At 69.3% G+C, this 54197-nt stretch carries 45 protein-coding genes; 20 read left to right on the forward strand and 25 right to left on the reverse strand.

The features are described from left to right. Nucleotides 1-151 precede the first annotated feature (151 nt). Nucleotides 152-775: a uracil phosphoribosyltransferase gene (upp, locus tag MCHUDSM44219_RS01940; protein WP_048416545.1), complete on the forward strand. Its 624-nt coding sequence runs from the start codon at nt 152-154 to the stop codon at nt 773-775. A gap of 7 nt (nt 776-782) precedes the next feature. Here upp and MCHUDSM44219_RS01945 read toward each other — a convergent pair whose 3' ends face one another. Together MCHUDSM44219_RS01945 and MCHUDSM44219_RS01950 are read right to left on the reverse strand one after the other, a co-directional pair. Next, entirely contained in the window at nt 783-2384 is a 1602-nt protein-coding gene (locus tag MCHUDSM44219_RS01945) for a phospho-sugar mutase (protein ID WP_048416546.1), read from the reverse strand. Beyond that, nucleotides 2385-2828 carry a MarR family winged helix-turn-helix transcriptional regulator gene (locus MCHUDSM44219_RS01950; protein ID WP_048416547.1) on the reverse strand — a complete coding sequence of 148 codons (444 nt, stop codon included), beginning with the start codon at nt 2826-2828 and terminating at the stop codon, nt 2385-2387. Nucleotides 2829-2916: 88 nt separating this feature from the next. Here MCHUDSM44219_RS01950 and MCHUDSM44219_RS01955 point away from each other — a divergent pair, with 88 nt between their 5' ends. Beyond that, the gene (locus MCHUDSM44219_RS01955; RefSeq protein ID WP_048416548.1) at nt 2917-4038 is read left to right on the forward strand and encodes an AbrB family protein; all 1122 of its coding nucleotides are present in this window, start codon (nt 2917-2919) and stop codon (nt 4036-4038) included. Here MCHUDSM44219_RS01955 and MCHUDSM44219_RS01960 read toward each other — a convergent pair. After that, nucleotides 3984-4778 carry a purine-nucleoside phosphorylase gene (locus MCHUDSM44219_RS01960; protein WP_048416549.1) on the reverse strand — a complete coding sequence of 265 codons (795 nt, stop codon included), beginning with the start codon at nt 4776-4778 and terminating at the stop codon, nt 3984-3986. The genes MCHUDSM44219_RS01955 and MCHUDSM44219_RS01960 overlap by 55 nt on opposite strands. A 47-nt stretch (nt 4779-4825) precedes the next feature. Here MCHUDSM44219_RS01960 and MCHUDSM44219_RS01965 point away from each other — a divergent pair, with 47 nt between their 5' ends. Both MCHUDSM44219_RS01965 and MCHUDSM44219_RS01970 read left to right on the forward strand, forming a co-directional pair. Further along, entirely contained in the window at nt 4826-6022 is a 1197-nt protein-coding gene (locus tag MCHUDSM44219_RS01965; RefSeq protein WP_048416550.1) for a M20 family metallopeptidase, read from the forward strand. Next, nucleotides 6019-7185 carry an amidohydrolase gene (locus tag MCHUDSM44219_RS01970; protein WP_048416551.1) on the forward strand — a complete coding sequence of 389 codons (1167 nt, stop codon included), beginning with the start codon at nt 6019-6021 and terminating at the stop codon, nt 7183-7185. Before MCHUDSM44219_RS01965 ends, MCHUDSM44219_RS01970 begins: the two co-directional genes overlap by 4 nt. A 3-nt stretch (nt 7186-7188) precedes the next feature. On the opposite strand, the gene MCHUDSM44219_RS01975 is transcribed toward MCHUDSM44219_RS01970, so the two are convergent. Next, complete coding sequence (locus MCHUDSM44219_RS01975) at nt 7189-7668, reverse strand: gamma-glutamylcyclotransferase family protein (RefSeq protein ID WP_048416552.1); 480 nt, start codon at nt 7666-7668, stop codon at nt 7189-7191. A gap of 41 nt (nt 7669-7709) precedes the next feature. Between MCHUDSM44219_RS01975 and MCHUDSM44219_RS01980 the strand changes: the two genes are divergently transcribed. The 5 genes from MCHUDSM44219_RS01980 to MCHUDSM44219_RS01995 all read left to right on the forward strand — a co-directional run bounded on the left by MCHUDSM44219_RS01980 (nt 7710) and on the right by MCHUDSM44219_RS01995 (nt 13298). Further along, nucleotides 7710-9125, forward strand: coding sequence for an NAD(P)H-quinone dehydrogenase (locus MCHUDSM44219_RS01980; RefSeq protein ID WP_048416553.1), 1416 nt, complete (start codon nt 7710-7712; stop codon nt 9123-9125). Between the two features lie 46 nt (nt 9126-9171). Then, nucleotides 9172-10902 (forward strand): glycerol-3-phosphate dehydrogenase, encoded by a 1731-nt coding sequence (gene glpD / locus MCHUDSM44219_RS01985; RefSeq protein WP_048416554.1) that lies wholly within the window; start codon nt 9172-9174, stop codon nt 10900-10902. After that, entirely contained in the window at nt 10899-11762 is an 864-nt protein-coding gene (locus MCHUDSM44219_RS01990; protein WP_082161992.1) for a pseudouridine synthase, read from the forward strand. Before glpD ends, MCHUDSM44219_RS01990 begins: the two co-directional genes overlap by 4 nt. 427 nt (nt 11763-12189) lie before the next feature. Continuing rightward, complete coding sequence (locus MCHUDSM44219_RS30125) at nt 12190-12528, forward strand: RNA-binding protein (protein ID WP_082161996.1); 339 nt, start codon at nt 12190-12192, stop codon at nt 12526-12528. Then, nucleotides 12528-13298, forward strand: coding sequence for an SDR family NAD(P)-dependent oxidoreductase (locus MCHUDSM44219_RS01995; protein ID WP_048416556.1), 771 nt, complete (start codon nt 12528-12530; stop codon nt 13296-13298). The genes MCHUDSM44219_RS30125 and MCHUDSM44219_RS01995 overlap by 1 nt, the downstream gene beginning before the upstream one ends. 82 nt (nt 13299-13380) lie before the next feature. Here MCHUDSM44219_RS01995 and MCHUDSM44219_RS02000 read toward each other — a convergent pair whose 3' ends face one another. Beyond that, a complete protein-coding gene (locus MCHUDSM44219_RS02000; protein ID WP_048416557.1) occupies nt 13381-14160 on the reverse strand; it encodes an enoyl-CoA hydratase/isomerase family protein in 780 nt (259 codons plus the stop codon). A 42-nt stretch (nt 14161-14202) separates the two neighbouring features. Further along, on the reverse strand, nt 14203-14907 hold the full coding sequence (locus MCHUDSM44219_RS02005) for a TetR family transcriptional regulator (protein ID WP_048416558.1): 705 nt from the start codon (nt 14905-14907) through the stop codon (nt 14203-14205). A 71-nt stretch (nt 14908-14978) separates the two neighbouring features. On the opposite strand from MCHUDSM44219_RS02005, the gene MCHUDSM44219_RS02010 reads away from it, so the two are divergent. Then, a complete protein-coding gene (locus MCHUDSM44219_RS02010) occupies nt 14979-16034 on the forward strand; it encodes a ferredoxin reductase (RefSeq protein ID WP_048416559.1) in 1056 nt (351 codons plus the stop codon). Between the two features lie 44 nt (nt 16035-16078). Beyond that, entirely contained in the window at nt 16079-17194 is a 1116-nt protein-coding gene (locus MCHUDSM44219_RS02015; RefSeq protein WP_048416560.1) for a fatty acid desaturase family protein, read from the forward strand. Between the two features lie 35 nt (nt 17195-17229). Here MCHUDSM44219_RS02015 and MCHUDSM44219_RS02020 read toward each other — a convergent pair whose 3' ends face one another. From MCHUDSM44219_RS02020 to MCHUDSM44219_RS02035, 4 genes are all read right to left on the reverse strand, one after another. After that, a complete protein-coding gene (locus tag MCHUDSM44219_RS02020) occupies nt 17230-18168 on the reverse strand; it encodes a putative endonuclease domain-containing protein (protein ID WP_236695318.1) in 939 nt (312 codons plus the stop codon). A gap of 126 nt (nt 18169-18294) precedes the next feature. Continuing rightward, nucleotides 18295-19056, reverse strand: coding sequence for an endonuclease VIII Nei2 (nei2, locus tag MCHUDSM44219_RS02025; RefSeq protein WP_048416561.1), 762 nt, complete (start codon nt 19054-19056; stop codon nt 18295-18297). Beyond that, nucleotides 19056-23585: an ATP-dependent helicase gene (locus MCHUDSM44219_RS02030; RefSeq protein ID WP_048416562.1), complete on the reverse strand. Its 4530-nt coding sequence runs from the start codon at nt 23583-23585 to the stop codon at nt 19056-19058. Before MCHUDSM44219_RS02030 ends, nei2 begins: the two co-directional genes overlap by 1 nt. 46 nt (nt 23586-23631) lie before the next feature. Continuing rightward, nucleotides 23632-24414, reverse strand: a complete 783-nt coding sequence (locus tag MCHUDSM44219_RS02035; protein WP_048416563.1) for a 3-oxoacyl-ACP reductase family protein — start codon at nt 24412-24414, stop codon at nt 23632-23634. A 211-nt stretch (nt 24415-24625) separates the two neighbouring features. Here MCHUDSM44219_RS02035 and MCHUDSM44219_RS02040 point away from each other — a divergent pair, with 211 nt between their 5' ends. Beyond that, complete coding sequence (locus tag MCHUDSM44219_RS02040; RefSeq protein WP_048416564.1) at nt 24626-26827, forward strand: winged helix-turn-helix domain-containing protein; 2202 nt, start codon at nt 24626-24628, stop codon at nt 26825-26827. A 10-nt stretch (nt 26828-26837) separates the two neighbouring features. Here the strand turns inward: MCHUDSM44219_RS02040 and MCHUDSM44219_RS02045 are convergent, their stop codons facing one another. The 3 genes from MCHUDSM44219_RS02045 to MCHUDSM44219_RS02055 are packed head-to-tail and all read right to left on the reverse strand — an operon-like array spanning nt 26838 to nt 29736. Then, nucleotides 26838-27848, reverse strand: a complete 1011-nt coding sequence (locus MCHUDSM44219_RS02045) for a hypothetical protein (RefSeq protein ID WP_048416565.1) — start codon at nt 27846-27848, stop codon at nt 26838-26840. Continuing rightward, nucleotides 27845-29179, reverse strand: coding sequence for a Dyp-type peroxidase (locus tag MCHUDSM44219_RS02050; protein WP_048416566.1), 1335 nt, complete (start codon nt 29177-29179; stop codon nt 27845-27847). Before MCHUDSM44219_RS02050 ends, MCHUDSM44219_RS02045 begins: the two co-directional genes overlap by 4 nt. After that, nucleotides 29176-29736, reverse strand: a complete 561-nt coding sequence (locus MCHUDSM44219_RS02055; RefSeq protein ID WP_048416567.1) for a hypothetical protein — start codon at nt 29734-29736, stop codon at nt 29176-29178. The genes MCHUDSM44219_RS02050 and MCHUDSM44219_RS02055 overlap by 4 nt, the downstream gene beginning before the upstream one ends. A gap of 406 nt (nt 29737-30142) precedes the next feature. Between MCHUDSM44219_RS02055 and MCHUDSM44219_RS28660 the strand changes: the two genes are divergently transcribed. The 3 genes from MCHUDSM44219_RS28660 to MCHUDSM44219_RS02065 all read left to right on the forward strand — a co-directional run bounded on the left by MCHUDSM44219_RS28660 (nt 30143) and on the right by MCHUDSM44219_RS02065 (nt 32651). After that, nucleotides 30143-30397, forward strand: coding sequence for a hypothetical protein (locus MCHUDSM44219_RS28660; RefSeq protein WP_413783573.1), 255 nt, complete (start codon nt 30143-30145; stop codon nt 30395-30397). A gap of 492 nt (nt 30398-30889) precedes the next feature. Then, on the forward strand, nt 30890-31213 hold the full coding sequence (locus MCHUDSM44219_RS02060; RefSeq protein WP_048416579.1) for a heme-binding protein: 324 nt from the start codon (nt 30890-30892) through the stop codon (nt 31211-31213). Between the two features lie 211 nt (nt 31214-31424). Further along, nucleotides 31425-32651 carry a hypothetical protein gene (locus MCHUDSM44219_RS02065; protein ID WP_053081162.1) on the forward strand — a complete coding sequence of 409 codons (1227 nt, stop codon included), beginning with the start codon at nt 31425-31427 and terminating at the stop codon, nt 32649-32651. A 25-nt stretch (nt 32652-32676) separates the two neighbouring features. Here MCHUDSM44219_RS02065 and MCHUDSM44219_RS02070 read toward each other — a convergent pair whose 3' ends face one another. After that, nucleotides 32677-33468 carry a bestrophin-like domain gene (locus MCHUDSM44219_RS02070; RefSeq protein ID WP_048416568.1) on the reverse strand — a complete coding sequence of 264 codons (792 nt, stop codon included), beginning with the start codon at nt 33466-33468 and terminating at the stop codon, nt 32677-32679. A gap of 155 nt (nt 33469-33623) precedes the next feature. Between MCHUDSM44219_RS02070 and MCHUDSM44219_RS02075 the strand changes: the two genes are divergently transcribed. Both MCHUDSM44219_RS02075 and MCHUDSM44219_RS28330 read left to right on the forward strand, forming a co-directional pair. After that, complete coding sequence (locus tag MCHUDSM44219_RS02075; protein ID WP_048416569.1) at nt 33624-34094, forward strand: hypothetical protein; 471 nt, start codon at nt 33624-33626, stop codon at nt 34092-34094. 103 nt (nt 34095-34197) lie between these two features. Beyond that, nucleotides 34198-35373, forward strand: a complete 1176-nt coding sequence (locus tag MCHUDSM44219_RS28330) for a hypothetical protein (RefSeq protein ID WP_131722271.1) — start codon at nt 34198-34200, stop codon at nt 35371-35373. A 5-nt stretch (nt 35374-35378) separates the two neighbouring features. Here MCHUDSM44219_RS28330 and MCHUDSM44219_RS02085 read toward each other — a convergent pair whose 3' ends face one another. The 7 genes from MCHUDSM44219_RS02085 to MCHUDSM44219_RS02115 form a co-directional block, all read right to left on the reverse strand. Further along, nucleotides 35379-36029, reverse strand: a complete 651-nt coding sequence (locus MCHUDSM44219_RS02085; RefSeq protein ID WP_048416570.1) for a TetR/AcrR family transcriptional regulator — start codon at nt 36027-36029, stop codon at nt 35379-35381. Between the two features lie 50 nt (nt 36030-36079). Continuing rightward, nucleotides 36080-37423, reverse strand: a complete 1344-nt coding sequence (locus MCHUDSM44219_RS02090) for a cation:proton antiporter (RefSeq protein WP_048416571.1) — start codon at nt 37421-37423, stop codon at nt 36080-36082. A 1-nt stretch (nt 37424) separates the two neighbouring features. Beyond that, on the reverse strand, nt 37425-38282 hold the full coding sequence (locus MCHUDSM44219_RS02095; RefSeq protein ID WP_048416572.1) for an ABC transporter permease: 858 nt from the start codon (nt 38280-38282) through the stop codon (nt 37425-37427). Beyond that, nucleotides 38282-39133, reverse strand: a complete 852-nt coding sequence (locus tag MCHUDSM44219_RS02100; RefSeq protein ID WP_048416573.1) for an ABC transporter ATP-binding protein — start codon at nt 39131-39133, stop codon at nt 38282-38284. The genes MCHUDSM44219_RS02095 and MCHUDSM44219_RS02100 overlap by 1 nt, the downstream gene beginning before the upstream one ends. Nucleotides 39134-39135: 2 nt before the next feature. Continuing rightward, on the reverse strand, nt 39136-44625 hold the full coding sequence (locus MCHUDSM44219_RS02105) for a type I polyketide synthase (protein WP_048416582.1): 5490 nt from the start codon (nt 44623-44625) through the stop codon (nt 39136-39138). A 5-nt stretch (nt 44626-44630) separates the two neighbouring features. Next, a complete protein-coding gene (locus tag MCHUDSM44219_RS02110; protein ID WP_048416583.1) occupies nt 44631-46385 on the reverse strand; it encodes an NAD(P)/FAD-dependent oxidoreductase in 1755 nt (584 codons plus the stop codon). A 327-nt stretch (nt 46386-46712) separates the two neighbouring features. After that, nucleotides 46713-47396, reverse strand: coding sequence for a Crp/Fnr family transcriptional regulator (locus MCHUDSM44219_RS02115; RefSeq protein WP_053081164.1), 684 nt, complete (start codon nt 47394-47396; stop codon nt 46713-46715). Nucleotides 47397-47482: 86 nt separating this feature from the next. Between MCHUDSM44219_RS02115 and MCHUDSM44219_RS02120 the strand changes: the two genes are divergently transcribed. Then, complete coding sequence (locus tag MCHUDSM44219_RS02120; protein ID WP_048416574.1) at nt 47483-47842, forward strand: carboxymuconolactone decarboxylase family protein; 360 nt, start codon at nt 47483-47485, stop codon at nt 47840-47842. A gap of 12 nt (nt 47843-47854) precedes the next feature. On the opposite strand, the gene MCHUDSM44219_RS02125 is transcribed toward MCHUDSM44219_RS02120, so the two are convergent. The 3 genes from MCHUDSM44219_RS02125 to hglS all read right to left on the reverse strand — a co-directional run bounded on the left by MCHUDSM44219_RS02125 (nt 47855) and on the right by hglS (nt 51525). Continuing rightward, nucleotides 47855-48664, reverse strand: coding sequence for an SDR family oxidoreductase (locus MCHUDSM44219_RS02125; RefSeq protein WP_048416575.1), 810 nt, complete (start codon nt 48662-48664; stop codon nt 47855-47857). 90 nt (nt 48665-48754) lie between these two features. Beyond that, a complete protein-coding gene (amaB, locus tag MCHUDSM44219_RS02130) occupies nt 48755-50299 on the reverse strand; it encodes an L-piperidine-6-carboxylate dehydrogenase (protein WP_048416576.1) in 1545 nt (514 codons plus the stop codon). Continuing rightward, nucleotides 50296-51525 carry a 2-oxoadipate dioxygenase/decarboxylase gene (gene hglS, locus MCHUDSM44219_RS02135; RefSeq protein WP_082161995.1) on the reverse strand — a complete coding sequence of 410 codons (1230 nt, stop codon included), beginning with the start codon at nt 51523-51525 and terminating at the stop codon, nt 50296-50298. The genes amaB and hglS overlap by 4 nt, the downstream gene beginning before the upstream one ends. Before the next feature lie 32 nt (nt 51526-51557). Between hglS and MCHUDSM44219_RS02140 the strand changes: the two genes are divergently transcribed. Together MCHUDSM44219_RS02140 and lat are read left to right on the forward strand one after the other, a co-directional pair. Then, nucleotides 51558-52028, forward strand: coding sequence for an Lrp/AsnC family transcriptional regulator (locus MCHUDSM44219_RS02140; RefSeq protein ID WP_048416577.1), 471 nt, complete (start codon nt 51558-51560; stop codon nt 52026-52028). A 49-nt stretch (nt 52029-52077) separates the two neighbouring features. Then, a complete protein-coding gene (gene lat, locus MCHUDSM44219_RS02145; RefSeq protein WP_048416578.1) occupies nt 52078-53427 on the forward strand; it encodes an L-lysine 6-transaminase in 1350 nt (449 codons plus the stop codon). On the opposite strand, the gene MCHUDSM44219_RS02150 is transcribed toward lat, so the two are convergent. After that, on the reverse strand, nt 53396-53956 hold the full coding sequence (locus tag MCHUDSM44219_RS02150) for a restriction endonuclease (RefSeq protein WP_048416586.1): 561 nt from the start codon (nt 53954-53956) through the stop codon (nt 53396-53398). The genes lat and MCHUDSM44219_RS02150 overlap by 32 nt on opposite strands. Between the last annotated feature and the right edge of the window lie 241 nt (nt 53957-54197).

Raw genomic sequence — 54197 nt, forward strand, 5'->3', positions numbered from 1 at the left:
CAATCGGGACGCGGCGTCGTGCAGGGTGGCGGCGTGGCCGCTCGCAGCGCAGCCGTAGCCGCGCACCGTGTCGGTGTCGACGGACAGTCGGGCGAACATAGAGGGTTAGACGCCGGGAAACGCCGCCCGGTTCCCGTTAAGGTCTGACCCCATGGATGTGCGCGTTGTCGACCACCCGCTGGCCGCGGCGCGGCTGAGCACTCTGCGCGACGAGCGGACCGACAACGCCGGCTTCCGTGCGGCGCTGCGCGACCTGACGTTGATGCTGGTGTACGAGGCCACCCGCGATCTGAGCGTCGAGACCATCCCGGTGCGCACCCCGATGGCGGAGACGGCCGGCGCACGGCTGGCGAACCCGCCGCTGCTGGTTCCGGTGCTGCGCGCGGGGCTGGGCATGGTGGATCAGGCGCACGCGCTGATCCCCGAGGCCCAGGTGGGGTTCGTCGGGGTGGCCCGCAACGAGGAGACGCATCAGCCCACCCCGTATCTGGAGTCGCTGCCCGACGACCTGAGCGCACGTCCGGTGATCGTGCTGGACCCGATGCTCGCCACCGGCGGGTCGATGGTGCACACGCTGGAGCTGCTGTTCGCCCGCGACGCCGTCGATGTCACCGCCATCTGTGTCGTCTGCGCTCCCGAAGGCGTTGCGGCACTGGAGAAGGCGGCGCCCGAACTACGGTTGTTCACTGCGAGCATCGACTCCGGTCTCAACGAGATCGCCTACATCGTCCCAGGTCTCGGCGACGCCGGCGACCGCCAATTCGGTCCGCGCTGACCCGGCGCTACACCAGCGAGCGAACGTCGTCGGCGAGCGCGGACTGCACCCGCGCGGCCCGCTCCCGTGCCGCCGCGAGCTCGCCCGTGCACCGAACTTCCAGGTAGCACTTCAGTTTCGGCTCCGTACCCGACGGCCGCACCACCATCCGCACCGACGTCGTGTCATCGCCGCCGGTGAACACCAGCGCATCGGTGCGCTCCGCCAGATCGCTGACGTCGACGGAGAAGCCGGCCAGTCGGGTCGGTGGCTCGCTGCGCAGGCTCACCATGACTTCTGCTGCGGCCGAGGGTGATTGGACGCGCCGGGTGACGGCGGTGGTGGTGTGCACACCGTGGCGGCGGGCCAGCTCGTCCAGCGCGTCGGGCACCGACCGTCCCTCGGCGCGCAGTGCAGCCACCAGGTCGCATGCCAGGACGGCGGCGCTGATGCCGTCCTTGTCGCGCACCGCGGCCGGATCCACGCAGTGCCCGATCGCCTCCTCGTAGGCGTACACCAGCGTCCCGGGCACGTCGGAGTCGGCACGTGCGAGCCACTTGAACCCGGTGAGCGTCTCGACATGCCGCGCGCCGTAGCTCGCGGCGATGCTCGCCAGCATCCGCGACGACACCACCGTGCTCGCCACGACCGCCGTCGATGCATCGCCCTGCGAGAGAAGGTAATCGCCCAGCAGCCAACCGGTTTCGTCGCCGGAGAGCATCCGCCAGCCGGCCTCAGTCGGCACGCCGATGGCGCATCGGTCGGCATCGGGATCGAGCGCGACGGCGATGTCGGCGCCGACGTCGGCCGCCAGCGCCAGGAGTGCGTCCGTGGCGCCGGGCTCTTCGGGATTGGGAAACGCGACGGTGGGGAAGTCGGGGTCGGGCGCGAATTGCGCCGCCACCACGTGCACGTCGGCGAAACCGGCGAGCGCGAGCGCGTCGAGGGCGTACTCGCCGCCGACTCCGTGCATCGGTGTCAGCGCGATACGCACCGATCCGGTGGCGCGGCGTACGCCGGCGGCTCGTTCGACGTAGGCGCGGATCTGCTCGGCGCCGGACACCGCGACGGGGGAGCGGGGGATCTCGTCGGCGGGCGGGGCGGTGGCGATGGCCGCTTCGATCTCCGCGTCGACGGGCGGGATGATCTGCAACCCGCCCGGGAAGTACACCTTGTAGCCGTTGTCCGACGCGGGATTGTGCGACGCGGTGATCTGCACGCCGGCCGCCGCGCCGGTGTGCCGAACCGTGAACGCCACCACGGGAGTGGGCACCGGCGCGAACATCAGGAGAACCGGAAAGCCCTGTGCAGCAAATACTTCCGCACAAGCACGGCCGAACTCCGCGGACCGGTGCCGGGCGTCGTAGCCGACGACGACGTGATCGTCGCCGAGTCCGCGCCGGCTCAGCACCGTCGCCACCGCCCACGTCGCGCGCAGCACCACCGCGAGGTTCATACCGTTGGGGCCGGCGCGCAACGGGCCGCGCAGGCCTGCGGTGCCGAACGTCAGCGGCGCGGCGAAGCGATCGGCGAGGTCGGTGTCGGTGCAGGCGGCCAGCTCGGCGGCCGCGTTGGGATCCGGGTCGTGAGCCAGCCACTCCCGGACCGCCGCGTGGAGGTCGGACGTCACCTAGGTCAGTGTGCCCGTATCGGGGTCGGCGAGCTTGCGCAGGATGGGCGCCACGAGCATCAGCAGATCGAACTCGAGGGTGGACAACCGTTCCCGCATGGTCGTGTGCAGCCACGCGTCGCGCTCGGCGCGGTCGGCCTCCATCAAGGTGGTGCCGTCGGTGGTGATCTCGACGAGTTGGCGGCGGCGGTCGGAGGCGTCTGGCCGCCGGGCCACCAGCCCCCGCGACTCGAGCTCGTTGAGCGAATCGGTCAGCGACTGCGCCTTGACGCCCAGCCGCACGCCCAGTTCCGCGGGTGTCGTGATGCCCGCCCGGCTGATCTCACCGAGAAGCTGCATCTGACTCAGCGTCAGCCCGTTGTCCGGACGGTGCCGCCGCAGCTGCCGGGCGACCGCCATCATCGACTCCCGCAGTTCGGTCGCCGCCGACGCCTCGATACCCATTACCAAGTTATACCTTGGCATCACCGCGCAAGTCACGCACGAAACCGCCGTTTGAGATCTTGATTTGCCAAGAGCATACTTGCCATTGATGACGACGCGATTGCTGAGGTGGACGGCACTGCTAGCCGCGACGGTGGCGGTCACCGCCCCGTTCACGCTCCTCGGGGTGCCGTCGGCGGCGCTGTTCGCCGCGCTGGTGGTCGGCATCGCGTTCGCACTGCTGTCGGCGGGCCCCGCCGGCGTACCCCGCACCCTCGGCGTCGCGGCGCAGGGCGTGCTCGGCGTCTACATCGGCACGATGGTGCAGCACGACGCGCTGGGCGCCCTGGGCGGGGACTGGCCCGTCGTCGTCGGCGTGGCGGCCGGCACCCTGCTGCTCAGCGTCGTCGCCGGCGCGCTGCTCGGCCTGCACCGCAACGTCACCCCGCTCACCGGATCGCTGGCGCTCGTGGCCGGCGGCGCGTCCGGGCTCGTGGCGATCGCCCGGGAACTCGGCGGTGACGACCGTGTCGTCGCCGTGGTGCAATACCTGCGGGTCGGGCTGGTCACCATGTCGATGCCCGTCGTGGTCACGCTGATCTACCACGCCGACACGTCCCGCGGCAGCGCCGACGCCGTGACGCCGCCCGGGCGGGCTCCGTGGTACCTGAGCCTGGCGATACTCGTCGTGCTCGTGCTGGTCGGCGCCACCGTCGGACGGCTGATCCGGCTGCCGGGCGCCGGCCTGCTCGGCCCGCTCGCGCTCACCGTCGCCCTGGAGGTCAGCGGGTTCTCGTTCGGTCTGTGGGTGCCGACGCTGCTGGTGCAGGCCGGTTACGTGCTGATCGGCTGGCAGGCGGGTCTGGCGTTCACCCGGGCGTCGCTGCGCGCGGTCAGCCGGCTGCTGCCCGCCGCGATCACGCTCATCGTCCTGATCGGCGTCGCCACCGCGGGTCTGGGCGTGCTGCTGGCCCGGGTCGCCGGGCTGACGCCGTTGGAGGGGTACCTCGCGACCAGTCCCGGTGGCGTCTACGCGGTGCTGGCGACCGCGGTGGAGACGGGGTCCAACGTGACGTTCGTGATCGCCGCGCAGGTGGTCCGGATCCTGATGATGCTCTTCGCGGCGCCGCTGCTGGCCCGCGCCGTGGTGTGGGCGAGCCGGCGGATCGGCGGCGATCAGAGCCGGGAGATCACGGCCGAGAGCAGGGAACCCATCCGCGTGGCCGACTGACGGCCGGCCTCGAGCACCTCGTCGTGGCTCAGCGGCTGCCCGGTCATCCCGGCGGCCAGGTTGGTCACCAGCGACACCCCCAGCACCGCCGCGCCGGCCGCGCGCGCCGCGATGGTCTCGTGCACGGTCGACATCCCGACGAGATCGGCGCCGAGGGTGCGCAGCATCCGGATCTCGGCGGGCGTCTCGTAGTGCGGTCCGGGCAGGCCGGCGTAGACGCCCTCGGCGAGGGTCGGGTCGATCTCGCGGGCGAGGGCCCGCAGCCGCGGCGCGTACGCGTCCACCAGGTCGACGAACTGTGCGCCGACCAGCGGCGAGCGGGCGGTGAGGTTGAGGTGGTCGCTGATCAGCACCGGTTGACCCACACTGAACTCCGGGCGCAGGCCGCCGGCGGCGTTGGTCAGCACCACGGTGTGCACGCCGGCGGCGCAAGCGGTGCGCACCGGATGCACGACGTGGCGCAGGTCGTGGCCCTCGTAGGCGTGAATCCGGCCCAGCAGCACCAGAACCCGGTGCTCGCCGACCCGCAGGGAGAGCGCCTGGCCGCCGTGGCCCTGCGCGCTGGGCGGGGTGAAACCGGGCAGCTCGGCCATCGGGACGACGGCGGTCGGCTCCCCGAGCCGCTCGGCGGCCGGTGCCCAGCCCGATCCGAGGACGACGGCGACGTCGTGGCGGTCGACGCCGGTGCGTTCGGCCAGGGCCCGGGCCGCCTGCTGCGCGGCTGTCCCGGGATCCTCCACGACCGGCAGCTTAGTGGGGGTGTCGGGGCAGTGAGATACTTGCCTGCATGCCTACCGCCGCCGCGTCGTCGTCTCATGCGTCGACGACCGTCGAGGACGTGGTGCGCCGGCGCAGCGGCGAGTTGCTCGAGTTGTCGCATTCCCTGCACGCCGAGCCCGAGTTGGCCTTCGACGAACACCGCAGCTGCGCCAAGACGCAGGCCCTGGTCGCCGAGCGCGGCTTCGACGTGACGGCGAACGCGGGCGGATTGGACACCGCGTTCCGGGCCGAGTTCGGCAGCGGGCCGCTGGTCGTCGGGATCTGCGCCGAGTACGACGCGCTGCCGGGGATCGGGCACGCCTGCGGGCACAACATCATCGCCGCGTCGGCCGTCGGCACCGCGCTCGCGCTGGCCGAGGTGGCCGACGACCTCGGGCTGACGGTGGTGCTGCTCGGCACCCCGGCCGAGGAGGCCGGGGGAGGCAAGGTCCTGATGCTCGACGCCGGGGTGTTCGACGACATCGCCGCGACGGTGATGCTGCACCCCGGTCCGATCGACATCGCCGCGGCGCGCTCGCTGGCCCTGTCGGAGGCGACGATCCGCTACACCGGCCGCGAAGCGCACGCCGCCGTCGCGCCGTATCTCGGCGTCAACGCCGCGGACGCGGTGACCGTCGCGCAGGTCGCGATCGGCCTGCTGCGCCAGCAGCTCGCCCCGGGGCAGATGTGCCACGGCATCGTCACCGACGGCGGTCAGGCCGCCAACGTCATCCCGGCGTCGGCGGAGCTGCGTTACACGATGCGGGCGACGAATTCGGAGTCGTTGCGCGCGTTGGAAACCCGGATCGCGGGCTGTTTCGCTGCGGGGGCGGTGGCCACCGGTTGCGAGCACACCGTGGAAGAGACCGCGCCCGCCTACGCCGAGTTGATCCCGGATCCGTGGCTGTCGGCGACGGTCCGGGCGGAGATGCTGCGGTTCGATCGCAGCCCGGTTCCCGAGGAGGTCGAGGCGTCAGTGCCGTTGGGCAGCACAGACATGGGCAACGTCACGCAGGTGATGCCGGGTATCCACCCGATCGTCGGCATCGACGCGGGGGGCGCGTCGATCCACCAGCCGGAGTTCGCCGCCGCCGCGGCCGGGGAGAGTGCCGACGCCGCGGTGATCGAGGGGGCGATCATGCTGTCCCGCACCGTGGTGGCGCTGGCCGGTGACGCCGCCCAGCGGGACAGGGTGCTGGAACTGCAGCAGAGGCGGGCGTCATGAGTGTGTTGGCGCACGCCGCGGCGCGTTTCCTGTCGGCCCGCTACGACGACCTCGTGGCGTGGCGGCGGCATCTGCACATGCATCCCGAGCTCGGTCGTCAGGAGTTCGCGACCACGCAGTTCGTCGCCTCGGTGCTGGCCGACGCAGGGCTCAACCCGAAGGTGCTGCCCGGTGGGACGGGTCTGACGTGCGATTTCGGTCCTGACGACGGGCCGCGGGTGGCGCTGCGCGCCGACATGGACGCGTTGCCGATGGCCGAGCGGACCGAGGCGCCCTACGCGTCGGTGGTGCCGGGCATCGCGCACGCCTGCGGTCACGACGCGCACACGGTGGTGCTATTGGGCGCCGCGCTGGCGCTGGCGTCGGTGCCGGAACTGCCGGTGGGGGTGCGGCTGATCTTCCAGGCCGCCGAAGAACTGATGCCCGGCGGCGCGATCGACGCGATCGCGGCGGGCGCGTTGACGGGGGTGTCGCGGATCTATGCGCTGCACTGCGACCCGCATCTGGAGGTGGGCCGTGTCGCGGTCAAGCCGGGCCCCATCACGTCGGCGGCCGATCAGCTCGAGGTGGTCCTGCATTCGCCGGGCGGGCACACGTCGCGGCCGCATCTGACCGGCGATCTGGTCTACGGGATCGGCACGCTGATCACCGGCCTGCCGGGCGTGCTGTCGCGGCGCATCGACCCGCGCAACAGCACGGTGATGGTGTGGGGTGCGGTGAACGCGGGGGTGGCCGCCAACGCGATCCCGCAGTCCGGCACGCTGGCAGGCACCATCCGCACGGCCAGCCGCGAGACCTGGGTGACGATGGAAGACCTTGTCACCGAGACGATTTCGTCACTGCTGGCGCCGCTGGGCATCGAGCATGTGGTGAACTACCGACGCGGCGTCCCGCCGGTGGTCAACGAAGAGGTGTCCACGCGCATCCTCACCCACGCCATCGAGTCGATCGGCCCGGATGTGCTCGCCGACACCCGGCAGTCCGGCGGCGGCGAGGACTTCTCCTGGTATCTGGAGGAGGTGCCCGGCGCGATGGCGCGGCTGGGCGTGTGGAGCGGGCAGGGCCCGCAGCTGGATCTGCACCAGCCGACGTTCGACCTCGACGAAAGGGCGCTCGGCGTCGGGGTGCGCCTGCTGGTCAACATCATCGCCAACAGCGCCTGACCCCTAGCCTCCCGGGCCCGGGCCGATGTTGCTCGACGGCCGCGTCCGCAGGTCGTACACGTATTCCGCTGGCGCTCCGGCGATTTCGGCCGCGTCGGCCATCACGCCGAGGTAGCGTGCCGACGGGATTCCGCCCTCCCAGGCGTCCACCACGTACAGCCACGCCAACGCGGGGTCGGTGTCGGTGTCGGACGCGGTGCGTTCCACCCGGCAGCGGATCTTCTTGTGGATGCCGAGCTCCGAGCCCTCCCAGCGGTCGAGGTTCTCCTCGTCTTCCTTGGTGACGTCGTAGAGCACGACGAACACCTTGGACCCGGGATCCTCGACGATGGTGGCCAGCGCGCCTTCCCAGCCGATGTCCTCGCCGCCGAACGTCAGCCGCCACCCGTGCAGCCAGCCCGTGCCCGCCATCGGCGAATGAGGGGCCCGTTGCAGCATCTGCTCGGGATGCATGTTCGACCCGTAGGCGGCGTAGAGCGGCACGCGAGAAGCTTAAACGCATCTCTGTGCAATAGGTTGGTGGCGTGGTAACGCGGATCGTGATCATCGGCGGCGGGCCGGCGGGCTACGAGGCGGCGCTGGTCGCGGCCGCTCACGGACGGGACGTCGCGCAGGTGACCGTCGTCGACTCCGACGGCCTGGGCGGCGCCTGCGTGCTCTATGACTGTGTGCCGTCGAAGACGTTGATCGCCTCCACCGGCGTGCGCACCGAACTACGCCGCGCGCAGGGACTGGGCTACGACATCGGCATCGATGCGGCGCCGATCTCGCTGCCGGACATCAACAACCGCGTCAAGACGCTGGCCGCCTCCCAGTCCGCGGACATCGGCAGTCAATTGCTCAACCAGGGCGTCACGATCATCGGCGGCCGCGGTGAGCTCGTCGACGACATCGCCGGCATGGCCCACCACCGCGTCAAGGTCACCACGCCCGACGGCAAGGTCGGTGTGCTCAAGGCCGACATCGTGCTGATCGCGACCGGCGCCAGCCCGCGGGTGCTGCCCAACGCGGTGCCCGACGGCGACCGGATCCTGACGTGGCGGCAGGTGTACGACCTCGAGACGCTGCCCGAGCACCTGATCATCGTCGGTTCCGGGGTGACGGGTGCGGAGTTCTGCAACGCCTACACCGAACTCGGTGTGACGGTGACGGTGGTCGCGAGCCGCGATCAGATCCTTCCCCACGAGGACTCGGACGCGGCGGCGGCGCTGGAGGAGGTGTTCAACGAGCGCGGGGTGACGCTGGTCAAGAACGCCCGCGCCGACTCGGTGACCCGCACCGACACCGGTGTCCGGGTCGCGATCGCCGACGGCCGCGTCGTCGAGGGCAGCCATGCGCTGATGACCGTGGGTTCGGTGCCCAACACCGCGGGCCTGGGCCTCGACCGCATCGGTGTCGACCTCAAGCCGGGCGGCTACATCCCGGTCGACCGGGTGTCGCGCACACCCGCGTCAGGCGTCTACGCCGCCGGCGACTGCACCGGCCTGCTGCCGCTGGCCTCGGTCGCGGCGATGCAGGGCCGCATCGCGATGTACCACGCGCTCGGCGAGGGCGTCTCCCCGATCCGGCTGCGGACCGTCGCGTCCGCGACGTTCACCCGCCCCGAGATCGGCGCGGTCGGCATCCCGCAGTCGGCGATCGACGACGGCAGCGTCCCGGCCCGCACGCTGATGCTCCCGCTGAACACCAACGCCCGCGCCAAGATGTCCCTGCTCAGGCACGGTTTCGTCAAGATCTTCTGCCGCCCGGCGACAGGTGTGGTGATCGGCGGGGTGGTCGTCGCGCCGATCGCCTCGGAGCTCATCCTGCCGATCGCGCTGGCGGTGCAGAACCGCATCTCGGTGACCGACCTGGCCCAGACGCTGTCGGTGTACCCGTCGCTGTCCGGATCGATCGTCGAGGCCGCGCGCCGGTTGATGGCGCACGACGATCTGGACTGAGCCACGTAGGCTGGACCCGTACTGACCGGTAACAAGGAAGGTGCGCGTGAGCAACCAGGCCCCGGACTCGTTTCTCGGCCCAGATCAGCGTGCGCGAGCGTGGCAGCGGCTCGGCGCTGAGCAGTTCGACGTTGTCGTGATCGGCGGCGGCGTCGTCGGCGCCGGCGCGGCGCTCGACGCCGCGACCCGCGGGCTCAAGGTCGCGCTCGTGGAGGCGCGCGACTTCGCGTCGGGCACGTCGAGCCGCAGCAGCAAGATGTTCCACGGCGGACTGCGCTACCTCGAGCAACTCGAGTTCGGTCTGGTGCGTGAAGCGCTGCACGAGCGCGAGCTGTCGCTGACCACGCTGGCGCCGCATCTGGTCAAGCCGCTGCCGTTCCTGTTCCCGCTGACCAACCGCTGGTGGGAACGGCCCTACATCGCGGCGGGCATCTTCCTCTACGACAGCCTCGGCGGCGCGAAATCCGTTCCGGCGCAAAAACATCTGACGCGGGCGGGTGCGCTGCGGCTCTCGCCGGGCCTGAAACGCAGCTCGCTGATCGGCGGCATCCGCTACTACGACACCGTCGTCGACGACGCCCGGCACACCATGATGGTGGCCCGGACCGCGGCGCACTACGGGGCGGTGGTGCGGACGTCGACGCAGGTGGTGGCGCTGCTGCGGGAAGGCGACCGGGTCACCGGTGTGCGGGTGCGCGACTCCGAGGACGGCACCGTCACCGAAGTGCGCGGGCACGTCGTCGTCAACGCCACCGGGGTGTGGACCGACGAGATCCAAGCGCTGTCCAAGCAGCGGGGCCGGTTCCGGGTGCGCGCCTCGAAGGGCGTGCACATCGTGGTGCCGCGGGACCGCATCGTCAGCGAGGTCGCGATCATCCTGCGCACCGAGAAGTCGGTGCTGTTCGTGATCCCGTGGGGCACGCACTGGATCATCGGCACCACTGACACCGACTGGAAACTCGACCTGGCTCATCCCGCAGCCACCAAGGCGGACATCGACTACATCCTGCGCACGGTCAACACCGTGCTGGCCACCCCGCTGACCCACGACGACATCGACGGTGTCTACGCGGGGCTGCGCCCGCTGCTGGCCGGGGAGAGCGAGGAGACCTCGAAGCTGTCGCGCGAGCACGCGGTCGCGGTCCCGTCGCCCGGACTGGTGGCGATCGCGGGCGGCAAGTACACCACCTACCGGGTGATGGCCGCGGATGCGATCGACGCTGCGGCGGAGTTCGTACCGACCCGGGTGGCGAAGTCGATCACCGAGAAGGTCCCGCTGATGGGCGCCGACGGCTACTTCGCGCTGGTGAACCAGACGCAGAGCGTGGGCAAGCATCACGACCTGCACCCGTACCGGGTCCGGCACCTGCTCGACCGCTACGGCTCGCTGATCGACGAGGTGCTGGCGATGGCCGACGATCGGCCCGAGCTGCTCGAGCCGATCACCGACGCGCCCGTCTACCTGAAGGTGGAGGCGGCGTACGCGGCGGCCGCCGAGGGCGCGCTGCATCTCGAGGACATCCTGGCGCGGCGCATGCGGATCTCGATCGAATACCCGCACCGCGGTGTCGACTGCGCGCGCGAGGTCGCCGAGATCGTCGCGCCCGTGCTGGGCTGGAGCCCGCAGGACGTTGATCGCGAGGTGGAGACCTACCGCGCCCGGGTGGAGGCGGAAGTGCTGTCGCAGACCCAGCCAGACGATGCGTCGGCCGACGCGTTGCGCGTCGCGGCGCCCGAGGCCCGCGCGGAGATTCTCGAGCCGGTTCCCCTCACGTGAGGCGTCCCGCACCGCTTCCCGTGCGCGACGGGCTCGGGCCGGCGCGGGTGCGGTTGCGGGGCGGTGCGGTGCTGGTCGAGCTGGCCGACCGCTTCGGCGAGCAGGCGGCTGCCAAAGTGCTTGCCGGAGAGGTGCTCTGCGCTGACGGTACGGCCGTGACGGCGTCGACGGTCCTTCCGCCCGACGCGCACGTCTACCTCTACCGGGATCTTCCCGACGAGGTGCCGGTGCCGTTCGACGTGCCGATCCTGTACCGCGACGAGAACCTCGTCGTCGTCGACAAGCCGCACTTCTTGGCGACGATGCCCCGCGGCGGTCACGTCGCGCAGACGGCGCTGGTGCGGCTGCGCCGCTCACTCGAGCTGCCGGAGTTGAGCCCGGCGCACCGGCTGGACCGGCTGACCGCGGGCGTGCTGGTGTTCACCGCGCGCCGCGAGGTGCGCGGCGCGTATCAGACGCTGTTCGCCCGCGGGCGGGTGACCAAGACCTATCTGGCGCACGCACCCGTCGACGCAGGCCTTACGTTCCCACTGACGGTGCGCAGCCGCATCGTCAAACGGCGCGGGTGTCTGCAGGCCGTCGAGGAGCCCGGGGAGCCGAACGCGGAGACGGTGATCGAGCGCTGCGACCCGGTGTACCGGCTGACACCGCGGACGGGCCGCACCCACCAGCTCCGCGTACATATGGGGGCGCTCGGGATTCCGATCACCGGTGATCCGCTGTATCCCGACGTCATCGACGTGGCCCCCGACGACTTCTCCACGCCGCTGCAGCTGCTCGCCCACAGCCTCGAATTCGACGACCCGCTGACGGGCGTCAGGCGCCGGTTCGCGAGCATGCGCACCCTTGCCGGCCCCTAGTGTGCGCTCAGATCGCAACTCCCCTCGGACAGTGACGCGCGATTGCGATCTGAACGCACACTGTGCGCCCGATGAGCGCACCCCCGAAATGTACGACATCGTCAAGAAGTTCGCTGGACGAATCGTTGATGTCATCAAACACTTCCTCACAAGGGATTCTGTGGAAAAAGTCGGAAAACCGACCTTTGCTCATAGCTGTCGCGTAACCGCTACGTCAGGTCGCCGTAGCGCCGACCCCGCCGCAATACCCGTGTACTGTGCAGACGCCGAGCGCCGATGCGCGGACGTCGCCTGCTGGCAAATCGCCGCCCGTCGACCGTCGTCGCCCTCGTCTGCGTCCGCCGGGCGTGTTCGGCCGCGGGGCGAAGCGCCGACTGCCACAATCGACGCGTGTCCGCGGGCCCGCCGCGGGGGAGAAGGAGTGTGCGTGCGCATCACCTGGCTCGTCGCAACCGCCGTGATCGTGGGTGGGGGCTCGGCGCTCGTCCCGGCGCCGCCCGCGCAGGCCATCTGCGGATCGGTCGGCGGCCCGCACCTGGACGTCAGCGGCTGCTCGGATCCGTTGTACGAACTCAACGACGTGCTGGACTACCCACCGCCACCGCCACCGCCTCCGCCTCCGCCGGGTGCGCCGCCGCCTGCTGACGCCCCGCCCCCGCCACCTCCGCCACCTCCGCCGCCGCCACCACCTCCCGTGGCGTACGCACCGAACGTCGCGGTCTGCGCCGACGTTGGGCGACGGATCAGCGTCGGCGGGTGCATCTAGTGGACCGCTCCTCGTTCGACAGGCTGTTCGACATGACCGGCCGCACGGTGATCGTCACCGGCGGCACACGCGGGATCGGGCTCGCCCTGGCGGAGGGTTACGTGCTGGCTGGCGCCCGGGTGGCGGTGGCCAGCCGCAAGGCCGACGCGTGCGAGCGGGCCGCGGCACATCTGCGGGAGCTCGGTGGGGAGGCGATCGGGATCCCCACTCATCTCGGGGAGGTCGACGATCTCGGCGCGCTCGTCGACCGTACGGTCGCCGAGTTCGGCGGGCTGGACGTGCTGGTCAACAACGCCGCCAACCCGTTGGCGCAGCCGCTGGAGCAGATGACGGTCGACGGGCTGACGAAGTCGTTCGACGTGAACCTGCGCGGCCCGGTGTTCCTGGTGCAGGCCGCACTCCCGCATCTGAAGGCGAGCGAGCACGCCGCGATCCTGAACATGGTGTCGATCGGGGCGTTCATCTTCGCGCCGATGCTGGCGATCTACGCGTCGATGAAGGCGGCGATGATGTCGTTCACCCGGTCCATGGCCGCCGAGCTGGTGCACGACGGCATCCGCGTCAACGCGCTGGCGCCCGGACCCGTCGACACCGACATGATGCGCAAGAACCCGCAGGAGGCGATCGACGGGATGGTCAGCGGGACGCTGATGCGCCGGCTCGCCACGGCCGACGAAATGGTCGGCGCCGCACTGCTGTTGACGTCCGACGCGGGCAGCTACATGACCGGACAGGTGATCATGGTCGACGGGGGCGGCACCCCGCGCTAGCCCGTCCTCCCTTCCGCCGAACTTGCATTCCGGCAGGCCTCGTCTCGCACTTTTCCTGCGTGGGTGCAGTCTCGGCGGGGGGTCAGGCTTTGCGCAGCACCTTCGACGCGGCCTCGCGCATCTCGCCGCTCGTCGACGCCAAGATCTGGCTGCGGTTCTCCAGGTGCAGGGCCGCCTCGAGGCTGCCTGCGTCGAGGTTGGCCCACAGCACCTGCTTGGTCGATTCGACACCGAATTTGCCGTATTGACAGAGTGTCTCGGCGATCGTCAGCGCCTCGTCCAGTGCGGAGTCGGCGATCCGGGACACCAGTCCCAGGCGCAGTGCCTCGTCTGCGTCGACGGCCCGGGCGGTGAGGATCATGTCGAAAGCCGCTCCCGCGCCGACGATCCGGGGCAGCGTGTAGCTCACCCCTATGTCGCTGCCGCCCAGCCCGAGCTTGATGAACTGGGTGCAGAACCGCGCCGACGAGCCCGCGACTCTGATGTCGCAGGCGGCCGCGATACCCAGCCCTCCGCCGTAGGCGGCGCCGTTGACGGCCGCGATCACCGGTTGGCGCAATCGATGGATCTTCGCGGTGAGGTCGGCAATGCGTTCCTGCCAGCGCATGCCCGACCGGGGGAACTCGGTACCGCCACCGGCCTCGTCGGGGCTGGGGGCGCCCAGGTCCAGGCCGGAGCAGAATCCGCGTCCGGCGCCGGTCAGCACCACCACCCGGCAGGTGTTGTCGGCGGCGAGGGCGTCGAGTTCGGCGTGCAGCGCTTCGACGAGTTCGTAGGACAGGGCGTTGAGCTTGTCGGGCCGGTTGAGGGTCAGCACCGCGATCTCGGGCCGGGGGTGTGTCACTTCCAGAGCGGACGCCATGCCCGTCACGCTATCCATCGCCGGTTCGGCGCCGGGAATGGGTCAGCTGCTGCGCCAGCCGGCCACGCCGATGGTGATCATTCGCAGTTGTTTGATGGCGATCCGCCGGATCTCGGCCACGGTCGTCGGGTCGGTGGTGTCCTCGAGTGATTCGGCGATCACGATCATCGAGTTGACGAACACGCTGGCCAGGATGTTGAGGTCTTCGCCGCTCCAGGTGTTCAGGCCTGGGAAGCGGGCGAGGTCGATCGCGAGTTCGGAGGTGATGAGCCGGATCTCGGTGCGGATGGCGTAGCGCAGTACCGTGACGCCGCTGTTGCGTTCCCGTCCGATGAACAACCAGTGTTCGCGGCGTTCCTGCACACCGTCGATGAGGATGTCGACCGACGATTCGATCACCCGATTGGGATCGAGCTTGCCGGCGCGTGCGCCGCGCAGCATGTCGCGCAGGCTGCGGAACGACTCGTCGATGAGCACCAGGCCGAGCGATTCCATCGACTCGAAGTGGCGGTAGAACGCGGCGGGCACGATCCCGGCCTCGCGGGTGACCTCGCGCAGGCTCAGCGCGGTGAAGCTGCGTTCGGCGAGCAGGTGCAGTGCGGCGTCGACGATGGCGCGCCGGGTGGCTTCCTTGCGCTGCTCGCGGGTCAGGCCGGATCTCTCGCTGTCCCTGGTCCGAGACGAATCGCGCGACCTGCTCGACCTCCCGGACCGGTCAGAGTGTGATCTGGGCGTACGACTGTTCACTGCCTGTGAAACCTACCACAACCTGCAAGGACCCATTGACACGAGGCGGTCGATTGTCCAATGGTGTACACATGTTCACTGAAACGTTGACCACGCGGGTGCGGCGGTCGGGGCTGCTGGATCTCCTCACGGGTCCCCACGGCGTCGACCGCTACACCGAACTGGTCGACCCGACCTGGACGCGCGGCCAGGCCCGCGCCCGGGTCGTCGCGGTGCGCCGCTCCACGCCGCGCAGCGTGACGTTGACCCTCGCACCCAACCGGGCGTTCTCGGGTTTTCGGGCCGGCCAGCACATCAACCTGTCGGTCGAGATCGACGGTCGCCGACGCACGCGGCCGTACTCGCCGGCCAACGCCGAGACCGACCGGCACATCGAGCTGACCGTCGGCCGCCACGACGGCGGACTGGTCTCCACCTATCTCTTCGACCACGCCCGGCCCGGCATGATCGTCGGCCTGGACTCGGTGGCCGGCGAGTTCACCCTGCCGCAGCGACTGCCCGAGCGGATCCTGTTCGTCTCCGGTGGCAGCGGCATCACGCCGGTGATGTCCATGCTACGGACGCTGCGCGCACGCGGTCATCGAGGGGAGGTCGCGTTCGTGCACTACGCGCGATCGGCGCACGAGGCGTGCTATCGCGGGGAACTCGCTGAGATCGCGACGACGATGCCGAATGTGACTGTCCGCCATGGGTTCACGCGCGAGACGGCCGAGTCGGAGCTGTCCGGCCGGTTCGCCGCCGACCACCTGCCGATCGCAGATCCCGAGGCGGTGTACGTCTGCGGGCCGCCTGCGCTGGTGGACGCAGTCCGCGAGATGTTCCCGTCCGCCCAGTACGAGAGCTTCGTGCCGCCGGTCTTCGAGGGTGAGGCCTCCGGCGGGCAGGTCACGTTCAGCGACAGCGGGATGGCTGTCACCGACGACGGCCGGCCGCTGCTCAACCAGGCCGAGGATGCGGGTCTGACTCCGGAGAGCGGCTGCCGCATGGGCATCTGCTTCTCCTGCACACGACGCAAGACCAGCGGCGTGGTGCGCAACGTCGTCACCGGTGCGGTGTCGTCGCCCGAGGAGGAGGACGTGCAGATCTGCGTGTCCGCCCCGGTCGGTGACGTCGACATCGCGCTCTAGACCACCCAACCCAGAACATCACGCTCTCCGAGAGAGGAACCGAGATGACCGAAACCTTGGACACCACCACCCCCCAGGCCAAGACACTGACGAAGACGGTCGGCGGCCGAACGGTCACGCTGACCCCCGAGCAGGCCGAGGCCTTCGGCCGTGAGCTCGACGCGCTGAAGGAAAGCATCATCGCCGACCTCGGCGAACGCGACGCGACCTACATCCGTCGCATGATCAAGGCGCAGCGCGGCCTCGAGATCGGCGGCCGGGCACTGCTGTTCGGCGGCATCTTCCCGCCGTTCTGGCTCGCGGGCACCGCGATGCTGGGCCTGTCGAAGATCATCGACAACATGGAGATCGGCCACAACGTCATGCACGGCCAGTACGACTGGATGGGCGATCCGGCGATCTCGTCGCGCGGCTTCGAATGGGACACCGCATGCCCGGCCGAGCAGTGGCGCCATTCGCACAACTACATGCACCACACCTACACCAACATCGTCGGGATGGACCGCGACGTGGGCTACGGCATCCTGCGGATGAGCCCGGACCAGAAGTGGTCGCCCTACTTCCTGGGCAACCCGGTGTACGCCTTCCTGCTGATGGTGCTGTTCCAGTACGGAGTCGCGCTGCACGAGTTGGAGACCGAGCGGATCCGCGCCGGTGAGATCACCATCGCCGACAAGCGGGACATCCTCGAGGGCATCTGGCGCAAGACCAAGCGGCAGACGCTCAAGGACTACGTGGCCTTCCCGCTGCTGGCCGGGCCGTTCGCGCCGTGGGTGTTCGCGGGCAATCTCACCGCGAACCTGATGCGCAACGTGTGGGCCTACATGATCATCTTCTGCGGACACTTCCCCGAGGACGTGCAGGAGTTCTCGATCGAGGAGACCAAGGCCGAGACGCGGGGGCAGTGGTACTTCCGCCAGGTGCTCGGGTCGGCGAACCTGACCGGCGGCAAGCTGTTCCACATTCTTTCCGGCAACCTGAGCTTCCAGATCGAGCACCACCTGTTCCCGGACATCCCGGCGTTCCGGCACGCGGAGATCGCGCCGAAGGTGCGCGACATCTGCGAGCGCTACGGCGTGCCCTACAACAGCGGCCCGCTGCCGCGGCAATTCGCGACGGTGGTGCGCAAGATCGTCAAGCTCGCGATGCCCTGGAACTGACCTCCCTCAGCGCCGAACTTGCATTCCAGCAGGCTTCAACTCGCACTTCCTCTGCCGGAATGCAAGTTCGGCGCATCGCCGTGTGCGCGACGCCGCGGAGATGCGTAGGCGTAGCGGGGGATCTGCACCGCACCTCGCCACCCGCGCGCGACCAGTGCCTCGCGCAGGTCTCCGATCACCCGGACCGGATCGTCTTCTTTGACGACGCTGATCACTGTCCAGCGGAGCCGGCGGAGCTCGGGGATGACCCAACGGTCTTTGAGGTACTGCGTTCGATCGGTCTGGTGCTGGTCGCCGTCGTACTCCACGGCGACCTGGAATTCCCTCCAGCCGAAGTCAAGATATCTCACGTGCCGACCGAACTCGTCGACGACTGGGATCTGAGTCGTCGGCTTCGGGAACCCCGAGTCGATGACAACCTCTCGCCACCAGGACTCCATCGGTGACTGGGCGCCGCCGTCGACAAGGGGGAGAACGGCTTTGAGCTTGGCTACTCCTCGAGCGCCCTTGTATCGCTCGGTAAGCCGCATGACATCGTCAACGGTGTAAGGCTTCACCTGCATGAGCGCGTCGAGCCGGGACAAGGCGTCGTACCGTCGAAAACGACCGAGGTCGAACGCTGTCCGCTCGGCGGTCGCCACCGGGATGCCGGCGATTCGCGTCCATTCGTCCGCTTGGATGCGGTCGTCGCGGGCAATGATCCCGCGTGGTGCTCGGGGGAACTTGAAGACCAGTTCGATGTCGATATCGCGATCTACCCATGCCGAGCCATGCAGCGCCGATGCGGCGAGGCCAGTGACGATCCCTTCCCGTCGTGAGAACAACCATGCCGCAAAGATGCGGTCGCGCAACGTGATCATGCGGTTCTTGGGTGCGTGAACGTTCCCGAAGATCGGCCGGTACCACCGCTGCAGTTCGTAACGGGTGACGACGCCGTCCCTGACAGCTTCGGTGCCGATGATGATGTCTTCCATGGCCGAATACTGCGCGAGCCCACCGACAGCACGGGCTCTCTCACGACGAGCTTGCCGTGGAGCAGAGGTTCACTCGCACTTCCTCTGCTGGAATGCAAGTTCGGCGCGAACGGGGACGGGGGCGGGTCAGCGCTGGCAGGTGGGGCACCAGTAGGTGACGCGATCGCCGTCCTTGTCGGTCTCGATGCGCGTGCCGCAGCGGCGGCACGGCAGCCCGGCGCGCCCGTACACCCAGACGTCCTGGCCGGGCCGGGTGTTTCCGGTGGTGGTGCGGTTGATCCGTAACCGGTTGAGCCACAACATCTGCTGGGCCCGACTGACCACCCGCAGCGGATCGGTGAGCTCGCCGACCGGTGTGGTGGGCCGCAATCCGAACACGAACGACATCTCGTTGGCGTACACGTTGCCGACCCCCGCCATCACCCGTTGATCGAGCAGCGCCTCGGCCACCGGCCGCGACGGGTTGGCCATCAGATTCGCCGCCGCTGTCTTCGCGGCCTCCGCCGACCAGTCCGCGCCGAGCAGGTCCGGCCCCAGGTGCGCGACCGCGTCCATGTCATGCGCGCGCTCGAGGACCTCGAGTACCCCGAGGTCGATGCCCGACGCCACCGAATCGGCCGTCCCCAACACGATGCGAATCTTGTACGCCGGCGCCCGAACCCGGCCGATCACCCACGCCCCGTCCATCTTCAGGTGCGAGTGGATGCTGGCCTCACCGACCCGGATGAACAGATGCTTGCCGCGGCTGATCACCTCGTCGACCACCTGACCGCTCAGGTCGACCGCGGCGTAGCGGGGGACGCGGACGTCGCAGCGCGTCAGCGTCTTGCCCTCCAGCGCGGTGCGCAGCTTGTCGGCGGTGCGGAAGACGGTGTCACCTTCGGGCATCAGCGCAGCCGCAGCCCGCGCGGCGTCCGGGAGAATCCGGCGTGCACCAGCGACTCGGCCGCCAGCGAGTCCCGGCTCTCGAGCACCGGCACACCGTCGATCCGCTCGACGAGAAGCGCCGGCACGCGTTGCCGGGTGACCAGTTCCGCCAGTGCGGCCGCTGCGGCGTTGTGCACTTCGGCGTCAGCGGTGAAGCTCAGCAGCGACCGTCCACCGCGCTCGACGAACCACGCCAATTCCCCGTCGACGAGCACTACCAGCGCGCCTGCCTTGCGGCCGGGCCGGTGCGCGGCCTCGCCCTGGGCCGGCCACGGCAGCGCCGCCCCGAACGGATTGGCCGGGTCGGTGGCGGCCAGCGCGATCGCGCGGAGGTTCTGCTGTTTGTCGTCGATGCTGTCGGCGTGGCTGCGCAGCCGGTCGACCGTGCTGGCGGTCGCGAATTGCGCACCGCCCAGCGATTCGACGAAATAGCCGCGCTGACAACGCCCCGCTTCCTCCATCGTGGTCAGCACCTTGTACATCGACGCGAAACCGCCGGCGATGTTCTCCGCGGCGACGGCGCCTTTGGTGAGCACCCCGTGCCGGGCCAGAAGCTGGTCGGCCTGGTACGACGCCCGCACGGTGGTGTCGACCTCGGCCGTCGGCAGCGCGGCCCACCGGCCCGCCACCGTCGGATCGGTGTCACGGTGCGCGCCCAGCCCGGCCGTGCTGATGCTGTAGCGGCTCAGCCGCGGCGCGCGCCGGTGCCGGTGCGCCGGGGCGGCGGTGCGCCGAGTACCGGAGCCGCGGGTGCCCGCCAACAGCGCCCGCACCGGGGCGAAGGTGTCACCGCCGACGTAGCCGGCCCAGATCAATTGCCACAGCGCTTCTTTGAGCGATTCGGTACTGACCCCGTCGACGCTGAGTTGGCGGAAGAAGTACGCGCCGCCGCCGCTGAGTGCGCCGAGGACGGCGTGATGGGTGTCGGTGAGGTCGAGTTCGCCGGGCGGAGCGAGCGAGAGCGGCGCGGTGTCGGCGGGATGGAAGGCGACCCAGCCGTCGGACGACGACAGCGACCCGGCGCCCGACCACAACACCTCGCCGGACGCCAACAGCTCGTCGAGCATGCCGGGCTGATAGTCGCGCACTCGCTGACCGAAGATCAGCGGCTCGACCGCCGACGCCGGCACCGGCACGCCCGCCAACTGGTCGATCACCGACGCCAGACCGTCGACCCCGGACACCCTGTCGTTGCCCAGTTGCTGCCACGCCGGCAGGAAGCGGCCGAACGCCGCGGTGCTGACCGGCTCGATCTGGGCGCGCAGTGCCGCCAGCGAGCGCCGGCGCAGGATCCGCAGCACCTCGGCGTCGCACCACTGGTCGCCCGAATCGACCGGCGTGTCGGTGAATTCGCCGCGGACCAGCTTGCCGTCCGCGGCGAGGCGGCCCAGCACGTCGGCCGCCACCCGCAGCCCGAGCCCGAACCGCGCCGCCGCCTCACCGGTGGTGAAAGGCCCCCGCGTGCGGGCGTACCGCGACAGCAGCTCGCCCAGCGGATCGACGACCGGCTCGAGGAACGCGATCGGCACACCCACCGGGACCGCGACCCCGACGCCGTCGCGCAGCCGGCCGATGTCCTCGACGCTGGCCCACCAGGTCTGACCGGCATAGGACACGCTGACGATCCGTTTGGCGGTGAGCAGCCCTTCCAGCCATCCGCCGACGTCGTCGGCCGTGCAGCGCGTGGTGATCTCGTCGACCGTCAGGGGACCGAGCATGCGGAGAAGGTCGGCCACTCCTTCGGCGTCGCGCACCGTTCGTTCGGGCGTCAGGTGCTGGAGCTGCCGCGTGGTGTTGGCCACCACGTCGGCGTCGAGCAGTTCGCGCAGTTCGACGCGGCCCAGCAGCTCGGCCAGCAGTGTGGGATCCAATGCCAATGCAGCGGCGCGCCGTTCGGCCAGCGGGCTGTCACCCTCGTACATGAACGCGCCGACGTAGCCGAACAGCAGGGACGCCGCGAACGGTGACGGGGTGGGCGTCTCCACCTCCAGCAGCCGCACTCGGCGTTGCGCGATGCGGGCCATCAGATCGGTGAGCATCGGCACGTCGTAGACGTCCTGCAGGCACTCGCGCACGGCCTCGAGGACGACGGGGAAGTCGGGATAGTTGCGGGCCACGTCGAGAAGTTGCGCAGCGCGCTGACGCTGGTGCCACAGCGGGGACCGCTTGCCGGGGTGGCGGCGGGGCAGCAGCAGCGCCCGGGCGGCGCATTCCCGGAACCGGGAGGCGAACAGCGCCGATGAGCTGACCTCGGTGGTGACCAAGGGTTCGATCTCGTCGGGGTCGAACACGAAGATGTCAGCGCCCGGGGCGGTGTCGTCGGTGTCGGGCAGCCGGACGATGATCCCGTCGTCGGAGGCGGTGGGCTTCTCGTCGATGCCGAACCGCTCATAGAGCCGCTTGCCCACCGCGAGAGCCAGCGGGCCGTGCACCCGCAGGCCGTAGGGGGAGTGCAGGATGATCCGCCAGTCGCCGAGCTCATCGCGGAACCGCTCCACCACGAGCGTGGTGTCCGACGGCACCGCCGACGTCGCATTGCGCTGCTCGTCGATGAGCTGCCACAGGTTGTCGGTGGCGAACGCGTCGAATCCCACGCTCTGACAACGTGTCTCGAAGGCGCCGCGATCCAGGCGGGCCAGTTCGCCGGTGAAGGCGCCGATCGCCGCACCCAGTTCGGCGGGCCTGCCGACGCCGTCACCGCGCCAGAACGGCAGCCGGGCGGGTTCACCGGGGGCGGGGATGACGAGCACCCGGTCGTGAGTGATCTCGGTGATCCGCCAGCTGGTCGCGCCGAGTGAGATGACGTCACCGGGGCGGGATTCGTAGACCATCTCCTCGTCGAGTTCGCCGACCCGCGAGGGCTTTTCGGAGTCCGCGCTGGAGGCGAGGAACACGGTGAAGAGTCCGCGGTCGGGGATGGCGCCCCCGGAGGTGACCGCGAGCCGCTGCGCGCCGGGCCGTGCGGTGAGGGTTCCCGCGTCGCGGTCGTAGACGATGCGGGGTCGCAGCTCGGCGAATTCGGTCGACGGGTACTTCCCGGACAGCAGGTCGAGCGTCGCCTCGAACGCGCTGCGCGGCAACGTCGCGAACGGTGCGCTGCGCCGTACGGTGTCGAACCACGACTCGGCGTTGATCGGCTCCAGCGCGCAGGCGGCCACGGTGTGCTGGGCCAGCACATCGAGCGGGTTGGCCGGCACTCTCATCGTCTCGATCTGACCGCCCAGCATGCGTTGCACACTGACCGCGCAACCGATCAGGTCGGTGCGGTGTTTGGGGAACAGCACGCCCTGGCTGATCTCGCCGACCTGGTGGCCGGCCCGACCGATGCGCTGTAGCCCGCTGGCCACCGACGGCGGCGTCTCGACCTGGATCACCAGATCGACCGCGCCCATGTCGATGCCGAGCTCGAGGCTGGACGTCGCGACGACGGCCTTGAGCCGGCCGCTCTTGAGCGCGTCCTCGACGTCGGCGCGGGCCTCCTTGCTGACCGAGCCGTGGTGGGCCCGGGCCAGCAGCGGCTCGGCGCCGTAGGACTGCCCGCTGCCCATCAGATGCGCGGGCGCACCGCCGGCCACGCCCGGGTTCGGCCCGCCCAGTTCGATGCCGTTGCGTTCGGCGTGGATCTCGTTGAGGCGGGCGGTCAGCCGCTCGGCCAGCCGGCGCGAGTTGGTGAACACGATCGAGCTGTTGTGTGCCTCGATCAGGTCGACGATGCGTTCCTCGACGTCGGGCCAGATCGAGTTGTTCTCCAGGTTGGCCATGTCCGGCACCGGGACCTGCACGGTCAGGTCGAACGTCTTCGCCGCGGGCGGCGCCACGATCGTCGTCGGCGCGGCTCCGGACAGGAAGCGGGCCACTTCCTCGGGGGGACGCACCGTCGCCGAGAGCCCGATGCGCTGCGCGGGCCGCTCGAGCATGGCGTCCAGCCGCCCCAGCGACACCGCCAGATGGGCGCCGCGCTTGGTGCCCGCCACCGCGTGCACCTCGTCGACGATGACGGTCTGCACGCCGGCCAGCGTCTCCCGCGCGGCGGAGGTCAGCATCAGGAACAGCGACTCCGGCGTGGTGATCAGGATGTCGGGCGGTTTGGTGATCAGCTCGCGGCGCTTGGCGGGCGTGGTGTCCCCGGAGCGGACGCCGACGCTGATCTTGGGCGGCTCCTGACCGCCGCGTTCGGCGATGCGCGAGATCCCGGTCAGCGGCGTGCGCAGGTTCCGTTCGACGTCGACGGCCAGCGCCTTGAGCGGGGATACGTACAGGACCCGGGTGGCCGGCTCGGACGCCGGGGACCTGGCCAGACCGTCGATCGCCCACAGGAAGGCCGCGAGGGTCTTCCCGGATCCAGTCGGGGCGATGACCAGCGTGTTGTCCCCGTCGGCGATGGCGTTCCAGGCCTGGGCCTGGGCCGGCGTGGGCTCGACGAACGTGCCCGCGAACCACTCGCGCGTCAACGCGCTGAAGCGGGAGAGCGGATCGGTGTTCAGGGGCACGTGTCCATGGTGCCAAGGTCCACCGACAACACCGGCGTCCGCGCCCTCAGAGGGTGAAGCCGCCGTCGACGTTGAGCGTGGACCCGGTGATGTATCCCGTGTCCCGTCGGGCGAGGAATGCCACGGCGTTGGCCACGTCGGCGGGCTGGCCGTAGCTCCCGGTCGCCAGCATCGGCCGGAGCTGATCGGCGAAGTCGCCCTCGTCGGGATTCATGTCGGTGGCGATCGGGCCCGGCTGCACGTTGTTGACGGTGACGCCGCGAGGTCCGAGTTCCCGGGCGAGACCGCGGGTCAGGCCCGCCACGGCGGCCTTGGTCATCGCGTAGACCGAGAAGCCCGGTGTGGGCACGCGGTCGGCGTTGACACTGCCGATGTTGATGATCCGGCCACCGTCGGTCGTGGCGAGGTGCGGAACCGCGGCCTTGGTGGCGGCGAAGACTCCGCGCACGTTCACCGCGACCAGGCGGTCGAACTCCTCGAGGGTGAAGTCCTCGATGACCGCGCCGGACGCCACGCCCGCATTGTTGACCAGGATGTCCAGGCCGCCCAGCCGCTCGACGGTCTCGGCCACCGCGGCTGCGATCGCGTCGGCGTCGCGGCTGTCGGCCTGCAGCGCCACGACGGTCGGTCCCGACGCGGCGGCTTCTGTGGCCAGTTTGTCGGCGGCCTCAGCCGACGACTGATACGTGAACGCCACCGCGGCGCCGTCCGCGGCCAGGCGACGCACGATCTGCGCGCCGATTCCCCTCGCGCCGCCGGTGACCAGTGCCCGGCGGCCGTTCAGTGGTCGTCCGGTGGTGTCCGGTGCGCTGTCGGTAGCTGTGCTCATGTGTCCATCCCGTCGTCGGCGTTTCCCTCGGCAAGCCGTGTGGTCGTCGCATCCATTCCCCATGTGACGGGCGTCACACCAACAGCAGGGGGCGGAAGACGGTGGGTCGGCCTCCGAGAAGACGTGATCCATGGTGCCGACGACGCCTGACAGCATGGTCAATACGTTTGTTCACCAGTGACAACGAGGCGAAGCCGCCTACGATGACGCCGTGGTTGCGGGGGATTGGCGGGCGTACGTGCCGACGGCCACCGTGGGGCGTCCACGGATCGTCGACACCGCCCTGCCGCGCGCCGACCTCGTGGATCAGCTCGCCGCCCGCGGCGACGCGCACCTGGTCACGGTGACGGCTCCGGCCGGCTACGGCAAGACGACCGCGGTGGCGCTGTGGGACGACGCCGATCCCCGACCGTTCGCCTGGGTCCGTGTCGACCATCTCGACGAGGATCCCGCGCACCTGCTCCTGCACATCGCGAGCGCCGTCGCGGCGGTACGTCCTGTCGACTGCGCCGTCCTGACCTACCTGCGCGGCCCGGGTCGCGACCCCCTCACCCATCTGCTGCCCGCGCTGAGTGCAGCTCTCGAGGCCACCGGACCCCTGGTGCTGGTCATCGACGACGCCCATCACCTGAGTGCGGCCGACGCCGTCGCCGCTCTGCACGCAGTCATCTTCACTGCGCCGGCGCATACGGCAATCGCAGTGGTCGGGCGCCACCAGCTTCGCATCGAGCTCGCCCGGCGCCGATTGATGGAGGAGGTCGTGGAGATCGACGCGTCGGCACTGCAGTTCTCCGACGAGGAGGCGGCGGCGCTGCTCGTGTCGGTGAGCGGCCTCGATCGCCGGGCTCGTGCCATCCCGGCGGTGGTCGAGCTCTGCGAGGGATGGCCGGCCGGAATCATGTTGACGGCCATGGCCCTTCGAGGCGGCGCGTCGGTCGAATCCCTCGGCGGCAGACGCGGGCCACTGGCCGACTACCTCGTGGAGGAGGTGCTCGACCTGATCGAACCCGCGACGGCGAGGTTCCTTCTCGAATCGTCTGTGCTGGAACGCTTCACCGCAGCCCAGCTGGACGCGATGCTCGGCCGCGACGACTCCGCGCGGATGATCGACGCGCTCGCCGACGCGGGCAACCCGTTTCTCGTCGTGCTGGACCAGCACGGTATCTGGTTCCGCTATCACCGCCTCTTCGCCGACGTGCTGCGTCAGCGGTTGCGGACGATTGCTCCGCACCGGTTCCGCGAGTTGGCGATCCGAGGAGCCGATCTGCTGGAACGCGAAGAAGACATCGATGGCGCCCTGCAGCTTGCGCTCGCTGCCGGTGACGAACCCCGGGCGGCCGCACTGGTGGGCCGCGACGCGGTCCGTCTCGGATTCGACGGCCGCGCCGGTGTGCTCGCGCGGCGCTTGGCGCTGCTCGAGCCCAGGGTCTTCGCCGAGTATCCCGACGCGGCGCTGGCCCGCGCGTGGCTGGGCGTCACCACCGGCGATGCCGACGCGATCCATCGGTCGCTGATGCTGGCTCATCACGCGGATCGTGGAGCTCCGCTCGCCGACGGTACCCCCTCGGTGAAAGTCGCTGCGGCGCTGGTCGGTTCACTGATCGGAGTCGGCGGCATCGAGGAGGTGCTGCACTGCGCCGACGTCGTCCGCGCCGCCGGAGACAGCCTCGTCAATCCGTGGTGGGGGGCGGCGACGGTGATGAAAGGCGCCGCAGAATCGATGCGCGGTCAGACCCCGCAGGCTCGGCTGCTTCTGGAATCGGCCTTACCGGTGACCGACGATCTGCCGGGCTTCCAGGCCGCCGCCCTGGCGCATCTGGCACTGCTCGATCTGGCGGCGGGTGACGACGCCGGGGCCATCGAACGGAGCGACGCCGCAAGGACTCTCGTCGACAAATACGACCTGTGTGACGTCGTCCCGATGGTGGTCGTCTACGCGGTGAGCGCGGTGATGGCGGCGCGGACCGGCGACGTCTCGACGGCACACGAGTCTGTCGAGGTGACCGAGCACCTCCTCGACCGGCTGGGGCGGCTGGCGGCGCGCACGGCGCTGCTCGGCTACGGTCTGCTGGCGTGGACCGATGCGGTCTTGGGCGACCGGGATCTGCTCGCCGTCCATCTCCACGCCGCCGAGCGGGCCCGTCGACGCGAACCCGGGGCCATCGCGCTATCCGCTCGCGTCGACCGGGTGCGCGCCATGGTGGCGGGCAACGCTCACCCCCTGACGGCCGCGGAGTTGCGGCTCCTGCCTCTGTTGGCCACCCACTTTTCCCTGCAGCAGATCGCCGACGACCTGATGATCGGTCGCGAGACCGCCAAGAGTCAGGCGACGTCGGTCTACCGCAAGCTCGGGGTGTCCACACGCGCCGCCGCCGTGGACGAGGCACGACGGATCGGGCTCCTCAGCGGATAGCCGGCCGCGATCAGGGCATGGTCACGAGGTTGTGCCACAGCTGGCGCAGACTGTCGGTGCCGCCGAACAGCGTGGTGAAGTGTGTCGAGTCGACCAGCACGATGTCCCCCGCGCGGTCGCCGGTCGGGGGCATCCAGATCATCGCGTTGAACTCGGTGTTCCCGGCGGCGGTGAACGGATGCGGCCGGGTGGGGTCGACGCGTTGGCGCGCCAGCACGCGCAGGGTGGAGTCCGCGGCGGCCGTGAGCTCGTAGTGCGGCAGATGCTGGTGGAAACTCAGCGTCGGCACGTCGCGCAGGAGACCGCGGTCGTCCAGATCGCGAAAGGTGGTCAGCGGGGCGATCTCTGCAGTGCCGTCGATGACTGCGGGTCGCAGACCCCACGTGTTGTGCACCGGAACGTCGAGTGCCCGCATCAACGACCGGGTGTACTGGCTGAAGCGTTGTTGTCGAGGGACCAGTCGATCGCCGTGGTGCTCGTACTCCATTTGACGCTGGGCGAGGTCGTCGGTGAAACCGACGTCGTGGTGGGGCGCGAGAAGCAGGCACGTCCCCTCGCGACGGAGCCACTCCTGGATGGCCTCGACTTCCGTGGACGTCACGTCCAACCCCGAGATGAGGTGGTCGAGTCCGAACACCATCAGCGTGTCGGTGTCGGCCAGGATGCGTTCGTCGATCGGCTGGTGATAGCCGGCTTGGTCGACGCGCTGGAACACGGCCACCGGGTGCCCGGTCGCGTCACCCGCGAGGTTCTGGAACGACAGCGCGGAGCGGTGGAACAACTCGAGCGTCCCGGCGATGCCCTGCAGAAAATTCGCCGCGTCGAACTCCGGCGTCTCGTAGGCCGGGTAGATGACGTTGCGCACCTCAGTGATCGTCGAGAATCGGTTCGCCATCGCCGCCGGGTCGCGTTGGGCCTCAGCGGGATAGCTCCACGTCCAATAGATACTGACGCGGCGCCCCCCGGTCGCGGGGCGGGCGACGTGGGTTTGGTTGTACGTGCGTGCCGACGAGGAACTCATGGTCGGCCCCCCTTCCCGAGGCCCGCCAGATAGCGCAGTGCGCCGATGCCCGGCAGGAAGAAGTAGGCCCCGCCGGTCAGGGTGGTGAACGCCGGAATACCCCTGTGCACCTTCCGGATCGGCCGTTTGGGCACGGTGAAGTCCAGCGTTCCGTCCTGCGTTCCGCAGATGGGATCGTGTTCGTTGCCCAGTTCGTGGAAGGTCTTGTCGTTGATCCACACGTTCTGGGCGAACTCGAACTGTCGGACCAGACTCGCGCAGATGATGAACGCGGCGATACCGCGGTCGACGCCGTCTTCGGGGGCGCCGTCGGGCAGTGCGGCGCCATAGGTGGCGCCGCGGCGGATCATCCGTCGCCGGTTCATGTTCGGGGCGGTGTCGCGCGGATTCAGGCGTCGGGCGTGCGACCCCAGGGGGCAGGCGTAACCGAACGGATCCATGTCCCTGTAGCCGAAGTTGTTGTTGCGCAGGGGATCAGCGCCGAGGTCTGGGTCGTCCCCGTCGGGCGCCAGCACCAGGGGCGCGCCGCTGCGCCAGCGGCCCATGAACTTCGCGGCGAGCAATTCCTGCTCCGCAGGTGTGCCGGCGTGGTCGGCCAGATAGCCGCGGAACGCGCCGACGTGTTCCTGCAGGCGACGGTACGCCATGTAACTTCCATTGCGAGAGAGGATCTCGGGCTGGGGAAGGTCGGTGGGCGGACCGTATTCGTCGGGATAGCCGAGGATGAACTCGCCGGGTTCCAGGGCATCGCCGGAGCCGGGGGTGGGTGGCTCGCCGGAACCCTTGATCGCCGGTTGCGACAGCCGGTCGCGAAAGCCGAAGTGGTCGTGCGCATAGTTGAACGGCGGGGTGGCATTGAGATCGAGATACGACAGCGTGCGCACGCCGTCGCAGCGCGCGACCAGCGCGTCATGCTCGCCGACACACCGGCGATGCTCGGCGTCGTCGCGCGCGAACAGGATGGCGATTGCATGGACGTCGTCACCGGCGAGACCACCGATCCAATTGCTCGGGTGATTCGGGCCGGTGTCACCGAGGATGTCGGCCCGCGACGCCATCCCTTCGCGGAACTCGTCGGGAAACGTTGCGAGCGCCTGGTCCGGCACGCCCAGCGCCCGCAATCCCGTCCAGGTGAACGCGAGCGTCACCCACCGGCGAGAGCTGTCCATCGTCTCGCCCACGTCCGCTGCCGACTGCACGACGTCGAGCAGTTCCGACAGCCACGCCCGACCCGCCTGCGGGGTGTCGAAGGTGAGGAACTCGTAGCGCCCGGTCATGGCCGGCGTGCGCGTCAGCAGGATGTGCTGAATATCGTCGAGCTCGAGTGTCACTGCATCTGGTCGAGCATGTCGGAGAAGGCCGACTTCAGCCGGAGCGCCTTCTTGATCTCTTCGGCGGTGACGTAGGGGTATTCGCCGTATTCGAGGAAGCTCGGGCATTGGTGGTCGCGGACGAACGCGATGAACGCCTCGGGATTGGTCTTCCAGTCATCGGGAAAGCCCTCGAGATTCGTGAAGACGGTCGTGATGCCGGTTTCACTGAACAGTCGGACAGCGTCCTCGGTGTACTTGTCGAAATCGGTGTCGAAGATTCCCTGGTACTGGAAGTGCAGCCCGGAGCCGACGTCGAACAGCACCCAGCGCAGGTAGTGCAGCCGGAGCGGGGCGAGGACGTCGGGGCTGCCGGCGACCGCTTCCTCGATCTGCTTGCCGTAGGCGCGGACCGCCTCTTCGCGACCCTCTTTGACCTTCGCGATGATCGAGAATCCGTAGCAGGCGGGCGTCCGCGGGTATGTCGGCCCGTACCGTCCGCGCTCGAGCTCGAAATAGCCCTCTGGGGGAATCGCCTGTGCCGCTGGGCGGGACCAGTCCTCGTCGTGTACGGCCATGGCGCCCCCTTGCAGTTGCCTCTCAACGACACTACGACCAGAACGCGAAGGAAGTCGCCCCCCGATTCGGGGGACGCGGCCAGCCGGCCGGCGAGGCCTGGGGTCAGCACCAGAGTGCGGCGCAAGGGAAGGCCGGCGCTGCGCTGACCCCAGGCGATTGGCAGATTACTCCGGGGGCGGACCGTTCGCGTTGAGATTCGACATTTCACCCGTTGTGGGGGATGCCGGGTCTCAGGACGCGCTCCTATCCTCACCTCACCGGGGTGCCGTGGTCGGTTGACCATGCGCTCACCGAGGAAGCGGGGCAGTGATGAGAATCGTCGAAGTTGTTGTCGGCTCAGTCCTTCTGGCGTCATCAGCGGCATGGAACTCGGTGGCGACCGCACCCCTCGCCGTGGCTGGATGCGTGAAAAGCAGCGGTATCACCGTCTGCGATCAGGAGAACGGCAACACCTCCGGACCTGCTGTGCCGTACCCCTGCGATCTGGACTGGTACTGCTACGACGGTTCGACATGGGACCTGGGGATAGACATCGACGCGCCGCCGCCGCCGAGGCCTGACAACAGCCTGCCCCGGCCCGATGTCGGACGGCCGGGAACGCCAGGCAACCGGCCCGGCGGAGGCGGCGGTATCGGCGGTGGTGGCGGTGGCCGGCGCTGAACCTCCTGCAGGCCAGCATCACCCGATTCGGGGGATGCCCCGGGCCGATCAGGGTCCCTATGCTCGGCATGAGCATGGTCGTTCGACCACGCGCGACCACAAGCGGGGACTGTTGACGATGCGATCAGCCTACGTTTTCGCCTCGGGGATTCTGATCGTCGCCCTGGTCGAAGCCGCACCGCCCGCCAGTGCCGACTGTGTGAGCTCTGGGGGCACCACGGTGTGCTCACAAGGTGATGTTCGCGGTGCCGACAACGGCGCGGGTCCCGGCACGGGATCGGGGCCGTACGTGCCCTATCCGTGCTCGTACGACTGGTATTGCAACGACGGCGTCACGTGGGACATCAACATGGATTGGGATCCCGGAGTCGGTATCGGGGCGCCAGGCAGGCCTGGAAACCGGCCCGGCGGTGGCGGCGGCGGCCGTGGGGGCGGCGGCCGTGGGGGACGACGTTGACGACAACAGTGACGATCGAGGAGAAGACAGTGGTCATGCAATTCATCACCGCGCGAAGGCTGTTGGCGGCAGCACTCGGGGTCGCTGCCGTCATGGCCGGCAGCGCGGTGCCCGCGCAGGCGCAACCCAACTGCACGGCAGCAGATCTCGCGGGCATCATGTCCGGCATCACCGCTGCGACGTCGGCCTACCTGTTCACGCACCCTCAGGTCAACGACTTTTTCACGTCCCTCAAGGATGTGCCGAAGGAGGACCGCCAGGCGGCGCTGTCCGACTACGCGACCGCCAACCCACAGGTGCAGGCCGAGCTGCAGGGTATCCGGCAGCCCGCGGTCGACTTCCGCAACCGTTGCGGTTGAGCGGAGACCGCGCGAAAGAGCTCCGTCCCTCGAGCATTGACGCTGACGGTATTGCCCAGAGCGATCAAGCGATGTGTCTCAGGGTCGAGGGCGGACCCAGCCGTGTTCTCCGACTGCGTGCAGACCGGCGCGGCAAGAGCATGGCCACTTCACACCGACGGATGAACGAGAGAGCAACATGGCCACTAGTTGTACGTCGAAGCAACGCGGAATGGCCGCCCTCGTCGCGGCCACCGTGTCGGGTGGATTCATTGCAGGCGCCGGTCTTTGGTCCGCGCCTCCGGCCGAAGCGACATGTTTATCGGCCTTCGGCATCGGCAACAGCGCCAGTTGCAGCAGCACGCTGTTCGGGGTCGCGTTTGCGCTCGGGCAAGGAGCGGAAGCCCACGCCGAGGGGTTCTTCGGCGCCTCGTTCGCCATCGGCGACAGTGCCTCCGCCACCACCAGTGACGCTTTTACGCTGGCCAGCGCAGTCGGCAGGAATTCCTCTGCCGAGGCCCGTGGTCTCGGCGGACTCGGTCTCAGCCTCTTCGGCGACGACAACCACGTGGTGGCCGGGGGATCGGGATCAGTGCTGACCATCGCCACCAATTGGTTCGGCAGCGGCAACAGCGTCACGGTGCAGGCCGGCGGCCTGTGGAATCGCGCTGGCAACTACGGCGGCAGGGACAACGCGGTCACGACACAGGGCAGCAGGTTCAACCACTCGCGCAGCATCTTCGGCAGCAACAACGTGGTGTCGACGACAGGGGGCTACGGCAACGCGGCGCAGAACGCGTTCGGCAATGGGAACGACGTCATCCAGACGGGCGGGACCTACAATCTGGCGAAGAACTTCTTCGGCAACGACAACCCGGTCCAAATTGACGGCGGGTACGCGAACTTCGCGCGGAATCGATTCGGCGACCGCAACCAACTGACGATCGTCGGCGGCAATCGCAACCTGGCGAGCAACATCATCGGCACCGACAACCAGGTGGACGTGGCAGGCGGATTGTTCAACAGAGCAAGGAACGCCGGCGGCAGTGACAATGAGTTGTCCGCCGGCGGTGTCAACAGTCGCTTCAACTTCGTCTACAACGTCGGCGGGGGTGGCAACACAGTGGACGCCGGCGGCCCCGGCAGCTTCAACGCGGGCTTCAACGTCCTCGGTTCGGACAACACCGTGAAGGCGGGACCGGGTCCGTTCGCCTTGGCCGGCACCCTCTTTCAGGACGGTCGATCCGTGACCAAGTCCGGTCCCGGCATCGCGATCAACAACATCCGCATCGGTGGCGCCTCGACCGTACGTCAGCGCGGTGACTCGGAGTCGACGGCACGGGCCGATTCTGTCAGGCCGGCACGCAAGGCCACGGTGGAGCGAGTGGGAAAGAAGCAAAGGAACGAAGAGAGAAGCGCTCGGCGGACAAAGGCATCATCGAATTCTGACGGCGAGTAACGGGCCCAGGTGTGGGGCCTGCACCCTATGTTCCGCGATCGATGGAATCGAACACATTCAGCGATTGCTCGAACGGCGCGGATGTGACGCCCAGTTCGTTGCCGAATGGATGATCCAGCCAGAAGACGACGAAGAGAAGCAGACCCAGTAGGACGGCGACCGCACCCAGCAGGAACAGATGCGCACGTGCACTACCCAGGCGCATGAAGCCGCCGATGCCCAGTAGGACGACGCCGCCGAACAGCAGACCGGTCCACAGCAGCCCCGGGATCCGCGGGGTGGCGTCGAGAATTCGCTGATTCCGCTGTGAGGCCAAGGTGGTGAGTTGGTCCAAGAACTTCTGAGTGATGGGATTCGTTGCGACGCTGGAATCCTGATCGCCGAGAACGGTGTACATCTCATTGAGGGCATCGCGCGCCGTCTCTGTTCCCATGCCGGCGCTCAGAGAATTCCGCCACTCGGGGCCCTCGACAGCATGCGCATACTTCCGCAGCAGGGTCCGCATCTGCGCCTGCTCGGACAGCGGCATGGCGACGGTCTGCCGGTACATGGTGACGATGGTCGACGCCTCGTTGGAGACGTTCGTCTCCGCGGAAGAGAACTGCTCCCATGCGACAACGATGGTGAAGCCCAGCAGGGCACCGTAGACCAAACTCACACAGGTCAGAAAAGGAGAGAGCGCCGAATTATGGCCCTCGTTAACGGTTTTGGGCAGCGTCCGGTTGGCGATCAGAACGGCGCCGGTCGCGATCAGGATCGAAACTACGAGGGATCCTGCCAGCAGGATCCACAGACCCGCCATACCGTAACCGCCCATGACCAACTCCCCAGAAGTCGCCGCTGTCGCTGAAACCGTCGCCTACCCACCACCACGATCGCTCGCTGAGTACCCGGTCGAGGCGGAGATTACCGGCGCCCCGAACAAGGGGAAATGAGGGCACCAGAGAGCCTGACAGATGGTAGGGAGGACACGTGGACTTGGCGAGCTGGAGCCTGGGGCTGTCGCTCATCGTGCTGACGATAGCGATCCACACGACGGCGGTGGTCGGGATGGCACTGGGACTCGAGAAGAGAGTGGCCGGCCGTTCGGGCGCTCTGGCGCCCACTCGGCGGAAAGCAATCCCGATCGTGATCATCCACATAGGGACCATCGCCGTGCTTCTGGCTGCCCTTCACGGAGTCGAGGGCGTCATCTGGGCGGTGGCATACCGATGGCTCGGCATTTTCGATTCGTTCACCGATGCGTCCACGTACTCGCTGGCAGCCATGACGACGTCCGAAACCTTGGCCGTGCCGCGCGCGTCGCGGTGGCCAATGCTCAGTGCGCTGGAAGCCGTCAACGGTGGGCTCCTGTTCGGGATCAGCACGGCCTTCCTCTTCGCTGTCATCCAGGTTCACTGGCAGACCCTCCTGCACCGGCGTCACACCTCCCCGGACCGCTGACTCGGAGCCCCGTCGGCTGCCGCGTTTTGCCGTTCCGCGAAGGCGTACCGGACTAGAATCTCCCGTGCGGGGAACAGTGTTCGATGATCGAGGGTGGTCCGGGATGAAGTCATCGAACAAGAATGCGCGAGCTCGGATCGCATGCGCCGGCAGGACGTTGACGACCTTCGGCGTTGCGGCGGCGCTCGTCGGTGCGGTGACGATCGTTCCACCGTCTAATCCACCGCCACAGCGAACGGTGCCTGCGGTCGACCTCACCGCCGCCTACCTTCCCCTGGCACTGCAACAGCAGCTTCACGAGTTGAGTGCCCGCGCCGTCACCCTGCCACAGCAGCTGAATGAGGCTACCCCTGCGCCGAGCACGCGCCGGCCGACGTTTCCGACGCCACCCACTATCCCGCCGCCGGTGGTCACTGCCTTCGAGTTCGAAGACGCGATCATCAACACCTATCACGCCATCGAGCCCTGGGTTCGTTACGGATTCGAACTGGGGACCTACGTCGTCGGTTGGGTGCCGTGGGTGGGTTGGCTGGCGCCACAGATCATGATCTTCTACAACTTCGGCGAACGCATCGTCGAGAGTCTTGTGGTCAATTCGGCCAATTGGCTGTGGGGCCCGCTCCCCTTTGGCGAGGGTCTGGCCAACGTGGCGCGGGACAGCTGGAACGCTCTCGTGCAATTCGGCCGAGACGAATGGAACTTCTGGCTGCCACCGCTACCGCCTCTGCCTTTCACCGCCGACCAGACGGCAGATCCGACGCAAGACGGCATCGCGGGCACGGTCGACGAGTCAGCCGCTCCGTCGGCCGGGCGGCCGCACCCTGTTCGGGATGCCCTTGCCCGTCTGCTCCCAGCTCTCGATCCGGCCGCGCCGCACAAAGCACAGCGGCCGCGATGGTTCGACCGCATCGTCGGGCACCCCACCACTGCCGACGCCGAGGCTGCGACACCGATAGAGGATCCGGAAGGGCAGCCCGCACAGGTCGATTCGCACGACGGCAGCAGCGCCCTCACCGAGCCCGACCGGTCGGCCCCGGACGCGATGGATCCTTCCGATGCCTCCCCACACGAGGCGCGCTCGGCCGACACGGCCGACGACGAGAGCGCGAACATGGGCTCGCCGGATACCGATGGCGCCTCGCACGAAACTCGCTCAGACGACGGGGCGAACTCAAGGGCCTCCCGCACACCCCGTCTTCGCAACACGCGGGATGGCGGCGGCAACGGCGTCCTGAACCGACATGCGCTCCGGGACTCCGGCGGTACCACGTCGGACTGACCGGGTCAGCGCTGCGGCGCCGCGACCGCGTCGGCGAGCACCGCCGGAATCCCCGGCAGTCGGCCGACGCCGTCCATCAGGGTGTGCGCGCAGAGGTCGGCGATGAGGTCGACGTCCAGCGACGGGTCCATCAACCGCTGTCGGCACATCTCGAACGTGAACGCCAGCCAGCCGTACACCGTCGCGCGCAGGTCCCGCTCCACCTTGTCGTCCATCGGCCCGCCGATGACGGCGGCCATCCGGCCGAGGATGCGGTCGGCCTGGCGGTCGTTGTCGATGTCCTCGATGCCCCGCAGCAGTGGATCCGTCCGGCCGATGCCCGTCGACGCGGCCCACGCGCGGTGCGGATGTTCCTCGTCGTAGCGCAGGTACGCCAGCACTCCGAAGCGCACCTGCCCGAAGAGTGTCTGCCCGGGCAGCGGCGGTGTGTTGGTCGCTTCGAACAGGCGCTCACCTTCGGCGCGCACGACGGCGGCGAAGAAGGCTCGCTTGTCCGGGAAGTAGTGGTACATCAGTGCGCGGGAAACCCCGGCCCGTTCGGCGATCTCGTCGATGCGGACGTTGTCGTACGGCCGCTGGCCGAACACCTCGGCGCCGAGTGCCAGCAGTTCGGTGCGGCGCGCGTCGGGTGACAGGCGTCGGCGTGGTCGCGCCATGACGCCGATCCTGACACATGTCCGACACCGGTCGAGCGCAGGCTCGCCGCCTAGGCCTGCGACGCCTCCCGGTCGGGTTGCACCCCGCTGGGGCCGAACCGCGCCCCGGTGCGCCTCAGCCGGCGCTCGAACAGTCGCTGCAGCGGTGTGGCGACGAACGTCGTGATGATCGTCATCACCGCCAGGATCGTGTACAGCTTGCCCGAGATCAGGCCCGCCTCCAGGCCGATGTTGAGCAGGATGAGCTCCATCAGGCCGCGGGCGTTCGCGAGTGCGCCCATCGACCCGGCCTCGTACCAGCTCATGCCCTGCCAGCGCGCCGCCAGCCCGACGGCGCCGAACTTCGCGGCGAACGACACCAGCAGCACGATGGCCGCCATCAGCAGGGTGGAGCCGTCGAGGATCAGCGTCAGCTGAGTGTTCAGGCCCGAGTAGATGAAGAAGCCGGGCAGCAGCAGGTAGGCGGTCAGCGGTTCGAAGCGCTCCCGGACCGCGTCGAGCAGCGCGCCGCGCGGCATCACCAGCCCGGCCACGAAAGCGCCGAACACCGAATAGATGCCGACCAGGTCGGTGAACCAGCTCGCGGTCAGCACGACCAGCAGGATGATGCTCAGCTGCGCGATCGGCAGGCCGCCGGTGCGTTCGGTGTCGCCGCGGCGCGGCGTCCACGTCTCGAGGCGCGCCAGCAGCGGCCGGCCGAGATACACCATGAACAGCAGGTAGAGCAGACCGCCGCCGACGGCCACGACGGCGCCGAGCACGCTGCCCTTCGCCGTCGCCACCACGGTCGCCAGCAGCACCCACGAGCAGGCGTCGTCGACCGCCGCGCAGGACAGCGACATCGTGCCCAGCCGGGTGTTGAGCAACCCGGAGTCGTAGACGATCCACGCCAGCATCGGGAACGCGGTGATGGCTACGGCCGCCGCCACGAAGAGACCGCCCTGCCAATGCGCGACCTTGTCGGTGAAGTAGCCGCCGGAATCCACCATCCACCAGCCGAGCACACCGCCGAGGACCAGCGGGACGCCGATGCCGGCCGCCGACGTCGCGCCCGCCTGCCGGCTGTGCGCGCCGAGGATGTCGAGCTTGAACGACGAACCGACCAGGAACATGTAGAGCACGAGCCCGAGCTGGCCGACGACGTAGATGGCGACCAGGTTGGGATGCGTGATGGTCTCGGCGCCGACGGTCAGCGTCTTGGGGAACAGCCAGTGCTGCGCGGCCGGCCACAGCCACCCGAGAACCGAAGGGCCGAGCAGGAATCCGGCCACCATGATGGCGACCACCTGGACCTGGCCGAGGCGGCGGAACAGCGGCCACAGCAGCCGGTAGGTCGCCAGGATCACCACGATCTGCAGGAAGAAGTGGTAGGTGATGGTCAGCAGCGGCGGCATGTCAGCGCTTCTCCGTCCATCGGAACACCCGCAGGCAGGCCAGCAGACCGACCACGGTCCACGCGGCCAGCACCAGGAAGATCCGCCCGTGCTCCCAGCTGCCGGCCGGCTCTGCGGTGACCATCTGTGGGGGGAGCAGCACCGACCGGAAACCCTGGGCCATCCACTTCACCGGGAACAACGATCCGATGACGAGCATCCAGCCCGGGAGCATGATCAGCGGCACATAGGTGCCCGAGACGAACTGCAACCCGACCGCGGGGCCGTTGGTCAGCACCGCCGCCGACACCGCGTTGTTCGCGATGTTGCTGACCAGCACCCCCAGCAGCGAACAGCTCGTGATGCCGAGCGCGAAAACCCAGCCCAGCGTCCACCATTCGGCCAGGCCGGTCGGCAGCCGCAGACCGAACACGAGCACCCCGACGGCGAGCAGGATGACCGCCTCGGCGAGGCTGGCGATCGCGACCAGTGCGATCTTGCCGACGAAGTACGACGTGGCGGTCGCCGGGGTGCCGCGCAACCGGCGCAGCGCCCCGGTCTCGCGGTCGGCGGCGACGCTGATGCCCAGGTTGATGAACGACGTCGAGAGGATGCCGTAGGCGAGCATGCTCGCCGCGATCACCGCTCCGGTGCTGACGTCGCTGCCGGGCATCGCCGCCGAGAAGATCGATCCGAGCAGCAGGCAGATGATCGCCGGCATCGAGAACGTCAGCACCACCTGCTCGGGGCGCCGGTAGAACATCTTGAGTTCCGGCACGATACGCGACACCCCGATGCGCAACGCCGAGGGCAGCGCAGGCGACGACGGGGCGGCACTGTGCCGGGCCCGTGCCGGCTGGTCGACACGGTTGGTCGCCATCACGGCTGCCCGATCAGGGTCAGATACGCGTCCTCGAGCGTGGGCCGGGTGACGGTGAGGTCGGTCATCTCGGTGCCGTCGGCCGACCGGGCCCGGATGAACTCGGTCGGGCGGTCGGTCTCCACGATGCGGGTCTCGCCGTGTTCTGTCCACCGCACCGTGGCCACCGAGTTCGCCTGCGCGGTCAGGCGTTCGGGCGTGTCGACAGCGACCACGCGGCCCCCGGCGATGACCGCGACGCGGTCCGCCAGCGTGGCGGCCTCCTCCAGGTAGTGGGTGGTGAGCACGATGGTGGTGCCGTCGGCGGCGAGAAGCCTGATCAGATCCCAGAACTGGCGTCGCGCCTCCGGGTCGAAGCCGGTGGTCGGTTCGTCCATGAACAGCAGTTCGGGGGTGGCGATGATGCCGAGCGCGACGTCGAGCCGGCGGCGCTGGCCGCCCGACAGGGTCCGCACCCGGGAGTCTGCGGTCGCCGCGAGCCCGACGAGGTCGAGCACGTCGTCGGCCGCGCGGGCCCGTCCGTAGCACTGCCGGAACATCTGCACGGTCTCGGCGACGGTGAGCACGCCGAAGTCGCTGGCCTCCTGCAGCACGATGCCGATCTTGGCCCGCCACTGCCGATCCGCGGTCCCGGGATCTTCGCCGAGCACCCTTACCTGCCCGGCATCCCGCGCGCGGTGTCCCTCGAGGATCTCGATGGTCGTCGACTTGCCCGCGCCGTTGGGTCCCAGGATCGCGACGATCTCGCCGTACGCGACGTCCAGGTCGACGTCGCGGACGGCGGCCAGCCGGCCGTAGGACTTGCTGAGCCCCCGGACATGGACGGCAGGCGCCTGATCTGCCGCGGTCACCGCTAGCCGGCCCCTTCCAGGTCGTCGAGCAAGGCACGCAGTTCGTCGTCGGACAGCGTCTCGATCAGGCGGTCGAAGTCTTCTGCGGGATCCGCGGTCTCGGCGTCATGGCCGGCGGCCTCGGCCTCGCTGTCCGCGTGGATCTGCCGGAGCTCGGAGAGTATCCGTGCCGCCAGCGAGTTCACGCTGACACCGCGCAGGATCTCGAGCACCGGCAAGTCGATGGAGAACATGCTGTTCACCCGCACCCGGAACTCCATCGCCATCATCGAGTCCAGGCCCAGGTCGTCGAGCATCACCTCGGGATCGATATCGCCTGGTGCGCAATCGAACACGTTGGCCACCACCGTACGGACGTGTTCGGTCACGACGCCGAGCCGTTCGTCATCGGGGGTGGCGGCCAGGATGTCGATGATCGAGGCCCCTCCGGCGTCCCCGCCTGCGCCGCCGGTGTCCTGGAGGTCGCCGAAGATCGCCGGCAGGTGGGCGCTGAAGCTGGACTGGCGGGCGCGCCCCCAGTCGGCGGTGATCGCGACGACGTGCGGCGTCTTCTGTGCGAGGAGCCGATCGAGGATCCGCACGCCCGCGCCGGGGGTGATCAGCTCGATGCCCCGCTGCGCATAGATCCGTTCCAGCTTCAGCTCCTCGACCATGCCGACCGACCACGGACCCCAGCCGATCGTCAACGCGGGCAGCCCGCGCAGCCGCCGGTAGTGTGCGAAGGCGTCGAGGTAGGCGTTGGCGGCGGCGTAGTTGCCCTGCCCGGGGGAGGCGATCACCGAGCCTGCCGATCCGAACATCACGAAGAACTCGAGCTCGGCCTTCTCGAAGGCGTTGTGCAACAGCCGGGTTCCGATGACCTTGGGGGCCATCACGGTGGCGAAATCCTGCTCGGTCATATTCACCAGCAACCGGTCGTCGACCGATCCGGCGGCGTGCACGATGCCACGGATGGGCGGCAGGCCGCCCTGCAGGTACTCGTCGCGCCAGCGTTCGACCTGCTCGGCATCGGTGATATCGACGGCGGCGCAGCGCACCTGGGCGCCGAGGCGTTCGATCCGGCGGATCGTCTCGACGGTCGCGGCATGCGGGTCATCCTGCGGCAGATGCGGCCACAGGGCGCGGGCGGGGATCTTCCGGCGGCTCAGCAGCGTGATGTGCCGCGCACCGCGCTCGGCGAGGTAGAGGGCGACGCTGCGGCCGAGCGCTCCGGTGCCGCCGGTGACGACGTAGGTGGCGTTGGCGCTCAGCTTGGTCGGGAACGGCTTGGTCAGCGTCGCGCAGGGACGCAGGCGGGGCGCCAGCGTGGTGTCGCCCCGCAGCGCGATCTGATCCTCGCCGTCGGTGCCGAGTAGGTGCCGGCAAAGCCGTCCGGCGGTCAGGTCCACGTCGTCGGTGTCGTCGATGTCGACCAGTCCGCCCCACAGTTCGGGGAATTCCTGGTGTCCGATGACCCGGCCCAGACCCCACACGGTGGCCTGGTCGACCGCCAGTTCCTCGGTGCCCAGCGCCGGTTGCGCGTTGGCGGTGACCACGTGCAGGCGCGGCTTGGCCCCGTCGAGTTGGGCGAGCGCGTTGACCAGGTGCAGCAGCGTGATGACACCGAGCCGGTCGTCGGAGCCGGCGTAGATGTCCACGGGCCAGAGGTCGATGACGCCGGTCAGGGCGCCGTCCCGTGCGGCCAGCACGGCGAGGAGTTCCCGAACCTGTTCTGCCCGTTGCGGGTTGACGGCGTACCCCTCGTCGACCTCGGTGAGGGCGTCGACGGGTTGGTGTATGACCTCGCAGACGCGGTGCCCGCGTGCGCGCAGTTGCCGACCGAGTGCCGCGCCGAATCCGACGGTGTCGTCGAAGATCAGCCACGAGCCGTCCTCGGCCTCCTTGGCCTCCTCGGCCTCAGCGATCGCCGGAAGTGCTTGCCACTGCACCTCGTAGAGGCCGCGGTCGATGCGCTCGGTCGACATCGCCGAGGATGCGCTGAGCGACTGGACCGTGAACCCGTGCAGCACCGCCAGGGTCTCGCCGAGCCGGTCGACGATCGTGATGTCGCTCTCGATCTCCTCCCGCCCGGCCGACACGACGCGCACGTGGACCGTCATGTCCTGTTGCGGCCTGCCGTAGACGGCGCTGTGCCGCACGCGCGTCGGGAGATAGGTGCCTGCGTCCGCCCCGGTGACGGCTGTCGTGCCGAACAGCGTCTGGAACGCGCCGTCGATCAGCGCGGGATGGAAGTGGAAGTCCTCGACATCGGTGGCGACCCCGGCCGGGACGGCGAGTTGCGCTCTGGCCCAGCCCTCGCCGCCGGCGACGTCACGCACCGAGCGGAACACCTCTCCGTACTCGAAGCCGAGCGACGCGGTGCGGGCGTAGAACTCGTCGGCGCTGAGGTGTACCGCGGCCCGGTCGTCGGTGGCGACGTCGTGCGCGGGCGGCGAGCCGAGGGTGTTGAGTTCGGCGGTGGCAGTCACCGTCCACCCGAAGTCGCCGTCGCCGATCGCGGTGAACGCGGTGAACTCGATCGTGCCCTTGGCCTCGTCGAGGGTCGTCCGCACGACGGGGTCGCAGGTGTCGTCCAGGATCAGGGCGCGATGCAGCACGAGATCGTCGACGCTGCAGGCAGATCCGTACGTCACCGACGCTGCGGCCAATGCCATCTCGAGGAACACGGCGCCGGGGACCACCACGGTGCCCTGAACCTGGTGGTCGGCCAGGAACGGCAGCGCGGCGGTGCTGAGCTCGACCTCCCACGCCGGGTGTGCGCCCGCCACCGGCTGTCCCAGCAGCGGATGCACCGGCTGGTAGTGCAGGTCCTCGGCCGCCTCTGGGGTCTCGTTCCAGTACCGCTTGGACTGCCACGGGTAGGTCGGCAGCCCGACGAGGCGCGCACCGTCGGCGGGATGCACCGTCTCCCAGTCGATGTCGTGGCCGTGGCTGTGCACGGTGGCGACGCAGTTCATCAGGGTGCGGGCGTCGTCGTCGCCGCGCCGCTGGCTCGGCACCGTGAGCACGCGTTGGGACCCGGCGATCTCCAGCAGTGACGCGGCCAGCACGGGGTGCGGGCCCAGCTCCACGAAATGGGTGTAGCCGTCGTCGAGCATCCGGCGCGCGGCGGCTTCGAAAAGCACGGTGGCGCGGGTGTTCTGCCACCAGTAGGCGGCGCCGGCGGCGTAGTCGGTGAGCCGTTCGCCGGTGACGGTCGAGTACAGCGGGAGGGTCGCCGTCGCCGACGACAGGCCGTCGAACGCCGCGTACAGGTCCTCTCTCACGGTGTCCATGTAGTGCGTGTGATACGGCACCTTCACGGCGAGGTAGCGGTTGAAGATCTGCGCCTCGTCGAGTTGACGGACGATCTCGGCGAGGACGTCTTCGTCACCGGCGATCGTCACCGCGTGCGGGCTGTTGATCGCCGCGACGGACACCCGATGGCCGAATTCCGCGGCGCTGGCGGGATCGATCGTCTGCATCAGCGCTTCGGCGCCGAGGCCCACGGCGACCATTCGGCCCAGACCGGTGGTGCGTTGCTGCAGCCGGCTGCGGTGGTAGATCACCGACACGGACTGCTCGAAGGTGAGCAGCCCGGCGAGATGGTGCGCGGCCACCTCGCCGGCACTGTGCCCGATCACCGCGTCGGGCACCACACCGAAGTGGCGCAGCTGTTCGGCCAGCGCGATCTGGATCGCGAAATTGGCCGGCTGCGCGACCTCGGTCTCACCCATCCGGGTCGAGTCGTCGTCGCGCCGCAGCTCTTCCAGCAGTGACCAGCCGCTGTGGCGGGCGAACTCGCGGTCGGTGCGTTCGATGCTGGCGGTGAAGACGGGGTAGACGTCGAGCAGCCCCCGGCACATCTGCGCCCACTGCGGACCCATGCCGGTGCAGACGAACGCCAGCTTCGGCGTCTCCGGCCCCGAGCGTCCGAGGACGGCCTGGCCGCCGCCGGCGGCCAGGGCGTCGAGCTGATCGCGGGCGTCGTCGATGCCGTCGACGGTCAGGGTGCGGCGGTAGCTCAGGTGCGATCGGCGCCGACTCAGGGTGTAGCCCAGGTCGGCCAGCGCCAGATCCGGTTGCGCGCGAAGGTGATCGGCGAGCTGGCGGGCCGTGGCGGTCAGCGCCTCCTCGGAGCGCGCGGACAGGGGCAGCAGCGTCAGGGCCGGGTCCTGACGAGGCTCACGTGGAGCAGGGGCGGTCGGCGGTTCGGCGAGCACGACGTGGGCGTTGGTCCCGCCGAACCCGAACGAGTTCACGCCGGCGACGCGCCGCTTCCCGCCCGGGAACGGCTGCGCGGTGCGCGGGACGTCGAGATGCAGTTCGGCCAGTGGGCTGCTCGGGGTGGTCAGGTGCAGGCTCGCCGGGATCGTCCCGTGCTGCAGCGCCAGCGCGGCTTTGATCAGCCCCGCGACGCCCGCGCCGGCCTCGAGGTGGCCGATGTTGGTCTTCACCGAGCCGATCAGCAGCGGGTCGTCGGCGGAACGGTCGGCGGCGAGCGCACCGGCCAGCGCCCGCGTCTCGACGGGGTCGCCCACCGGGGTTCCGGTGCCGTGCGCTTCGACATAGCCGACGTCGCCGGGCTGCACACCGGCCCGCTGCAACGCGGTGGTGATCGCTGCCCGTTGGGCGTCTTCGCTCGGCACCGTGATGCCGTCGGTGTGTCCGTCCTGGGTGACCGCGGTGCCGAGGATCTGGGCGTAGATGTGGTCGCCGTCGCGCAACGCCTCGGACAGGGGTTTGATGACGACGACGGCGCCGCCCTCGCCGCGGGCATAGCCGTCGGCGGATTCGTCGAAGGCCTTGCAGCGGCCGTCGGGGCTGAGGAAGCCGCTCTTGGATTCGGCGATCGCGGTGTTGGGGCCGACGATGATGTTGACCCCGCCGGCCAGCGCGAGCTCGCAGTCGCCGTTCCAGATACTCTGTGCGGCAAGGTGAACGGCGACCAGCGAGCTGGAGCAGGCGGTGTCGATCGCCATGCTCGGGCCGCGGAAGTCGAACGCGAACGAGATCCGGTTCGCGAGCATCGTCATCATCATCCCGGTCGCGGAATGCGGCTTGAAGCGGAACCGGCTGGTGCGGCCCTGGTTCTGCAGGAGCTGATAGTCGAGCGTGAAGCCGCCGATGAACACGCCGACGTCGGTGCCGGCCAGTCCTTCTGCGGGGATGCCGCCGTCTTCGAGCGCCTCCCAGGTGGCGTGCAGGAGCAGGCGCTGCTGGGGATCGAGCAGGTTCGCCTCGCGCGGCGAGATGCCGAAGAACGCGGCGTCGAACTGGTCGATCTCCTCGAGGTATCCGCCGCGGCGGGTGACCATCTTGCCGGCCTTGCCCGGATGCGGATCGTGGAATCGGGGTGCGTACCAGCGCGATTCGGGGACCTCGCGGGTGGCGTCGGTCTCACTCAGCAGGAGCCGCCAATAGTCCTGCGGCGAGTCGACTCCGCCGGGCAGGCGGCATCCGATGCCGACGATCGCCAGCGGCTCCCGGTGCTGGTCGGCAGGTTCGGTCATGCCTGTCATCGTGCCGCTGCGGTGCACAGAACCCAGTCGGTGCTGATCGGGTTGATCGCCTGCTGCTCGCGGTACACCGACCGGAGTTCGCGCAGCAACGAATCCCGCTGCCACGCCTGGGCCTGGGCCATCACGTCGTCGTCGGAGAAGCGCGACGCCTTGTCGGTGAGCACCTCGTCGATCACCTGGCCGGCGACCTGACGCAGCAGCAGCGCATTGGCGTCGAACTGCTCACGCACCGCCGTGGACGTTCCCATCATCGAATGATGCAGTGTCGCCATGAAGTTCAGCGGCACGTACAGGTCGACGAACCGCGGCGGGGAGGGGTCGTGCTCGACGGCGGCCCACTCGCGCAGGAACTGCTGCATGCGGTTGCTCAGGTCGATCAGCCCCTGCAGGTACGGCACGAGTTCGGGATCGTCGGCGACCTGTGTGAATCGGTCGTTGCTGTAAAGGAATCCGATGAAGCCCCAGTAGAACGCGATGTCCCAGATGACCTTGACCGCCATCACCGTCGGCGAGCCCATCAGCACGTACTGATCGCGGTAGATGTTGCACCACATGTCGGTCAGCGAGCGGAACAGGGAGTCGCTGATGGCCGCGCGGGCGACCACGTCGGCGCCGTCTAGCTCGCGGGTGATCAGGTCGGTGACCAGTCCGTTGCCGATCGCGACCAGGTCCAGCCCCGACGAGTAGAGCGGATCGAGGAAGACGCCCGCGTCACCGGTGAGGCACCAGCGGCTCTGTCCGTCGTAGACCTTGTCGACGGTGTGGCTGTAGTTCTTCATCACCCGGAAGTCCTGGATCTGCTCGGCGTGCTCGTCGAGCACCGCGGCGCACTGCGGTTCGTGCCGGCGCAGCCAGGTCATCGCCTTGTCCAGGGTGTTGTACTCGTCGAAGGGGTGGAACGCCGGGTCGGCCACGATGCCGACGCTGGTGGCGCCGGAGGCGAGCCGGATCAGCCACACCCAATAGCCCTCGCCCATCAGGTGATTGGTCGAGAATTCGCGTCGGCCCTCGGTCAGCCGGGAATGCCAGGTCGGGTCGTCGCTCCAGCCGCCGACGTCGATCTCGGTCTTGATGCGCAGCCACGCCGCGCTGCACTGGTGTCCGTTGGCGCGCTTGAGATCCAGTTCGCGGGGGAGCAGCCGGTTGCGGCCGGACGCGTCGACCACCCAGCGGGCGGTGGTCTCGGTGACGTCGTCGTCGCGCTGGATGGACAGCCGGTGCGGCGCGGTACCGGCGCCGAGGTCCACCGACCGGACGCGGCCGGTGGCGAACGCGACACCGTCGGCGACGCAGCGGCGGTAGAGCTCGTTCTCCAGCCGGCCGCGGTCGATCTGATAGGTGGTCTGCGGCACGAACGCGCTGCTGCCGACCTCCACCCGCTGGGCGATGTCGGTGTTGCCGTTGTTGGTGAAGAACATCCGCAGCCCCATCTTGCGCAGCTGGGCGTCCTGCAGGTGGTCGGCCAGGCCGAGCCGGTCACGCAGATAGTGCGCGGAGATCTCGACCGTGGACTCACCGACGGTGTGGGTGATCTCGGGCACGGGGTGCGGTGTCGGCTCGACGACCAGGACCCGGGTGCCCGGCCGCTCGGAGCGCAGTTGCAGCGCCAGCGTCAGGGCCGCGACACCGCCGCCGATGATCGCGACGTGGTGCTCGCTCGGGTCGTCGCCGGCCGCGGCCAACCGCGATTTGATGCGTCGGGCGAGAGCGTCCCGTGCCTTGTCATCGAGTTGCGACACCTGCGCTCGCACGTCCACGGTCGTCCTTTCCTCGAAGGCCGGAAGCGGCCGTCCAGAGTTCGGAGATTACACGCGGGGCGTGCCCCGCCCGGGCGAAAGAAAACGGCTGACCAGCGACGAATCGACGCTCCCGCGGGTGTACTGGGCGGCGCGGGCGCCGCCGACGACTGCGCGACCGCCACCCCTGCCGGCAGCCGGTGTTTGCCGGCGGGTGCGGGGACGGGGACGACATGCGGGTGCTGACCGGTGTGTTGTTTGCGAGAAGTGGCTCACCCGGCACGGTCGCCATGCGCACGATGCGCTGGTCGTTACGGGTTTCTTACGAATCCGCTGTTCTGGTCAGGCGGGGCGGTGCACGGCGATCAGCGCGTCGGCCTGCCGGGCGCACCGTCGTAGCGCGGCGAGGTCGCGGATCGTCACCCCGTGGTCGTCGAGGGTGATCCAGCCGTTGGCGACGAAGGCCGCGAGCGCGTCGGTGCCGGAGGTGTGCCCGGCGCCGGCCAGCTGGGTGAGGTCGTCGTTGTGCAGCCCGCACGCGATGTGCACGGTGCCGTCACTGCGGGTGTCGAAGCGCGACGCGAGGTGCACGAGCTGTCCGGCGATCCGGCCGGCGACCCCGGTCGACGCGAAGCCCACCAGCTGCGCCTCCACGTCGTCGAGCCGCTCGGTCAGCCGTTCGAGCAGCAACCAGCACCACTGCGGGTCGTCGGTGAGCACGGCGCGCAGCATCTGCCGCGGGACCCTGGTGGCGATCACGCGGGACAGCGCGGTCGCCGTGCTGGTGCGCGGCCCGGGATCGAAGACGGCGAGCTCACCGAGCACGTCGCCGGGGCCGAGCACGGCCATCAGGAAGTCGCGGCCGTCGTGGCTGCGGCGTGAGACGCGGACGTGGCCGCTGCGGATGACGAGCATGTGATCGCCGGGATCACCCTCACCGAAGATCACGGTCGACTCTCCGAACATCACGTCCGCGTTCAACCGGTCGAGCTCGCGCAGCTGCGCACGGTCGAGACGGCCCTTCATGGTTCACGACGCTACGAAGGGGGCCTCTACCGCATAAGGGCCTTTCGGCCCTCGCCGCCTGCGTCAATGGGCCTCAGACTCTCGGCATGGACGACCATGGGCATCATCACGACGTTCTCAACGACCTGCGGCCGCAGCATCGCGCGCTGCGGCAGATGATTCCGGACGTCTACAAGGGGTTCGCCGCGTTGAGCGAGGCGGCGCTCGTCGACGGTGCCTTGAGTCAGAAGGTCAAGGAGCTGATGGCGATGACGATCGGGATCGTGCACGGCTGCGACGGCTGTATCGCCTCGCACGCGCGGTCGGCCGCGCGTGCCGGTGCCACCTCAGAGGAGGCTGCCGAGGCCATCGGCGTGACGATCATGATGCACGGCGGCCCGGCGACCATTTACGGAGCACGGGCGTACTCGGCGTTCTGCGAGTTCGTCGGAGACGGCGCCGGATAGGCTCGCCGCTCGTCAGAACGCGCGCAATGTCCGCTGGTAGCGCCGCATCCCGGAGATCCAACGGTCGTAGTCGCCGCCCTTGTGCCGGTACATCCCCAGCAGCTCGGCGTGGGGCAGCACCATGAACCGGTCGGCGAGCATCGCGTCGATCGTCGCGGTCGCGACGTCGGCCGCGCTGATCACCGAGGCAGACTGCTCGACCGACGACGCCCCGAGCCGGCCATCGGGATCGTCGGTGCTCCGGACCGCCTGCAGCAGCGGTGTTTCCACCCCGAGCGGGCACACACAGCTGACACCGATGCCGTCGTCGCCGTAGGTGATGGCAAGCCACTCGGCGAACCCGACCGCCGCATGCTTGCTCACCGCGTATCCGGCCGCGCCGAGTTGCGTCAGCAGTCCCGCCGCCGACGCCACCGCCACGAAGTACCCGGAGCCCCGCGACTGCCAGTGCGGGACAACCAGTCTCGCCGCTCGGATGTGCGCGCGCAGGTTCACGTCGAGGATGACGTCCCAGTCGGCTTCGGACCCCAGTCCCGGGGCCCCCATGACGCCGGCATTGGCGACGTAGATGTCGACCGGATCGAACTCCCGACTGGCCAGCGTGATCATGCCTTCGATGTCGACCACGTCGGCAGCGTCCGCCCGCAGCGCCACCGCCTGGCCTCCGGCCGAGCGGATCGCCTCCGCCGTCGCGTGCGCGTTCTGCTCGTCGAGGTCGCCGACGACCACCCGCACTCCGCGCTGCGCGAGACCGTCGGCGATCGCCGCCCCGATTCCTGAGCCTGCGCCCGTGACGATCGCGACCTTGCCGTCCAATTCCATGTGCTGATTGTCGACTGCGAGCGTGCGTGAACTCCCGGTCTGAGGCGGCGTGTCGGCCGCAGACACGCCCGCTCGCGCGCAAAGGGGCCTCTACCCGAAGTGGACGCCCTGGGCCAGCGGGAGCTCCGAGGAGTAGTTCACCGTGTTGGTGGCGCGCCGCATGTAGGCCTTCCACGCGTCCGAGCCGGACTCGCGGCCGCCGCCGGTCTCCTTCTCGCCACCGAACGCCCCGCCGATCTCGGCGCCGGACGTGCCGATGTTGACGTTGGCGATCCCGCAGTCCGACCCGTCGGCGGCCAGGAAGCGCTCCGCCTCGCGGACGTCGAGGGTGAAGATCGCTGACGAAAGTCCCTGCGGCACCGCGTTGTTCATCGCGATGGCCTCGTCGAGCGTCTCGTAGGTCATCACGTAGAGGATCGGCGCGAACGTCTCGAGGTGCACGACCTCGCTCTGCGCGGGCATCCGCACCACCGCGGGACGGACATAGAACGCGCCCTCGTCACCGACGTCCACGCGGTCGCCACCGGTCACCTCGCCACCCTCGGCGGCGGCCTGCTGCAGCGCGCCGACCATGTCGCGGTATGAGGTCTCGTGGATCAGCGGGCCCACCAGCGTGCCGTCGGCCGACGGGTCGCCGACCGGCAGTTGGGCGTACGCGGACACGATCCGCGACACCAGCTCGTCGGCGATCGAGGAGTGCACGATCAGCCGGCGAAGCGTCGTGCAGCGCTGACCGGCCGTGCCGGCCGCCGAGAACACGATGCCACGCACCGCGAGGTCCAGGTCGGCCGAAGGCGTCACCACCGCGGCGTTGTTGCCGCCGAGTTCGAGCAGCGCCTTGCCGAAGCGCTGCGCCACCCGCGGGCCGATCTGCCGGCCCATCCGCACCGAGCCGGTCGCCGAGAGCAGCGCGATGCGGTGATCCTCGACCAGCCGCTCGCCGACCTCGCGGCCACCCTGCACCAGCTGCGAAATGCCCTCGGGGGCGCCGACGTCGGCGCACGCCCGGGCCAGCAGCGCGTGGCAGGCGATCGCGGTCAGCGGGGTCAGCTCGGACGGCTTCCACACCACCGTGTCACCGCACACCAGCGCGACCGCGGTGTTCCACGCCCACACCGCGACGGGGAAGTTGAACGCGGTGATGACACCGACCACGCCCAGCGGATGCCAGGTCTCCATCAGCCGGTGTCCCGGCCGCTCGGAGGCGATCGTCTTGCCGTAGAGCTGACGGGACAGTCCCACGGCGAACTCGCAGATGTCGATCATCTCCTGCACTTCGCCCAGCGCCTCGGAGGTGATCTTGCCCGCTTCGATGGTCACCAGCGAGGCCAGCTCTTCTTTGTGCTCGACGAGCAGCTGACCGAGCCGGGCCACCAACGCGCCGCGCACCGGCGCCGGCGTGGTCCGCCACGTGGCGAACGCCTCCGCGGCCGCGGCGATCGCCGCGTCGACCTGATCGGGGGTCGACTCCGCGACGGTGAACAGCACGTCGCCGTTGATCGGCGAGCTGGCGGTGACGCCGCCGGCGTTCGGCTCGCCGAGCGGCACCTGCGCGCCGACGGCGGTCATCGCCTCGCGTACGCGGGTGCGCAGCGCGTCGGAGGTGGGCAGGGGGGATGTCACAACGGTGGTCATGAGCACGCGACTTTCTCGTAGAGGTCGTACGGGTCGTGAATGTGATGGCCGATGCGGCCGGCCATCCAGTCCTGGCTGTAGGAGGTGTTATCGGCGCCCTCGGCGGCCGGGGATTCGCTGTCGAGGTTGGAGCGGAAGATGCCGGCCGCCGACGCGGGCAGGAAGTCCTCGTACACAACGGGTCTGGCGGGGTCGCCGTCGTGGTAGTAGGCCAGCCCGGAGCCCGCCATCTCGGCGTCGGTCGCGGGGAAGTGCTGATCCCACACCGCGGCCGGGTCGGGGCACGCCATCGCCGCGTCGTAACGCTGCCGGCCCAGCGGGGTCAGTGCGACCCCGCGCTGCTCGACCTCGCCGAAGCGTACCCGCAGCGTCCCGTCCACCACGGAACCGTCGGCCAGCCGGAACCGGCGCGGCTCGGTGAGCGCCCGAAACGAGGTCTGCCGCAACAGCACCTGCGGGCCATCGGTGCGCGGCGGGCCCTGGATGTGGTCGATCATCGTGATACCGCGCGCGGTCATGGCGCGCTGCAGCGCGTCGATGTCGAGCACCCGCGGGGTCAGGTGATTGATGTGGGTGGAGCGCACGCCGGCGATGTCGGCGGCCACTGCGGAGACCGCGGAGAGTTCGTCGTACCAGCCCCGGTCGATGGGCTCGCGCGACAGCGCGAACGCCGACACCGCGGCGGCGACGAAGTCGTCGGCCTCCGCTGTGGGGCACCCGCCGTCGGCGGCGATGCGCCGCGCCGCCGCGACGAGCGCGGGGTCGAACAGCCGGCGTGTCTCGAGGAAGGCCGCCACCCGCGCGCGCAGGTCGGCGGAGAAGAACCGCCGGTCGGCTGAGGCCAGGACGGAGGTGAACACACGGAAGGGGTTGCGCGCCAACTCCTCCGGATCGAGCGGCCGGAACGCCGTGGAGACCACGGGGACGGGGGAGGCAGCCTCGCGCAGGTCGTAGAAGCCGACGGGGTACATGCCGAACGCGGAGAACAGGTCGGCGACGTCAGCGAGTTCCTCGGCGGTGCCGATGCGGATCGCTCCGTGCCGTTCGGCGGTGACCCGGTCCAGCGAGCCGAGCCGCACGGCCTCGCCGTCGGCGGCGACAACGCCGCGGTTCACCTCTGAGCTGACCTCGACGAGGGTGTGGTAGGCGGGGACCTCGGCGCCGTACATGGCCGCCAGCCCGGCCGCGAATTGCGCCCGCAAACGCCAGGTTTCAGTGATGGACACGGACGCATGCCCCCTTCCGATACAGTGCGGCCATGACCGGCCCCGAGGAATGCCCGCCGCTCGACGACATCGATCGCGTGCTGGTGCGTGAACTGGTCGCCGACGGGCGCGCCACACTGGCGCAGCTAGCTGCGACGGCGGGGCTGTCGGTGTCGGCGGTGCAGTCGCGGGTGCGCCGGCTGGAGTCGCGCGGCGTGGTCACCGGGTACACGGCCCGGATCAACCCCGAGTCCGTCGGCAACATGCTCTCGGCGTTCGTCGCCATCACTCCTCTCGATCCGTCTCAACCCGATGATGCGCCTGCCCGGCTCGAGCACATCCCCGAAATCGAGTCCTGCTATTCGGTGGCCGGGGAGGACAGCTACGTCCTGTTGGTGCACGTGGCGTCGGCGCGGGCGCTTGAAGGTCTGCTGCAGCGCATCCGCACCGCGGCCGATGTGAAGACCCGCAGCACGATCATCCTACATAAATTCTACAGCGACAGACGCTACATACCGGAGTAGTAGCGGTCAAAAGTGGCTTTGACGGTAAATATTCCGTTAGGATGCCCGTATGACTGATGTTCTGCCGGCGCGCGTCCAGAATGCGCTCACCCCCGCCGACGTCCGCCCCGTGCTGGCCCGCAGCATCCTGGCCGACGGTCTGGACCTGGTTCTCGACATCGAGCGCTCGCACGGCTCGTATCTGGTCGACGCCCGTACCGGTCGTGGCTACCTCGACATGTTCACGTTCTTCGCGTCCTCGGCGCTCGGCATGAACCATCCGGCGCTGGCCGGTGACGAGGAGTTCCGCGCCGAGCTGACCGCGGCCGCGCTGAACAAGCCGAGCAACTCCGACGTCTACAGCGTCCCGATGGCGCGCTTCGTCGACACCTTCGCGCGCGTCCTCGGCGACCCCGCGCTGCCCCACCTGTTCTTCGTCGACGGCGGTGCGCTGGCTGTCGAGAACGCACTCAAGGTCGCGTTCGACTGGAAGAGCCGCCTCAACGAGGCACAGGGCCGCAGCCCGGAACTCGGCACCAAGGTGCTGCACCTGCGCGGCGCGTTCCACGGCCGCAGCGGCTACACGATGTCGCTGACCAACACCGACCCGAACAAGGTCGCGCGGTTCCCCAAGTTCGACTGGCCACGCATCGACGCGCCGTACCTGCGGTCGGGTGCCGATGTCGAGGCGCTCGAAGCCGAGTCGCTGCGGCAGGCCCGCGCGGCGTTCGAAGCCGCTCCGCACGACATCGCGTGCTTCATCGCCGAGCCGATCCAGGGTGAGGGCGGCGACCGGCACATCCGCCCGCAGTTCTTCGCCGCGATGCGCGCGCTGTGCGACGAGTTCGACGCGCTGCTGATCTTCGACGAGGTGCAGACCGGCTGCGGCATCACCGGAACCGCTTGGGCGTACCAGCAACTCGGCGTGATGCCCGACGTGGTCGCGTTCGGTAAGAAGACCCAGGTGTGCGGCGTGATGGCCGGCGGCCGGGTCGACGAGGTGCCCGACAACGTGTTCGCGGTCAGCTCGCGGATCAACTCGACGTGGGGTGGCAACCTGGTCGACATGGTGCGCTCGCGCCGCATCCTCGAGGTGATCGAGGCCGACGGCCTGTTCGAGCGCGCCGCCGAGAACGGCCGCTATCTGCGTGACCGGCTCGACGAGCTGGCCGCCGCGTTCCCGACCCTGGTGCACGACGTGCGCGGCCGCGGGCTGATGTGCGCGTTCAGCATGTCCAGCGCCGCGCTACGCGACACGCTGGTGGCCCGGCTGTGGGACGCCGGGGTGATCATGCTCGGCTGCGGACCCGACAGCGTGCGGTTCCGGCCCGCGCTGACGGTGTCGCGCGACGAGATCGACACGGCGGTCGACGCGGTCAGCGCGGTGCTCAGGTCGATGTCGGTTCGATCGGCTGGGTGAGCCGGCGGATCGTCGAGCGCAGCCTCGGCAATTCAGCGCCGCCGACCAGCTCACACCCGTGCAGTTCCGCGAGCTTGCGTGCGGCAGGGGTGAATTGGTGGTTGGTGACGACCATGGTGCGGGTGCAGTCCTGCATCGGGGCGCCGGCCACCACCTCCTGCACCGCGCCCGTCCCGACCGGCCGTGACTGACGCTTGCACTGCACCGCCAGGCGGTGCGGTCGGTGGCCGACGATGAGGTCGACGCCCCAGTCCCCGGACAGCGGCGTCATGATCACGGGCACGCCGACCGAGCGCGCGATCCGCGCCACGTAGTCCTCGAACTCGGTGCCCGACATCTCGTCCCGCACGGCCCGCTCCCGCTCGCCCGGGGTGGCCGCGCCGACGACGATCGCGGCCAGGAAGCGCGGCAGCAGCGGTGTGACCGCCGCGAGCACCACACACCACCAGCCCGGCACCCCGAGCAGATACGCGCAGGCGCCCGCGGCGACGCCCAGCGCCATCGCCAGTCGCCAGCGTGTCCAGCTCACACCCGGATCGTAGGGGCGCACCCCGACACACCACGTTTACCCGCGGGGGTGTCCGGGAAGTCACGATTGCATGACGGACCTGTCAGGCCACCGGAGCCGGCACGGCGTCGATTACGACGACCACGGTGTGCGCGACGCCGTGCGCGCCGGACTGGGTTTCGCGGCGGCGGGTCTGCTGTTCCTGATCACCGCCTCGCTGTGGATGAGCACCTGCACGGGTTCGACGGTCGACGCGCTGGCG

The sequence above is a fragment of the Mycolicibacterium chubuense genome, from assembly GCF_001044255.1.
Classification (GTDB): domain Bacteria; phylum Actinomycetota; class Actinomycetes; order Mycobacteriales; family Mycobacteriaceae; genus Mycobacterium; species Mycobacterium chubuense.

Bases quoted from the DNA above. Each gene is read 5' to 3' on its own strand.
- upp (WP_048416545.1), top strand. From the start codon at position 152: ATGGATGTGCGCGTTGTCGACCACCCGCTGGCCGCGGCGCGGCTGAGC.
- MCHUDSM44219_RS01950 (WP_048416547.1), bottom strand. From the start codon at position 2,828: ATGGGTATCGAGGCGTCGGCGGCGACCGAACTGCGGGAGTCGATGATG.
- MCHUDSM44219_RS01955 (WP_048416548.1), top strand. From the start codon at position 2,917: ATGACGACGCGATTGCTGAGGTGGACGGCACTGCTAGCCGCGACGGTG.
- MCHUDSM44219_RS01965 (WP_048416550.1), top strand. From the start codon at position 4,826: ATGCCTACCGCCGCCGCGTCGTCGTCTCATGCGTCGACGACCGTCGAG.
- MCHUDSM44219_RS01970 (WP_048416551.1), top strand. From the start codon at position 6,019: ATGAGTGTGTTGGCGCACGCCGCGGCGCGTTTCCTGTCGGCCCGCTAC.
- MCHUDSM44219_RS02000 (WP_048416557.1), bottom strand. From the start codon at position 14,160: ATGGCGTCCGCTCTGGAAGTGACACACCCCCGGCCCGAGATCGCGGTG.
- MCHUDSM44219_RS02010 (WP_048416559.1), top strand. From the start codon at position 14,979: ATGTTCACTGAAACGTTGACCACGCGGGTGCGGCGGTCGGGGCTGCTG.
- MCHUDSM44219_RS02015 (WP_048416560.1), top strand. From the start codon at position 16,079: ATGACCGAAACCTTGGACACCACCACCCCCCAGGCCAAGACACTGACG.
- MCHUDSM44219_RS02020 (WP_236695318.1), bottom strand. From the start codon at position 18,168: ATGGAAGACATCATCATCGGCACCGAAGCTGTCAGGGACGGCGTCGTC.
- nei2 (WP_048416561.1), bottom strand. From the start codon at position 19,056: ATGCCCGAAGGTGACACCGTCTTCCGCACCGCCGACAAGCTGCGCACC.
- MCHUDSM44219_RS02035 (WP_048416563.1), bottom strand. From the start codon at position 24,414: ATGAGCACAGCTACCGACAGCGCACCGGACACCACCGGACGACCACTG.
- MCHUDSM44219_RS02045 (WP_048416565.1), bottom strand. From the start codon at position 27,848: ATGAGTTCCTCGTCGGCACGCACGTACAACCAAACCCACGTCGCCCGC.
- MCHUDSM44219_RS02055 (WP_048416567.1), bottom strand. From the start codon at position 29,736: ATGGCCGTACACGACGAGGACTGGTCCCGCCCAGCGGCACAGGCGATT.
- MCHUDSM44219_RS02060 (WP_048416579.1), top strand. From the start codon at position 30,890: ATGCAATTCATCACCGCGCGAAGGCTGTTGGCGGCAGCACTCGGGGTC.
- MCHUDSM44219_RS02065 (WP_053081162.1), top strand. From the start codon at position 31,425: ATGGCCGCCCTCGTCGCGGCCACCGTGTCGGGTGGATTCATTGCAGGC.
- MCHUDSM44219_RS02070 (WP_048416568.1), bottom strand. From the start codon at position 33,468: ATGGGCGGTTACGGTATGGCGGGTCTGTGGATCCTGCTGGCAGGATCC.
- MCHUDSM44219_RS28330 (WP_131722271.1), top strand. From the start codon at position 34,198: ATGAAGTCATCGAACAAGAATGCGCGAGCTCGGATCGCATGCGCCGGC.
- MCHUDSM44219_RS02085 (WP_048416570.1), bottom strand. From the start codon at position 36,029: ATGGCGCGACCACGCCGACGCCTGTCACCCGACGCGCGCCGCACCGAA.
- MCHUDSM44219_RS02090 (WP_048416571.1), bottom strand. From the start codon at position 37,423: ATGCCGCCGCTGCTGACCATCACCTACCACTTCTTCCTGCAGATCGTG.
- MCHUDSM44219_RS02095 (WP_048416572.1), bottom strand. From the start codon at position 38,282: ATGGCGACCAACCGTGTCGACCAGCCGGCACGGGCCCGGCACAGTGCC.
- MCHUDSM44219_RS02105 (WP_048416582.1), bottom strand. From the start codon at position 44,625: ATGACCGAACCTGCCGACCAGCACCGGGAGCCGCTGGCGATCGTCGGC.
- MCHUDSM44219_RS02115 (WP_053081164.1), bottom strand. From the start codon at position 47,396: ATGAAGGGCCGTCTCGACCGTGCGCAGCTGCGCGAGCTCGACCGGTTG.
- MCHUDSM44219_RS02120 (WP_048416574.1), top strand. From the start codon at position 47,483: ATGGACGACCATGGGCATCATCACGACGTTCTCAACGACCTGCGGCCG.
- MCHUDSM44219_RS02125 (WP_048416575.1), bottom strand. From the start codon at position 48,664: ATGGAATTGGACGGCAAGGTCGCGATCGTCACGGGCGCAGGCTCAGGA.
- amaB (WP_048416576.1), bottom strand. From the start codon at position 50,299: ATGACCACCGTTGTGACATCCCCCCTGCCCACCTCCGACGCGCTGCGC.
- MCHUDSM44219_RS02140 (WP_048416577.1), top strand. From the start codon at position 51,558: ATGACCGGCCCCGAGGAATGCCCGCCGCTCGACGACATCGATCGCGTG.
- lat (WP_048416578.1), top strand. From the start codon at position 52,078: ATGACTGATGTTCTGCCGGCGCGCGTCCAGAATGCGCTCACCCCCGCC.